Raw genomic sequence first — 56823 nt, 5'->3', positions numbered from 1 at the left:
TGGTCGTAGAAGGCGCGCGGGCGCTCTTCGTCGATCAGGCCGGAAAGTTCGTCCAGGGTGATCGGCTCGCCCAGCTTGGCCTGGGTGCTGGCGTAGTCCACCAGGGTCTTGGTCTTCTCGCGGGCCTGCTCCTCGGCCAGGTCCTCGCTCTCGACGAAATCGCTGAACGCCTTGAGCAGGGTGCGGGTCTCGCTCGGCGGGTCGACGCCTTCCTGGCAGCCGATGAAGTCGCGGAAGTAGTCCGACACCTTCTTGCCGTTCTTGCCCTTGATGAAGGAAATGTACTGCCGGGACTGCTGGTTGTTCTGCCACTCGGATATGTTGATGCGCGCGGCGAGGTGCAGCTGGCCCAGGTCCAGGTGCTTGGCCGGCGCCACTTCGAGGGCGTCGGTCACGGTCACGCCTTCGCTGTGGTGCAGCAGGGCGATCGCCAGGTAGTCTGTCATGCCCTGCTGGTAGTGGGCGAAGAGCACATGGCCGCCGGTGGAGAGGTTGGACTCCTCCATCAGCTTCTGCAGGTGTTCCACGGCCTGGCGGCTGAAGGCGGTGAAATCGCGGGTGCCGTCCTGGTACTCCTTCAGCCAGCCACTGAAGGGATAGGCCCCGGATTCCTCGAAGAAGAAGCCCCAGGCCTTGCCCTGCTTGGCGTTGTAGCTCTCGTTGAGGTCGGCCAGCAGGTTTTCCATGGCCTGGGATTCGCCCAGTACGCTATCCCGGGCATGCAGCACGGCGGCGCTGCCGTCGGGCTTCTTGTCGATGAGGTGGACGATGCAATGGCGGATGGGCATGGGCGTTCGACCAATGGGGAAGATGGCTCATCCGGCGCGCGGGCGCACCGGCGGGAAAAGTGCGCCAGTTTACCCGACCTGATCCTCGGCTGCCTGCCGACTCTGCACTGCCTGCAACCGATTGATCACGTAGCGCAGGTGCATGTGCAGGTCGTACAGCTCGTTGGAGTAGGACAGCGGCACCTCCACCTTGGCCAGGCGCTGCTCCAACTTTTCCAGGTGCTCGATCTCGGCACTCAGATGGTCCGGTGGGGTGCCGCTGTCCAGCTTGCGGTCGATCTCGCGCAGGTATTTGTACCAGCGGTAGATGCGTGCGCGGATGCGCCAGCGGTAGATGGGACCGATGATCTTGGACAGCGGGATCATGATCACCAGCAGCGGGATCAGCAGGATGATGTAGCGATCGGCCAGGGAGGCGATGCGGAATGGCAGGTAGCGCTGCAGGATCGGCAGGCCCTTCTCGTAGAAGTAGTCCGCCTCGTCCAGGGTCCGCAGCGTCTGCGGCTTGACGCTGGGATAGGTGCCCGGTGGATCGAGCAGGCTGCCGTTCTTCATCACCTCGCGAGCGGCGTCGAGGATCAATGGCGTGAGCGAGGGGTGGAAGTCGTCGCTGGCCACCAGCGTCGCCACGGGCGCCAGGGTGCGGATGTCCTGGGATGGGCTGTTGTTGGCCAGGTTGAGCAGGCCTTCGCCCACCTCCAGCTTGGTCAGGTAGGGCAGGCGTGCGCGGTAGGCCGCGCTGCGCCGCAGGCTTACCAGGTCCAGTTCGGGCTGGGCGGCCAGGCGCTGTACCACGGCGTTCTCCGCCGGGCCGAGGAAGAAGCCGGCATCCAGCTCGCCGGCAAGCAGGGCGTTGGCCGCCGAGCTGCCGCTGATGGCCTGCCACTGCGGCGGGTAGCGTTCCGGGGGGATCTGGTTGGCGCCGAGGATCGCGTCGCTGACCGAGCGGGTGCCGCTGTTCGGCGCACCGATGGCCACCCGCAGCTGCAGCAGGTCGCCCATGGTGTCGATCTCCAGCCCCTTGCGTTTGAACAGCCAGACCGGCTCCTGGAACATCACGCCGAGGCCGTGCAGGTGGCGGCGCTCGTTCGTACTCAGGGTGAGTTCCTGGCCGCTCTGCACCAGGGCGATCTCCGCCTCGCCGGTCTGCAGCTTGGCCAGATTGTCCAGGGAGCCGCTGCTGCGCACCAGCTCCAGTTCGAAGCCCTGCTTGGCCAGCTCGGCCTTGAGCTTCTCGCCGAAGGCGCTGTAGCCGCCGGTGGGGCTGCCAGTGGCCAGGCGGGCGTGCATGGGCGGCGGCGGGGCGACGAAGTAGAAGAGGGCGCCGACCAGCGCGGCCAGCACCGGAATCAACCAGAGGTTGGCCAGGAGCATGATCTTGATGTCACGGAAGATGCGTTGCATGTCGGTCCTTGTCTGCAGCGGATGCTGGGAAGGATAGCGGCTTGACGGTTGCCAGGCTTTTCAGGAAATGACAGGGTTGCCGGCATTTCCGTTCCGCCACAGTGATCTCCGATGCGCATCCTCCACACATCCGACTGGCACCTGGGCCAGCATTTCATGGGCAAGACCCGCCAGGCCGAGCACCAGGCCTTCTGCCGCTGGCTGATCGAGCAGGTGCGCGAACGCCAGGTGGATGTGGTGCTGATCGCCGGGGACGTGTTCGACACCGGCGCACCGCCCAGTTACGCCCGTGAGCAGTACAACCAGTTCATCGTCGAGCTGCGCGCCACGGGCGCCGGGCTGGTGGTGCTGGGCGGCAACCATGATTCGGTGGCCATGCTCGGCGAAAGCCGCACTTTGCTGGCACAGCTGGATACCCGGGTAGTGCCCGCGGTAGGCAATGCCCTGGAGGAGCAGGTGCTGGTGCTCGAGCGCCGTTCCGGCGAGGTGGGCGCCATCCTATGCGCCATCCCCTTCATCCGCCCGCGGGATGTGCTGCAGAGCCAGGCGGGGCAGAGTGCGAGCGACAAGCAACTGTCCCTGCAGCAGGCCATCCAGGACCACTACCAACAGCTCTTTGCCCTGGCCGAGCAGCGCCGCGCCGAACTGGGCGGCGGCCTGCCGATCATCGCCACCGGGCACTTGACCACGGTGGGCGCCAGCGCCAGCGAGTCGGTGCGGGAAATCTACGTCGGCGCGCTGGAAGCCTTCCCCACCAATGCCTTCCCGGCGGCGGACTACATCGCCCTGGGACATATCCACAGGCCGCAGAAGGTCGGCGGCCTGGAACATATCCGCTACTGCGGCTCGCCCATCCCGCTGTCCTTCGACGAGGCGCGGCAGCAGAAGGAGGTGCTGCTGGTTGAGCTGGACAGCATCGGTCTGCACCAGGTCGAAGCCCTGCCGGTGCCGCGCTTCCAGCCCCTGCATTCCCTGCGCGGCGCCCTGGCCGACCTGCCCGCGCAACTGGCCGAGGTGGCCGGGGAGGGTACGCCGGAGCTACCCGTCTGGGTGGAGGTGCTGGTCAGCAGCGACGATTACCTGAACGACCTGCAGGCGCGCCTGGCGGCCCTCTGCGAAGGCCTGCCGGTGGAAGTGCTGCGCATCCGCCGCGAGCGCGGCGGCGCCCAGCCGGGCCTGGCGCGCGAGGTGCGGGAAACCCTCGATGAGCTGAACCCGGAGGAGGTGTTCGACAAGCGCCTGGCCAGCGAGGAGCTGGACGACGACCTGCGCCGCAGCCTCAAGGGGCTGCACCGCGAGGTGCTTGCCGAACTGCGGGAGGAGCCGGCATGAAGATCCTCAGCCTGCGCCTGAAGAACCTCAATTCGCTGAAGGGCGAGTGGAAGATCGACTTCACCGGCGAGCCCTTCGCCGGCAATGGCCTGTTCGCCATCACCGGCCCCACCGGCGCTGGCAAGACCACCCTGCTGGACGCCATCTGCCTGGCCCTTTACCACCGCACGCCGCGCATGGGCACGGTGTCGGCCAGCATCAACGAGTTGATGACCCGGCACACGGCCGACTGCCTGGCGGAGGTGGAATTCGAAGTCAAGGGCGTGGCCTACCGCGCCTTCTGGAGCCAGCGCCGCGCCCGCGACAAGGCCGACGGCGGCCTGCAGCCGCCCAGGGTGGAGCTGGCCCGTGTGCTGGACGGGGAAATCCTCACCGACAAGATCAACGACAAGCTCCGGCTCACCGAAAGCCTGACCGGCCTGGATTTCGAGCGCTTCACCAAGTCCATGCTGCTGGCCCAGGGCGGTTTCGCCGCCTTCCTCGAAGCCAACGCCAACCAGCGTGCGGAACTGCTGGAGGAGCTGACCGGTACCGAAATCTACGGACGCATCTCCCAGCGGGTGTTCGAACGCACCCGTGAAGTGAAGGCCGGACTGGACCAGTTGCGCGCCCGCGCCGAAGGCGTGGAACTCCTGAACGACGAGACCCGCGCCGCCCTGCAGCAGGAGGCCGCGGCGCTGGGGGGCGAGGAGCAGCAATTGCAGGTCCGCCAGGCCCACCTGCAGCGCCAGCGGCAATGGCGCGACGAGCTGGACAAGGCCCTGGTCCGCCAGCGGGCCGCCGAACAGCAGGGCCGGGCAGCGCGCGAAGCCCTGGAGCAGGCACGGCCGCAACTCGCGCGCCTGGCCGCCAGCGAGCCGGCCAGCCAGCTGCTGACCTTGCATCGCGACTGGCAGCGGGCGCAGCAGCAGCTGAACCAGGGGGAAAGCGAACTGCGGGTCACCCGTCACGACCTGCAGACCCTGGCTGAACGCATCCTCGACCAGCTCTGGCAGGGCGCGCAGCTGGGCGAACAGTGGGTGCAGGCCCGGCAGATGGCCCTGGATGGCCTCCAGGCCGAGCGGGAAGCCCTGCAACGACGTCTGGCTGAACAGCCACAGCGGGCCCGCCTGGGCGAGCACCTGGGCGCCTGGCGGGCCGAATTCGGCGTACTGGCCCGGCGCCAGGAAGAGCTTGCCGGCCTGCAAGGCGCCCAGGACGAATTGAGGCGCCAGGGCGTCGAGCTGGATGAGCGTCTGCTCCAGGCTCGCGCTGCACTGGACGCCGCCAGAACCGACCATGGCCAGGCGCAGCAAGGCGAGGCCGAGGCACTGAGCGGGCTCGATGCGCTACTCGCCGGGCAGGACGATGCCGCCCTGCGTGAGCAGTGGCAGCAACTCCTGGAGCGCGGCCGCCAGCTGGAGCGCCTGGGGGAGCTGTCCCAGCAGCGCCGGCAACTGGCCGAGCGGCAGACCCGCGCCCGTGAACAGCTGCAGCCCCTGCAGGACGAACAGAAGACGCTCAACGAGCAGCGCGATGCCCTGCGCCGCCGCTTCAGCGAGATCAAGCAGCAGATTGCCGACAAGGAAAAGCTCCTCGAGCAGGAGCAGCGCATCCAGCAGCTGGAGGCGTACCGCGCCGCCCTGCAGCCGGGCGAAGCCTGCCCCCTGTGCGGTTCCCACGAACATCCGGCGATCGCCGAATACCAGGCGCTCAACCTCTCGTCCACTCAGCAGGCCCTGCAGGATTGCAGGGCTGCCCAGGACGAGGTGCGCATCCAGGGCGAGACCCTGAGCAGCCGCCTGGCTGCCCTGGAGGCGCAGGTCAATCAGCTCAACGAGACCTTGCAGCTCGGTGAAACCGAGCAGCGGGAGTGCGTCGAGCGCTGGCGCCAGCTGTGCCAGGCGCTCGAACTGCGCCTACCCGATCTTCCGGCCCTGCAGGCCGAGGTGCAGGACCATGCCGGGCGCTTGCAGGCGCTGCAGGAACGGCTGGCGCGGCTGGATGGGCTCAAGGCCGCTTTGGCAGCCGCCCGCGAGCTGCGCCAGCAGCGCGACAAGGCGCTGCATGACTGCGGTAGCCAGGTCGCCCTGCTGGAGAAGGACCAGGCCGGCCTGCGTCAGCAGGAACAGGCCAACGCCCAGCGCCTCGAACAATTGGGCCGCCAGCAGCAGGAGGCCCGCGAACAGCTGGCTGGCAGCCTGGCGCAGCTGGGCCATGCCCTGCCGGATGCCGGCGACGCCTGGCTGGCCGAGCGGGAGGCTGAGTGGCAGCAATGGCAGCAGGACCAGGCCGCCAGCCAGCAACTGGACGGTCAGCTGCGTGACCAGCAGCACGCACTGGGCCTCGCTCGCGAGCAGTCCCGTCTCTGGCAGGGACGCTGGCAGGCCTCCGGTCACAGCGGACAGGCGCCGCTGGCGCCGGTGAACGATCCGCAGGCCGCGCTGGCGGCAGTGCAGGCCGAACTGGACGCCGCCCAGCAGCGGCTGAATCGCCTCAAGGGCAGCGAGCAGAGCCAGGATCAGCGGGTGCAGGAAGCGCGGCACCAGTTGCATGTGCAGCAGGACACCTGGCATCGGGGCCTGGCGGCCAGTCCCTTCGCAGACGAGGCGGCCTTCCTTGGCGCGCTGCTGGAAGAAACCGAGCGCGCCGCCCTGCAGGACCTGCAGCAGCGCCTGGCCCGCGAGTTGGGCGATGCCGAGGCCCTGCTGGCCGACGCTCGCAACCAGGCCGAACGGCTCCAGGCCACGCCCCAGGGCGAACTGGACCGCGAATGCCTGGAGGCTGAGTGGCAGACACTGGGCGAGCGGATGCGCGAGCTGAGCCAGCGCCAGGGTGAAATCCGTGCCCAGCTCGCCGGTGACGAACAGCGCCGGCAGAGCCAGCAGGCGCTGTTCGCCGAGATCGCCCGCCAGGAGGCCGAATGCGATCTCTGGCAGCGCCTCAACGCACTGCTGGGCTCAGCCGATGGCGCCAAGTACCGCAAGTTCGCCCAGGGCCTGACCCTGGACCACCTGGTGCACCTGGCCAACCTGCAACTGCAGCGCCTGCATGGCCGCTACCAACTGGCCCGGCGCCAGGGTGGCGAGCTGGAGCTGGAAGTGGTGGACACCTGGCAGGCCGACGTGGCCCGCGACTGCAAGACCCTGTCTGGCGGTGAAAGCTTCCTGGTCAGCCTGGCCCTGGCCCTGGCGCTGTCCGACCTGGTCAGCCACAAGACCAGCATCGATTCGCTGTTCCTCGACGAAGGCTTCGGCACCCTGGACGGCGAGACCCTGGAAGTCGCCCTGGACGCCCTGGATGCGCTGAATGCCAGCGGCAAGATGATCGGCGTGATCAGCCACGTCGAAGCGCTGAAAGAGCGCATCCCGGTGCAGCTCAAGGTGCACAAGGGCGTAGGGATGGGCTACAGCCGGCTGGATGGGTGTTTTGCGGTTGGCTAGTCGGGGTTGGGATGCCGCCGCGAGCCCCGCTCGGACTCTTGAAGGGATAGTCAGATCGGTAGGTTGTGGCTGAGCTACGCGAAGCCCAACGATTCCCGGGCAGCTTCCCTGTTGGGCTTCGCTTCGCTCTGCCCAACCTACGGCAGGCCTTCGCTCCTCGGGGGACTCAGGCCCAGCGTGCCTTGCGCCAGATATCGCGCTGGCCTGCATCAAGGAAGGTCCAGGCGACGAAGCGGCTCTGCTTCTGGCCCTGGGCCATTTCCACCACCTGCATCTCGACGGCGCCGGCACGTTTCAGGCGGGCCTCCATGGCGGGCAGGTTGCCGCCCTTGGAGACCAGGCTGCTGAACCAGAGCACCTGCTCCTTGAACTGCGCACTCTCGTCGACCATCCGTTGCAGGAAGCCCGCCTCGCCGCCTTCGCACCAGAGCTCGGCGCCCTGTCCGCCGAAGTTCAGCACCGGCAGCTTGCGCTTGGGGTCGAGCTTGCCGAGGTTCTTCCATTTGCGCTGGCTGCCGCGGGTCGCTTCTTCCAGTGAAGCGTGAAAGGGCGGGTTGCACAGGGTCAGCTCGAAGCGTTCGCCCGGCGCCAGCAGGCCCTTGAAGATATGCCCGGGCTCGGACTGCTGGCGCAGTTCGATGGCCGCGCCCAACTGGTTGGACTGGACGATGGCGCGGGCCGAAGCCAGCGCGGTGCGGTCGATATCGGCGCCGGTGAAGTGCCAGCCGTATTCGCTATGGCCGATCAGCGGGTAGATGCAGTTGGCGCCCACCCCTACGTCCAGCGCCTGGATGCCCTTGCCGCGGGGTATCTGCCCGCCATTGCCCTCGGCCAGCAGGTCGGCCAGGCCGTGCAGGTAGTCGGCGCGGCCGGGAATGGGCGGACAGAGGTAACCGGCGGGGATGTCCCAATGGCGGATGCCGTAAAACTGCCGCAGCAGGGCGCGGTTGAACACCTTCACCGCCTCCGGGTCGGCGAAGTCGATGCTCTCCTTGCCGTAGGGATTGGTGATGACGAAGCGCGCCAGCTCCGGGCTACCCTGGATCAGCTTGGGAAAGTCGTAGCGGCCCTGGTGGCGATTGCGCGGATGCAGCAGCCCCTTGGTGGGCGCGGTGGGCGCGGTCGGCGACTTGGCGGAGGCGGGGCGGGGGCGCTTGGGTGGTTGCGGCATGGTGGCGGGTGTCGGCAGGTGTAGGGCGCGGCATTTTCCCACAGCCAGGGCTATTGGTGTGGGGCAGGTTCCGTAGGTGCGAAGCCCAACCTAGGAAAGGTGCAGGGCGCGGCCCAGGTAATCGAAGAACAGGCAGTAGAGCGCAATCGGCAGCGGCAGACCCAGCAGGGTGCCGATGAGGTAATGGCGAAAACGCACGCCGCTGAGGCTCAGGGCGTAATTGAGGGCCGGCACCGTCTGGAACAGCACCCTTAATGCGGTGATGACCAGTACCGGGCGTTCGTCGAGGTGGGCGAGGATGCGCCTGGCCAGCTTGCTGTCCAGTTCGCGCAGGGCGCTGCCGCCCAGCAGTCGGATCAGCAGGAAGGTGCAGCAGCAGGAGAAGGTGGCCGCGAGGTAGGTGGCCAGCCCGCCCCAGACACGGCCCAGGGCCAGCACCGCGGCGGCGAGGAAGATCCAGCCGGGGATCTGGATCAGGTTGCCCAGGGCGAACAGCAGGGCAAAGAGCGCCAGGCCCCAGACCTTGTGGGCCAGCAGGGTGTCGTGCAGGTACTGCAGGCTCAGGTTTTCGCGCAGTCCGCTGAGCTGGAAGACCGCCAGCAGCAAACCGAGGAACAGGGCCACCAGCAGAAGGCGGCGGTACTTGTGCACGATAAGCCCCTCCGGCGTTGTTCCTTAGATTGAAGCCTAGTGGGGTAGGGTGCGCCGTGCGCATTGGGCAAGAGCGTTGGTGCGCATAGCGCACCCTACGTGAATGTCTCGGCTCAGAGCGGGAAAATCAGCGGCACCATGAACACGCTGACGATCATTACCAGCAGGGTGAAGGGCACGCCGACCTTGACGAAGTCGCCGAAGCGATACTGCCCGGGGCCCAGCACCAGGGTATTCACCGGCGAGGAGATGGGCGTCATGAAGGCTGCCGAGGCGGCCAGGGCGACGATCATGGCGAAGGGGTAGGGCGACATTCCCAGTTGCTGCGCGGTGGCGATGGCCACCGGGGCCATGAGCACGGCGGTGGCGGTATTGGAGATGAACAGGCCGATCAGCGCGGTGACGATGAACAGGCTGGCGAGCATGGCATAGGGCCCGGCATTGCCCAGCAGCGCCACCAGGCCCTTCACCGCCAGGTCGATGCCGCCGGTCTGCTGCAGGGCCTGGGCGAAGGGCAGCATGCCGACGATCAGGATCAGGGTAGGCCAGTGGATGGCGCGGTAGGCGCTGTCCAGGTCGATGCAGCGGAAGGCGCCCATCAGCAGGCAGCCGATCAGCGCCGCCATCACGTTGGGCACCAGGCCGCTGACCATCAGCACGATCATCACTGCCAGGCTGAGCAGGGCGTAGGGCGCCTTGCGCGCGGTGGGCGCCACTTCGTCCACCTCGGCGGGCAGGCTCAGCACCAGGAAGTCCCGGCTCTGGCCCTGCAACTGGTGGATACACTTCCATTCACCGGCTACCAGCAGGGTATCGGAGGGCTTGAGCTTCTCGTCCACCAGCACGCCTTCCAGCGCCTGGCCCTGGCGGCGCAGCCCGACCACGTTGAGCTTGTGCCGCGTGCGGAAGCCCAGTTCCTGGATGGTCTTGCCCGGCAGCTTGGATTCCGGCGGCAGGGCGACTTCGGCCAGCCCCAGCTGATGGGCGTGCAGGCTGTAGTAGGAGGCCGGCAGCGGCAACGGCTCCAGCCCCAGTTCCTGGTAGGCGCCGAGCAGGCCGATGGCCGGACTGGCCAGGTCCACCAGCAGCACATCGCCGGGCTCCAGCAGGGTATTGCCGGTGGCCATCAGCAGCAGGGTGCGGAAGCGCCGCTGGCGCTCGACGGCGATCACGTTGATGCCGTATTGGCTGCGCAGTTCCAGCTCATTCAGGGCCTGCCGCGACAGGGGGGAGTCGGCGCGGACTTTCAGGCGCCGCTCCCGCTCGTTGAGCGCGTAGGCGGTGGCCAGATCGGCAAGGGTCAGGCGCGGCACGTTGGCGGCTTCGTCGCCGTCACGGGGCGTCAGCCAGTGGCGGGTGAGCAGCATGTAGACGATGCCCAGGCCCAGCACCGCCAGGCCCACCGGGGTCAGGCTGAAGAAACCGAAGCCTTCCAGCCCGGCGCGACGCAATTCGCTGTGCACCACCAGGTTGGGGGCGGTGGCCACCAGGGTGAGCATGCCGCTGATCAGTCCGGCGAAGGCCAGCGGCATCATCAGCCGCGCCGGGGCGATCTTCAGCCGTGCGGCCACGCCCAGGGCGACGGGGATGAAGATGGCGACCACGCCCGTGGAGCTCATCACCGAGCCGAGGCCCGCGGCGGCCAGCATCAGCAGCACCAGCAGGCGGGTCTCGCTGCTGCCGGCGCGGGCCACCAGCCAGTCGCCCAGGCGGTAGGCGATGCCGGTGCGCACCAGGCCGTCACCGATGACGAAGAGGGCGGCGATCAGCACCACGCTGGGGTCACTGAAGCCGGCCAGGGTGTGCTGGATGTCGAGCACGCCGGACAACGGCAGGGCGACGATGACCAGCAGGGCGACCACGTCCATGCGTGGCTTGTTGAGGACGAACAGGGTGATGGCGGCGAACAGCAGTGCCAGCACCCAGAGCAGTTCGTGGTTCAAGCGGGACTCCCAAAGTTCCTTGGGGGGAGCGGCAGTCTGTCAGGGGTAACCGAGGACGGCCTTGACCTGTTGCAGGTTAGCGGCGATCCAGCGCTTGTCGATGGCGCCCCAGTCGCGAATGACGTAGTGCCCGGCGTTGTTGCGCTCGCCGGCTTCCTGCTCGAAGTGGCAGTCGATATCCAGGTCGGCCAGGGCGAGCAGGGTGTCCTGGGCGGTGCGGCGGGGCATGCCGGTGGCGTCCATCAGCGCCGGGACGCTGGTGGCGGCACCGCTGTCGATCAGCCAGGCGACGTAGAGGCGGCGGTAGAAGCTGGTCTTGGTCTTGCTGGGTTCCATCGGCGCTCCTTGCGGAATGGGGCAGAAAGAACGAGGCCCGCAATGGCGGGCCTCGTCGGGGTTACAGGCTGGCGATGCGCCCGCGCTGCTCGGTCAGGTTGGCCAGGGCCTGTTCGGCCTCGGCCAGCTTGGCGCGCTCTTTCTCGATCACTTCGGCTGGAGCCTTGGCAACGAAGCCTTCGTTGCCCAGCTTGCCGCCGACGCGCTTCACTTCGCCGTCCAGGCGCTGGATTTCCTTGTCCAGGCGGGCGAGCTCGGCGTCCTTGTCGATCAGGCCGGCCATGGGCACCAGTACCTGCATGTCACCCACCAGGGCTGTGGCGGACATCGGTGCTTCTTCGCCTGCGGCCAGCACGCGGATGGTTTCCAGCTTGGCCAGCTTCTTCAGCAGCGGCTCGTTGTCGGCCAGGCGGCGGCGGTCTTCGTCGCCGGCGTTGGCGAGGATGATGTCGATGCGCTTGGCCATGGAGATGTTCATCTCGCCACGGATCTGCCGCACACCAAGCATGAACGCCTTGACCCACTCGATATCGCCTTCGGCGGCGGCGTCGATGCGGGCTTCATTGGCGACCGGCCAGGGTTGCAGCATCAGCGTGTCGCCACTCTTGCCGGCCTGGGCCTTGATGCGCTGCCAGATTTCCTCGGTGATGAAGGGCATGAAGGGGTGCGCCAGGCGCAGTGCCACTTCCAGCACGCGGATCAGGGTGCGACGGGTGCCGCGCTGGCGCTCGATCGGGGCGTTCTCGTCCCACAGCACCGGCTTGACCAGCTCGAGGTACCAGGCGCAGTACTCGTCCCAGATGAACTCGTAGAGGGCCTGGGTGGCGAGGTCGAAGCGGAACTGTTCGAGCTGGCGGGTGACTTCGGCTTCGGTGCGCTGCAGGGCGGAGATGATCCAGCGGTCCACCGAGGACAGCTCAACCGGCTCGTCGTTGACGCCGCAGTCCTGGCCATCGGTGTTCTCGATGACGAAGTTGGCGGCGTTCCACAGCTTGTTGCAGAAGTTGCGGTAGCCCTCGACGCGGCCCATGTCGAACTTGATGTCGCGGCCGGTGGAGGCCAGCGAGCAGAAGGTGAAGCGCAGGGCGTCGGTGCCGTAGCTGTTGATGCCTTCGGGGAACTCGGCGCGGGTCTGCTTGGCGATCTTCTCGGCCAGCTTGGGCTGCATCATGCCGCTGGTGCGTTTTTCCAGCAGGGTGTCCAGGTCGATGCCGTCGACGATGTCCAGCGGGTCGAGGACGTTGCCCTTGGACTTGGACATCTTGTGACCCTGGGAGTCGCGCACCAGGCCGTGGACGTAGACGGTCTTGAACGGAACCTGCGCCGTGCCGTCGTCGTTCTTCACCAGGTGCATGGTCAACATGATCATCCGGGCGACCCAGAAGAAGATGATGTCGAAGCCGGTGACCAGCACGTCGGTGGGGTGGAAGGTCTTGAGGAACTGGGTCTGTTCCGGCCAGCCCAGGGTGGAGAAGGTCCACAGGCCGGAGCTGAACCAGGTGTCCAGCACGTCCTCGTCCTGTTCCAGGGCGATGTCGCCCAGGTTGTGCTTGGCGCGGACCTCGGCCTCGTTGCGGCCGACGTAGACATTGCCTTCTTCGTCGTACCAGGCCGGGATGCGGTGGCCCCACCAGAGCTGGCGGCTGATGCACCAGTCCTGGATATCGCGCATCCAGGAGAAGTACATGTTCTCGTACTGTTTGGGCACGAACTGGATGCGGCCGTCTTCCACGGCGGCGATGGCCTGCTCGGCCAGGGGCTTGGTGGAGACGTACCACTGGTCGGTCAGCCAGGGCTCGATGACGGTGCCGGAACGGTCGCCCCTGGGCACTTTCAGCGCGTGGTCCTCGATTTTTTCCAGCAGGCCCAGGGCGTCGAAGGCTTCGACTATGCGCTTGCGCGCGTCGAAACGGTCGAGCCCGGCGTATTCGGCCGGCAGGCTGGCGTCGACTTCGTGATTGACGTCGCCGTCCAGGTTGAAGACGTGGGCGTGGGCCAGCACGGCGGCGTTCTTGTCGAAGATATTGATCAGCGGCAGGTTGTGGCGCCTGCCGACTTCGTAGTCGTTGAAGTCGTGGGCCGGGGTGATCTTCACGCAGCCGGTGCCGAACTCGGGGTCGCAGTACTCGTCGGCGACGATCGGGATACGGCGGCCAACCAGGGGCAGCTCGACGAAGGTGCCGATCAGGCTCTTGTAGCGCTCGTCCTCCGGGTGCACGGCGACGGCGCTGTCACCCAGCATGGTTTCCGGACGGGTGGTGGCGACTATCAGGTGGTCCTTGCCGTCGGCGGTCTTGTGGCCATCGGCCAGGGGGTAGCGCAGGTTCCACAGGCTGCCCTTCTCGTCGTGGTTCTCCACTTCGAGGTCGGAGATGGCGGTGTGGAACTTGGTGTCCCAGTTGACCAGGCGCTTGCCACGGTAGATCAGGCCGTCTTCGTGCAGGCGCACGAAGGCTTCCTTGACCGCGTTGGACAGGCCCTCGTCCATGGTGAAGCGTTCACGCGACCAGTCCACGGAGGAACCGAGGCGGCGGATCTGGCGGGTGATGGTGCCGCCGGATTGTTCCTTCCACTCCCAGACTTTATCCAGGAAGTTGTCGCGGCCGAGGTCGTGGCGGCTGACGCCCTGGGCGGCCAGCTGGCGCTCGACCACCATCTGAGTGGCGATGCCGGCGTGGTCGGTGCCCGGCTGCCACAGGGTGTTGCGGCCTTGCATGCGGCGGAAGCGGATCAGGGCGTCCATGATGGCGTTGTTGAAGCCATGGCCCATGTGCAGGCTGCCGGTCACGTTCGGCGGCGGGATCATGATGGTGTACGGGTCGCCGGAACCTTGCGGGGCGAAGTAGTTGTTCTTCTCCCAGGTCTGGTACCAGGAAGTTTCGATGGCGTGGGGCTGGTAGGTCTTGTCCATGGTTCGGCGGGGACCCTAGAGGCAACTGAACGGGAAAACGGGGGAGTATAGCGGTATCGGGCCGGCGAAAGAATTGGCGCGCGCCGAGGGCGACCCTGGGGCCTGTGTTGTAGGAGCGAGCTTGCTGGCGAATGGTGTGGGGCCGTTCGCGAGCAAGCTCGCTCCTACAGGTTGGAAGCAAAATGGTCCTACGGCCGGCGTGGCGGCAGCAGACGGGTCAGGCGGGCGTCGAGGCGGCGCTTGAGCTCGGCCTCGATCTGCGGCAAGAAATCGTCGATCACGTCCTGCAGGATCAGCTGGGCGGCGGCGCGCAGTTCGCTGTCCAAGAGTGCCAGCTCGGGATTGCCTTCGGGCATCATGCGCTGGCGAATGGCCTCGGCCACGGGTTGGTTGGAAACGGGCGCTGGCGCGGGTGCCGGAGTGGCGGGCGCGGCCTGTGGCTGCGGCTGTGCGGATGACTCCGGCCGGGCCGGGGCGGGCTCGACCCGCTCGGAGAGCAGGGGAATGCCGTCGGCGTCCAGGCTTTCGGTGAGGAGGGGCGGCTCATTGCCGTTGGGTTCGTCATCGAGCAGGGCGCGGATGGATTCGAGGTCGTCCAGCAGGTGTGCCGGCTTGGGGGGAAGCTTGGGGGTATCCATGGGGCAATACGACTAGAGTTCGACTCGTTTTGGATCATAGCCCCGTTGCCGGTAGGCGCGGAAATTCTCCCGGCAGGCGGCAAGCAGATCAGGCTCCTGGTTGACGATCTCGATGACCCGGCTGAAGCGCTCGACGTGGGGAGAGATGCTCGAGGCGAGGTTGATCAGCAGTCCCTGCTGGAAGGCCGGCGCTTCGTCCAGGGCCAGCACCACCGGGGCGTTGGCGTCGTCATCGATGAGGCTGTGGGGGATGAAGCTTTCGGCGCGGAAGCGCCACAACAACTGGTCCAGCTCGTCGCGCTGGGCGGCGTCGCTGCAGCGCAGGAGGACCGGCAGCCCGTGCCGCCAGCCCTTGGCGGCCAACTGGCAGGCCGCGCGCAGGCGGTCCGCCGGGTTGGCCGAGGAGAGCACATAGAACTCTATCCTCACTTGACGCGGTCCAGCAGGTACTGGGTGAGCAGGGGCACCGGACGGCCGGTGGCGCCCTTGTCCTTGCCGCCGCTGATCCAGGCGGTGCCGGCGATGTCCAGGTGCGCCCAGTGATACTTCTTGGCGAAGCGCGAGAGGAAGCAGCCGGCGGTGATGGTGCCGGCCTTGGGCCCGCCGATGTTGGCGATGTCGGCGAAGGGGCTGTCCAGCTGCTCCTGGTACTCGTCGAACAGCGGCAGTTGCCAGGCGCGGTCGTCGGCGTATTCACCAGCCTTGAGGATCTGCTTGATCAGGCCGTCGTTGTTGCCCATCAGGCCCGAGGTGTTGCTGCCCAGGGCGACGATGCAGGCGCCGGTGAGGGTGGCGATGTCGATCACCGCCTGGGGCTTGAAGCGCTCGGCGTAGGTCAGGGTGTCACACAGGACCAGGCGGCCTTCGGCGTCGGTGTTGAGGATCTCCACCGTCTGCCCGCTCATGGTGGTGACGATATCGCCGGGACGGGTGGCGCCACCGCTGGGCATGTTCTCGGCGCAGGCCAGCAGGCCGACCAGGTTGATCGGCAGCTGCATTTCGAGCACGGCGCGGAAGGTGCCGAGCACGCTGGCGGCGCCGCACATGTCGTACTTCATCTCGTCCATGCCGGCGGCCGGCTTGATGCTGATGCCGCCGGTGTCGAAGGTGATGCCCTTGCCCACCAGGGCGAAGGGTTTGTCCTCCTTCTTGCCGCCCTGGTAGTTGAGCACGATCATCCGCGGCGGCTGGTCGCTGCCCTGGGCCACGGCGAGGAAGGCGCCGGCACCCAGTTCCTTGAGTTTCTTCTCGTCCAGCACCTCGACCTTGAGGTTCTTGTTGGCCTTGGCCAGGGCCTTGGCTTCCTCGGCGATGAAACTGGGGTGGCAGAGGTTCGGCGGCAGGTTGCCCAGATCACGGGTGAGGGCCATGCCGTTGGCGATGGCCTGGGCGTGCAGGCTGCCGCGCTCGACCTCGGCCTGGTCGGCCTTTTCCACCAGCAGGCTGATCTTCTTCAGGGCCTTGGGCTCGGCCTTCTGGCTCTTGAAACGATCGAACTGGTAGTCGCCGTCGGCCAGGGTTTCGACCATCAGGCGCGCCTTGCCGTAGGCATCGCGACCTTTGACCGCCAGCTCGCCGAGGGCCAGGGTGGCGTCGCTGCCGCCGAGGCCTTTCAGTACGCCGTTGACGGCGCCGATCATTTTGCGGAATTGGCGGTCAGAGAGCTCGCGCTCCTTGCCGCTGCCCACCAGCAGCACGCGCTCCGCCTTGAGGTTGGGGAGGCTGTGCAGGAGCAGGGTCTGGCCGACCTTGCCGGCCAGGTCGCCACGCTTGAGCAGGGCGGCGATGGCGCCGCCAGCAGTGTCGTCGATGGCCTTGGCGGCTTCGCCGAGTTTGCGCCCTTCGCCGACCGCGACGACCAGGGTGGCGGTTTTCAGGGTTTCCAGACGGGCGCTTTTGACGAGGAATTCCATGACATGTGTCCCCAAGACAAAGAGCCGGGATTGACGGATAATGCCGGCTATTTTTTCAGTGGCCCGTCATCACGGCGGGCTGACCATAAAGCGGCTAGTTTGAGCGTAGCCGCCCGAGCCTGACAACCCTGGAGTGTCTGGTTTTGATTGTCTTCCGTTATCTCTCCCGCGAGGTTCTGGTCACCCTCAGTGCGGTCAGCGCCGTGCTGCTGGTGATCATCATGAGCGGCCGTTTCATCAAGTACCTGGCCCAGGCCGCGCAAGGGGTGCTGGACCCCGGCGTGCTGTTCATGATCATGGGCTTCCGGATTCCCGGCTTTCTCCAGTTGATCCTGCCCCTGGGGCTGTTTCTCGGTTTCCTGCTGGCGTATGGCCGGCTCTACCTCGACAGCGAGATGACCGTGCTCACCGCCACCGGCATGAGCCAACAGCGGCTGATGGCCTACAGCCTGGCGCCGGCCCTGCTGGTCGCGCTGGCCGTGGCCTGGCTGAGCCTGGGCCTGGCGCCCCAGGGCGTGTCGCAGGTGGCGCGTATCCTCAACGAGCAGGATGCCCTGACCGAGTTCGACACCCTGGTGCCCGGCCGCTTCCAGGCCATGAAGGGTGGTGATCGGGTGACCTATTCCGAGACCCTTTCCTCCGATCGTGGCGAACTGGCCGGCGTGTTCATCTCCGAGCGGCGAATCTCGCGCCAAGACGGCAAAGACCGCGGTGTCGGCGTGCTGGTGGCCGAGAAGGGGCGCCAGCACATCCAGCCGGACGGCAGCCGCTATCTGATCCTGCAGAACGGCTACCGCTATGATGGCAACCCCGGCAAGGCCGATTACCGCATCATCCACTACGAGACCTACGGCGTGCTGCTGCCCAAGCCGGAGATCAGTTCGGAGATCGGCGAGCGCGAGGCGGTGCCGACCTCCGAGCTGATCGGCAGCACGGACCCGCGCTACCAGGCCGAACTGCAATGGCGCCTGTCGATTCCGCTGCTGGTGTTCATCGTCACCCTGCTGGCGGTGCCGCTGTCCAGGGTCAATCCGCGCCAGGGCCGCTTCCTCAAGCTGCTGCCGGCGATCCTCCTGTACATGGCCTACCTGTCCATGCTGATCGCCGCCCGCGGCCAGTTGGACAAGGGCCGCATTCCCATGGCCGTGGGCCTGTGGTGGGTGCATGGGCTGTTTCTCGCGGTCGGTTTGCTGTTGTTGTACTGGGAGCCTCTGAGCCTGAAGTGGGCGGCTCGTCGTGAAGCCCGTGAGGTGGCCCATGGTTAGGTTGGATCGTTACATTGGCACCAGTGTGTTCTTCGCCATCCTCGCGGTGCTCGGGGTGATCGTCAGCCTCGCGGCGCTGTTTGCCTTCATCGATGAGCTGGGCGACGTGGGCGGCGACTACGGCGTGTTCGCTGCCGCCTGGTACGTCTTCCTCACCTTGCCGCGGCGGATCTACGACATGCTGCCGATGGCGGCGTTGATCGGCAGCCTGATCGGCCTTGGCGCCCTGGCCAGCAGCAGCGAGCTGACGGTGATGCGTGCCGCTGGCGTGTCCATCGGCCGTATCGTCTGGGCGGTGATGAAGCCGATCCTGGTGCTCATGGTGGTGGGCGTGCTGATCGGCGAATACGCCGCGCCCTGGAGCGAGAATATTGCCCAGGCCAACCGCTCCCTGGCCCAGGGCGGCGGCGATGCGCAGAGCTCCAAGCGTGGTCTCTGGCACCGCCAGGGCGAGGAGTTCGTGCATATCAACGCCGTGCAGCCCAATGGCGTGCTCTACGGTGTTACCCGTTACCGCTTCGATGGCGAGCGGCACATGCAGTCCGCCAGCTTCGCCCGTCGCGCGCTGTACCAGGGCGATCACTGGCAACTGGAAAACGTGGCTACCACCCATTTCCGTGGCGACCACACCGAGGTGGTGAATGCCGTCAGCGAGAGCTGGGACATCGAGCTCAACCCGCAATTGCTCGGCACCGTGGTGATGGAGCCGGAAGCGCTGTCCATCACCGGCCTGTGGAGCTACACCCACTACCTGGCCGAGCAGGGACTGAACAATGGCAGCTACTGGCTGGCGTTCTGGACCAAGGTGCTGCAGCCGCTGGTCACCGCGGCCCTGGTGCTGATGGCCATATCCTTCATCTTCGGCCCGCTGCGTTCAGTGACCCTGGGCCAGCGGGTGTTCACCGGCGTGGTGATCGGCTTCGTGGTGCGCATCAGCCAGGACCTGCTCGGGCCCTCGAGCCTGGTGTTCGGCTTCTCGCCGCTGTTCGCCGTGCTGGTGCCGGCCGGCATCTGCGCCCTGGCTGGCATCTGGCTGCTGAGGCGGGCGGGCTGATCCTTCGGAGCAATGAAAAAGCCGGCTATATGCCGGCTTTTTCATGGGTTCATCAGGACTTGGGAAACCACGCTTTAAAGACATGGTCATGAGTAACCGGCTCGGCCTGGTTTGACTCAGTGGTTTGGATAGAGCGACAAGTTCGGCCGGTAGGGTGCGCCGCGCGCACCGGCGGTGGGGCGAGGTGCATGGGCTGATCCAGGGCAGGCGGTGCGCATGGCGAACCCAGCGGTAGGCCTGGTGCAGGCGCGAAGGGGCAAGCGCAAGGCCACCTGCCTCGAACGTGGATCTTTACTTCTTGTGGGCGCTCTTGGGCAGGTGCACCACCTGGGTCTCGGAGTAGATGTCGTGCCAAGTGCGCTTCTGCTTGTCCCAGAGGCTCCAGAAGAAGCCCATGCCCAGCAGCAGCCAGGAGCCGATGGCGATGACGAAGCGCAGCAGCGCCTGCCACAGGCTGATGGCCGAGCCGTCCTTGTTCTGCACGCGAATCCCCCAGACCTGCATGCCGAGGGTCTGGCCATTGTGGGTCCAGAACTTGGCGAAGAAGCCGAACAGGCTGAACACCAGCAGGGTGGAGAGCACCGGGTCGCCGGCCAGGGCGCCCTGGTCGGCCAGTTCGCGCAGGCGCTCACCGCCGAGGATCAGGCGCAATATCACCTGTTGGTAGAAGAGGGTGACCACCATGAGCATGGCGACGCACAGCAGGAAGTCGTAGAAGATCGCCGCGAAACGGCGGATCAGCCCGGCGGCGGGGAAGTCACCCTGGGGGCGCAGCTGGTGTTTCGGCATTGCGGGCTCTTGGCGTAGTGGAGGCGCGCCATTCTAACAGCCGATCCGCGGGCATAAAAAAGCCCCTGATGTTTCCATCAGGGGCTTTTCGGCGCAGCTCAGATATCAGGCAACAACCTGAACCTGGTCAGCCTGCATGCCTTTCTGGCCCTGCACGGCGACGAAGGTGACCTTTTGGCCTTCCTTCAGGCTACGGAAGCCGGAGCCTTCGATAGCACGGAAGTGAACGAACAGATCCGGGCCGCTTTCCGGGGTGATGAAACCAAAACCTTTCTCGTCGTTGAACCATTTGACGGTGCCGGTTTGACGATTCGACATAACTTTTTCCTTGAAACTGAAGTTGATGACAGCCTGCTGTTCACGAACGCGCCAGAAGGGCTGGAACTGGTTGCAAAGAGGAAGAGAAGTCGAGCGGGATGTAGCGGATCTGGTGATCTACCGCATCAGGTCACGATTCAACAGCGACCCATGCAAACACAGTTGGCCAACTCTACGCTAAGTTTTGCGGGTTTGCCAATCCCCCGGAACGCCAATCTTTACGGGCGGACGAGCTGCCCGGACCGGCGGGGAAAGCTGTGGAAAATGCACCCTGGAAAGGGTTGGAAATATCGTGGTGCCCCGGGAGAGACTCGAACTCTCACTCTGTCGCCAGAAACGGATTTTGAATCCGCCGCGTCTACCATTCCGCCACCGAGGCACGATGGCCGCGCAGTATAGGGAGGCGCTCTGGGGCGGTCAATCCGTCTTCGTGGTCAGGATCGAGCATTTCCTGTACTATCTGCGCCCCTGCGATACGACCCCCCACCATGCGCGTAGCCGACTTCCATTTCGAGCTTCCCGAAGCTCTGATTGCCCGTCATCCCCTGGCCGAACGCCGCGCCAGCCGACTCCTTGTCCTGGATGGCGAAACAGGCACCCTGAACCACCGGCACTTCGCCGACCTGCTGGAGTACCTGCGTCCCGGCGACCTGATGGTGTTCAACAACACCCGGGTGATCCCGGCGCGCCTGTTCGGCCAGAAAGCTTCCGGCGGCAAGTTGGAGATTCTCGTCGAGCGCGTCCTGGACAGCCATCGTGTGCTGGCCCATGTGCGCTCCAGCAAGTCCCCCAAGCCAGGCTCCATGTTGCTGATCGACGGCGGCGGCGAGGCCGAGATGGTTGCGCGCCACGATGCCCTGTTCGAGCTGAAGTTCGCCGAGGAAGTGCTGCCTCTGCTCGATCGTGTCGGCCATATGCCCTTGCCTCCCTATATAGACCGGCCCGACGAGGATGCCGACCGCGAACGCTACCAGACGGTCTACGCCCGCCATGCCGGCGCCGTCGCGGCGCCCACCGCCGGCCTGCACTTCGACCAGGCCCTGCTCGAGGCCATAGCCGCCAAGGGTGTGGCCAGCGCCTTCGTCACCCTGCATGTCGGCGCCGGTACCTTCCAGCCGGTGCGGGTGGAGCGTATCGAGGACCACCATATGCACCACGAGTGGCTCGAAGTGGGCCAGGACGTAGTGGATGCCGTGGTCGCCTGCCGTGCGCGCGGCGGCCGGGTGATCGCCGTGGGTACCACCAGCGTGCGTTCGCTGGAAAGCGCGGCGCGGGATGGTGAGCTCAACGCGTTCAGCGGCGACACCGATATCTTCCTGTACCCGGGCCGGCCCTTTCACGTGGTCGATGCCCTGGTCACCAATTTCCATCTGCCCGAATCCACCCTGCTGATGCTGGTCTCGGCCTTCGCCGGCTACCCGGAGACCATGGCCGCCTATGCCGCGGCGGTTGACCAGGGCTACCGATTCTTCAGTTACGGTGATGCCATGTTCATCACCCGCAATCCCGCCCCGCGCGGACCCGAGGACCAAGCATGACCCGCACCTGCCGGATGAACTTCGAGCTGCTGGCCACTGACGGCAAGGCCCGTCGCGGCCGCCTGACCTTCCCCCGCGGGACGGTGGAAACGCCGGCCTTCATGCCGGTGGGCACCTATGGCACGGTCAAGGGCATGCTGCCGCGGGACATCGAGGCCATTGGTGCGCAGATCATCCTCGGCAACACCTTTCACCTCTGGCTGCGTCCGGGCATGGAGGTGATCAAGCGCCACGGCGACCTGCACGACTTCATGCAGTGGCAGGGGCCGATCCTCACCGACTCCGGCGGTTTCCAGGTGTTCAGCCTGGGCGCCATGCGCAAGATCAAGGAGGAGGGGGTGACCTTCGCCTCCCCGGTGGACGGCGCGAAAGTGTTCATGGGCCCCGAGGAGTCCATGCAGGTGCAGCGCGACCTGGGCTCCGACATCGTGATGATCTTCGATGAGTGCACGCCCTATCCGGCCGAATTCGACGTGGCCAAGCGCTCCATGGAGCTGTCGCTGCGCTGGGCCAAGCGCTCCAAGGTCGCCCACGGCGAGAGCAGTGCTGCGCTGTTCGGCATCGTCCAGGGGGGCATGCATGAAGAGTTGCGCATGCGCTCCCTGGAGGGCCTCGGCGAGATCGGTTTCGACGGCCTGGCCATCGGCGGCCTGTCGGTGGGCGAGCCCAAGGAAGAGATGATCCGCGTGCTCGACTACCTCCCCGGGCAGATGCCGGCCGACAAGCCGCGCTACCTGATGGGCGTCGGCAAGCCGGAAGACCTGGTGGAAGGCGTGCGCCGCGGGGTGGACATGTTCGACTGCGTGATGCCCACCCGCAACGCGCGCAACGGACACCTGTTCATCGAGACCGGGGTGCTGAAGATCCGCAACTCGGTGCACAAGCATGACGAGTCGCCGCTGGACCCGACCTGCGACTGTTACACCTGCAAACACTTCTCCCGCGCCTACCTCCATCACCTGGACAAATGCGGCGAAATGCTGGGCAGCATGCTGAATACAATCCACAACTTGCGCCACTACCAACGCCTGATGGCTGGTTTGCGCGAGGCTATCCAACAGGGTAAATTGGCCGCCTTTGTCGATGCCTTCTATGCCCGTCGCGGCTTGTCAACGCCGCCGCTGGACTGAGTCAGAGCAAGTTAATTTCAAGACCTGGACTTTCAAATTCTTGTAACAGGAGTGCTACATGAGCTTTCTGATCCCCGCCGCATATGCCGATGCCGCTCCGGCCGCCGCCGCTGGCCCTGCCGGCACTGGTTTCGAGTGGGTTTTCCTGATCGGCTTCCTGGTCATCTTCTATCTGATGATCTGGCGCCCCCAGGCCAAGCGCGCCAAGGAGCACAAGAATCTGCTGGGCAACCTGCAGAAGGGTGACGAAGTGGTCACCTCCGGCGGCATCGCCGGCAAGGTCACCAAGGTTACCGATGACTTCGTGGTCATCGAGGTGTCCGACACCGTGGAGCTGAAGTTCCAGAAAGCGGCCATCGCGGCGACCCTGCCGAAGGGCACGCTGAAAGCCATCTAAGGATCCTTGGATCAACACCGACGGGGCGCCATCAGGCGCCCCGCGTCATAACGGGCGGAGTCATGCTCAACAAGTACCCTCTGTGGAAATATCTGCTGATCCTGGCGGTGCTGGCGATCGGCCTGGTCTATTCCGCACCCAATCTCTATCCGGACGATCCGGCGATCCAGGTCAGTGGCACCAGCACGGCGCTGAAGATCCAGCAAGCCGACCTGGACAAGGCCACTGAAGCCCTCAAGCAGGCTGGTATCGAAATCAAGGCGGCCAGCGTCAGCGAACGTGGCGGCCTGCTGCGCCTGACCAAGCTGGGCGACCAGTTGCCGGCCAAGGACGTGGTGCGCAAGGCCCTTGGCGACGACTACGTGGTTGCCCTGAACCTGGCCCCGACCACGCCGGACTGGCTGCGCAAGCTCGGCGCCGCGCCGATGAAGCTGGGCCTGGACCTCTCCGGTGGTGTGCACTTCCTGCTGGAAGTGGACATGGAGAAGGCGGTCACTGCGCGCCTGAAGATCTACGAAGGCGAAGTCCGCACCCTGCTGCGCAAGGAGCGTGTCCGCTACCGCAGCCTGCCGTCCCAGGAGAACGGCTTCCAGCTGGGCTTCACCGACCAGGAATCCCTGGACAAGGCCCAGTCGCTGATCCGCAAGAGCTTCACCGACTTCGACATGACCACCACCGAGCGTGGCGGCCAGCAGGTCCTGCAGCTGACCCTTAAACAGGCCAAGCTGGCGGAGATCCGCGAATATTCCATCAAGCAGAACCTGACCACCGTTCGTAACCGCGTCAACGAGCTGGGTGTGGCCGAGCCTATCGTGCAGCGCCAGGGCGCCAACCGCATCGTGGTCGAGCTGCCGGGCGTGCAGGACACCGCCGAAGCCAAGCGTATCCTCGGCAAGACCGCCAACCTGGAGTTCCGCCTGGCCGCCGAGGCGACCGCCAGCAAGGCCTCCACCGAATCCTTCGAATTCCGCGAGCCGGGTCGTCCGCCGGTGCCGCTGGAGCGCGACCTGATCATCACCGGTGACCAGGTCACCGACGCCCAGGCCAGCTACGACGAGAACGGTCGCCCGCAGGTGAACATCCGTCTCGACGGCCACGGCGGCGAGCTGATGAGCCGCGCTACCCGCAACAACGTGGGTCGCAGCATGGCGGTGATCTTCATCGAGCAGCGCCCGATCACCCGCTACGTGACCCAGGACGTCGACGGCGTCCAGAAGGAAGTGGCGGTACAGAGCTTCAAGGAAGAGAAGAAAATCATCAGTTTGGCGACCATCCAGTCGCCGCTGGGCAGCCAGTTCCGCATCACCGGCCTGGACGGTCAGGGCGAGTCTTCCGAACTGGCCCTGCTGCTGCGTGCCGGCGGCCTGGCCGCACCGATGTACTTCGCTGAAGAGCGCACCATCGGCCCGAGCCTGGGTGCCGAGAACATCGTCAAGGGCATCGAGTCCACCGAGTGGGCGATGGTCTTCGTCTCGCTGTTCATCATCGCCATCTACCGCTTCTTCGGTTTCCTGGCCACCATCGCCCTGGCGTTCAACCTGGTGCTGCTGGTGGGCCTGATGTCGGTGATAGGTGCGACCCTGACCCTGCCGGGTATCGCCGGTATCGTGCTGACCCTCGGCATGGCGGTGGACGCCAACGTGCTGATCTACTCGCGGATCCGCGAGGAGCTGAATAACGGCCTGTCCGTGCAGCGGGCGATCCACGAAGGCTTCGACCGCGCCTATACCGCGATCGTCGACAGTAACCTCACCACCCTGCTGGTGGGCGGCATCCTGTTCGCCCTCGGCACCGGTCCGATCAAGGGCTTTGCCGTGACCATGTCACTGGGGATCATCACCTCGATGTTCACCGCCATCATGTTCACCCGCGGCATGGTCAACCTGATCTTCGGTGGCCGCAACTTCAAGAAACTGTGGATTTGAGGCCTGCCATGATCAAGTCAACCATCCGTTTCATGGCGATACGCAACATTGCGTTCGCCATCACCGTGATCATCAGCCTGATCGGCATCGGCAGCCTGTTCGTCAAGGGCCTGAACTTTGGCCTGGACTTCACCGGCGGCACCCTGATCGAGCTGTCCTACGAGAAGCCGGCGAACCTCGAACTGATCAAGCAGGAGCTGGGTCAGGTGGGTTACGAGGATGCCGTGGTGCAGAGCTTCGGCGCGTCCACCGACGTGCTGGTGCGCCTGGCCGGCGACGATCCGCAACTGGGTAACCAGGTGGCCGATGCCCTGCGCAAGGTCGACGCCGAGAGCAAGTTCGAGCTCAAACGCGTGGAATTCGTCGGTCCCCAGGTGGGCGAGGAACTGCGTGACCAGGGTGGCCTGGCCATGCTGCTGGCGCTCGGCGGCGTCCTGCTGTACCTGGCTTTCCGCTTCCAGTGGAAGTTCGGCCTCGGTGCCATCGCTTCCCTGATCCATGATGTGATCGTCACCTTGGGTATCCTGGCGTTCTTCCAGATTCCCTTCGATCTCACCGTGCTGGCCGCGGTCCTGGCGATGATCGGTTACTCGCTGAACGACACCATCATCATCTTCGACCGTATCCGCGAGAACTTCCGCGTACTGCGCCGGGCGGACCTGATCGAGAACATCGATGTGTCCTGCACCCAGACCCTGCTCCGGACCATCGCCACCTCGGTGTCCACCGCGCTGGCGCTGTTTGCCCTGCTGCTGTTCGGTGGCGACAGCCTTCACGGTTTCGCGCTGTCGCTGCTGGTGGGTGTGGTGGTGGGTACCTACTCCTCCATCTACATCAGCGCCCCGGTGCTGATCTGGCTGAGGCTGACCTCCGAGGACCTGATTCCGACGGCGAGCACCGCCGAAGCGGACGATCGTCCCTGAGGTAAGGTGCCACCACCCTGCACAAGGCCCGGCAATTGCCGGGCCTTGTCGTTTCCGGCGGGTGAGACTGCCGTCCCATTTGTCGGAATATTCCTTCAGGATTGGGAACTTGGCCTTTTGCCTTCTATCCAAGGCAGGGAGTAGGGCATGCAAGCCCGCTAAGGAAGCGAATCAGGAGGTTCATGTGAACAAGTCGATGCTCGTCGGTGCTGTTTTGGGTGCGGTTGGCGTGACTGCCGGCGGCGCCGTGGCCACCTACAACCTGGTAGGCAATAAAGGCCCGGAATATGCCGAAGTGCTCGCTGTCCAGCCGATCAGTGAAACCATCAAGACTCCTCGCGAGGTTTGCAATGATGTGGCAGTGACCCGTCAGCGTCCGGTCAAGGACCAGCACCAGATCGCCGGCACCGTGCTGGGCGCGGTAGCGGGTGGCCTGCTGGGCAACCAGGTCGGCGGCGGCACCGGCAAGAAGATCGCGACTGTCGCCGGTGCGGTGGGTGGCGGTTATGCCGGCAACAAGGTGCAGGAGCACATGCAGTCCAGTGACACCTACACCACTACCGAGACCCGCTGCAAAACCGTCACCGATACCAGCGAGAAACTGGTGGGCTATGACGTGAAGTACCAGTTGGACGGCAAGGTCGGCCAGGTGCGCATGGATCATGATCCGGGTCGGCAGATTCCGGTCACCAAGGAAGGCCAGTTGGTGCTGACCCAGCAGCAGGCGGGCATCGAGTCGCAGGGCGGCGGTGCCGGAGTCCAGCAATAAGCTGGCGCCAAGGCATTAAAAAACCCGGCCTAGGCCGGGTTTTTTATTGTTCGACGCAATCAGCGCTTCAGCGACGGCGGCAGGTGCGGCTGGATGGCAGTCAGGACTGCCTTGAAGCACTTGGTGTTGCCCGCCACCACATGGCCCTTCTCGAGGAAGTCGTGGCCGCCGGTGAAGTCGCTCACCAGGCCACCGGCTTCCTGGACCAGCAGGGCGCCTGCGGCCATGTCCCACTCGGACAGGCCGAATTCCCAGAAGGCATCGAAGCGGCCGGCTGCGACGTAGGCCAGGTCCAGGCTGGCGGAGCCTGCGCGGCGGATGCCGGCGGTCTGGCCCACCAGGCTGCGGAACATGCCCAGGTAGTTGTCGAGGTTGTCCAGCTGGGAGTCGCGGAAGGGGAAGCCGGTGCCGAGCAGGGCGCCTTCCAGGCTCTTGCGCGGGCTGACGCGCAGGCGACGACCGTTGAGGGCGGCGCCGCGGCCGCGGCTGGCGGTGAATTCTTCCTGGCGTACCGGATCGAGGACTACGGCGTGCTCCAGGCGGCCCTTGTATTTGCAGGCGATGCTCACGGCGTAGTGCGGAACGCCGCGGATGAAGTTGGTGGTGCCATCCAGCGGATCGATGATCCACAGGTAGTCGGCGCCTTCGCCCTTGCCTTCCAGCAGGCCGCCTTCTTCCCCGAGAATGCCGTGGTTCGGGTAGGCCTTGCGCAGGGCCTGGACGATGGAGAGCTCGGCAGCGCGGTCGACCTCGGTGACGTAATCCTTGGCGTCCTTCTCGTTGATGGAGATAACGTCCAGGCGCTCGATCGAGCGGAAAATCAGTTCACCGGCGCTGCGAGCGGCGCGCAGGGCGATATTCAGCATAGGCTGCATGGGGAATTCACCTGGGTCGTTAAAGAAGAAAGCCGCGCATGGTAGCAGAAAACGCCAAACGCAGGCAGGGGAGGCTGTGCGATTCGTGGCGTTGCGGCGGGGCGTCCGGTAATATTTCGCTCCCTTGAGGTTCCGCTGAGAGACAAAGCGTTGCTGCAGAACATTCGCGTGGTGCTGGTCAATACCAGCCATCCCGGCAATATCGGTGGTGCCGCTCGCGCCATGAAGAACATGGGCCTGTCGCGGCTGGTGCTGGTCGACCCTGAGGACTTCCCCAGCGTCGAGGCGTTGGCGCGTGCCTCCGGCGCCGATGACATCCTGGAAAGTGCCCAGGTGGTCGGGACCCTGGAAGAAGCCCTGGTGGGCTGCAGCCTGGTGCTCGGCACCAGTGCTCGCGATCGCCGTATTCCCTGGCCGCTGCTCGATCCGCGCGAGTGCGGCACGACCTCGGTCGAGCAGGTGCAGGCGGGAGGCGAAGTGGCGTTGGTGTTCGGCCGCGAATATGCGGGGCTGACCAACGAGGAACTGCAGCGTTGTCAGTTCCATGTGCATATTCCGTCCAATCCGGACTTTTCCTCGTTGAACCTGGCGGCTGCGGTGCAGGTTCTGACCTACGAGGTGCGCATGGCCTGGCTGGCGGCTGAAGGCCTGCCGAGCAAGGTGGAGAAGGTGGAAACCACCGCCATGCTCAATGCCCAGCCCGTGACCATGGACGAGCTGGAGCTTTTCTATGGGCACCTGGAGAGCACCCTGGTGGAGATCGGCTTCCTCGATCCGGAGAAGCCGCGGCATCTGATGTCGAGGCTGCGGCGGCTCTATGGCCGCAGCGGCATCAGCAAGCTCGAGATGAATATCCTGCGCGGCATCCTGACGGAAACCCAGAAGGCCGCGCGGGGCGAAATACAGAAGCGGAGAGACAAGTGATGTTCGAACGCATGCGAGAAGACATTCAGAGCGTATTCCACCGAGATCCGGCTGCGCGCAATGCCTTCGAGGTGCTGACTTGTTATCCGGGCCTCCATGCCATTTGGCTGCACCGCGTGGCCAATGCCCTGTGGCTGGCCGGCTGGAAGTGGCTGGCACGCCTGGTGTCCAACTTCGGGCGCTGGCTCACCGGCATCGAGATCCATCCCGGGGCGAAGATCGGTCGGCGCTTCTTCATCGACCATGGCATGGGCATTGTCGTGGGTGAAACTGCGGAGATCGGCAACGACGTCACCCTCTATCAGGGCGTGACCCTCGGCGGCACCAGTTGGAACAAGGGCAAGCGCCATCCAACCCTGGAGGATGGCGTGGTGGTGGGCGCGGGCGCCAAGGTGCTCGGGCCTTTCACCGTGGGTGCCGGCGCCAAGATCGGCTCGAACGCGGTGGTGACCAAGGCGGTGCCGGCGGGAGCCACTGCGGTGGGCATCCCGGGTCGGATCATCGTCAAGGCTGACCCCGAGCAGGAGGCCAAGCGCCAGGCCATCGCCGAGCGTTTCGGCTTCGATGCCTACGGCGTGGGTCAGGACATGCCCGACCCGGTGGCGCGCGCCATCGGCCAGCTGCTGGACCACGTGCAGGCGGTGGATGAGCGCCTGGATGGCATGTGCAAGGCGCTCACCGCCCTGGGCAGCGACTACTGCGCGAAGGCGCTGCCGGAACTGCGTGACGAGGACTTCGCCGGGGTCAAGGACGAAGAGCGCAAGCCGGTGGCCTGAGTTCCTGATCCGACCTTGGTCTGAGGAGGTTTGCTCGGATTCTTAGGGTGCTAACGGGATATGCATCTGATATCATTCGCGCCCCTGCAAGGTGTAAACCCGACTATTTTGATCGGACTTATAGTTGACTTAAATAGTCGGGAATTGCATACTCGCTGCACTCCAGCGACTCCGTGGTACTCACCATGCGACTGACCACCAAAGGCCGATACGCCGTCACCGCCATGCTTGACCTGGCGCTGCATGCTCAGCAAGGTCCGGTGTCTCTGGCTGATATTTCCGAGCGGCAGGGCATTTCCCTGTCTTACCTCGAACAGCTTTTCGCCAAGCTCCGCCGCGGCAATCTGGTCAGCAGCGTGCGCGGTCCCGGCGGTGGCTACCAGCTTTCCCGAGACATGCATGGCATCCATGTCGCCCAGGTGATAGATGCGGTCAACGAGTCGGTGGATGCCACCCGTTGCCAGGGCCTGGGTGATTGCCATTCCGGCGATACCTGCCTGACCCACCACCTCTGGTGCGACCTGAGCCTGCAGATTCACGAATTCCTCAGTGGCATCAGCCTGGCCGATCTGGTCAACCGGCGTGAGGTCCAGGAGGTCGCTCAGCGGCAGGATCAACGCCGCTGTGGAAGCAATGGCAGGACGCCGCATCTCGATAAGATTGAAGCGTCCGCCATTGATTGAGCAGGGCGCCGGCCCGTGATTGGCCCCGATACCTGATAGGAGAGCCCCGATGAAATTGCCGATTTACCTCGACTACTCCGCCACTACGCCAGTGGACCCGCGCGTCGCTCAGAAAATGAGCGATTGCCTGCTGGTGGACGGCAACTTCGGCAACCCGGCCTCGCGTTCCCACGTGTTCGGCTGGAAAGCTGAAGAAGCGGTGGAGAATGCACGTCGTCAGGTGGCAGAACTGGTCAACGCCGACCCGCGTGAAATCGTCTGGACTTCCGGTGCAACCGAATCCGACAACCTCGCCATCAAGGGCGTGGCGCATTTCTACAGCGGCAAGGGCAAGCACATCATCACCTCGAAGATCGAGCACAAGGCGGTGCTGGACACCACCCGCCAGCTGGAGCGCGAAGGCTTCGAGGTCACCTACCTGGAGCCGGGCGAAGACGGCCTGATCACCCTGGCCATGGTCGAGGCTGCTCTGCGTGAGGACACCATCCTGGTGTCGATCATGCACGTGAACAACGAAATCGGCACCGTCAACGACATCGCCGCCATCGGCGAGCTGACCCGTGCCCGCGGCATCCTCTTTCACGTCGACGCCGCCCAGTCCACCGGCAAGGTGGATATCGACCTGGAGAAGCTGAAGGTCGACCTGATGTCCTTCTCCGCCCACAAGACCTACGGCCCGAAAGGCATCGGCGCGCTCTACGTGCGCCGCAAGCCGCGCGTGCGTCTGGAAGCCATGATGCACGGCGGCGGCCACGAGCGCGGCATGCGCTCCGGCACCCTGGCCACCCACCAGATCGTCGGCATGGGTGAAGCCTTCCACATCGCCAAGCAGGAAATGGCCACCGAGCGCGTCCGCATCAAGGCCCTGGCCGATCGCTTCTGGGCGCAGATCGACGGCATGGAAGAGCTCTACCTGAACGGTAGCGCCACCTCCCGCGTGCCGCACAACCTGAACGTCAGCTTCAACTACGTCGAAGGCGAGTCGCTGATCATGGCGCTCAAGGACCTCGCGGTGTCCTCGGGCTCCGCCTGCACCTCGGCCTCCCTTGAGCCTTCGTACGTGCTGCGCGCCCTGGGTCGAAACGACGAGCTGGCGCACAGCTCCATCCGCTTCACCTTCGGCCGTTTCACCACCGAGGAAGAAGTGGACTACGCCGCTGGCAAGGTCCGCGAAGCGGTGAGCAAGCTCCGTGAACTGTCCCCGTTGTGGGATATGTATAAAGAGGGCGTCGACCTTTCCCAGGTCGAATGGCAGGCGCACTGACGCTCCCCTGATGAGTGAGGAATAGAGATCATGTCGTACAGCGAAAAGGTCATCGACCACTACGAAAACCCGCGTAACGTCGGCAAGCTCGACGCCCAGGACCCCAATGTGGGCACTGGCATGGTCGGCGCCCCGGCCTGCGGTGACGTGATGCGCCTGCAGATCAAGGTCAACGAACAGGGTGTCATCGAAGACGCCAAGTTCAAGACCTACGGCTGCGGCTCCGCCATCGCCTCCAGCTCCCTGGCCACTGAGTGGATGAAGGGCAAGACCCTGGACGAAGCGGCATCCATCAAGAACACCACCATCGCCGAAGAGCTGGCTCTTCCGCCGGTGAAGATCCACTGCTCGGTCCTGGCCGAAGACGCCATCAAGGCGGCTGTCCACGACTACAAGCAGAAGAAGGGTCTGCTCTAAGCGCTCGAACGAGTAAGGAGTTGCAATGGCCATCAGCATGACCGAATCCGCCGCCCGTCACGTGCAGCGTTCCATCGAGGGGCGCGGCAAGGGCGAGGGTATCCGTCTGGGGGTGCGTACGACTGGCTGCTCCGGTCTCGCCTATGTGCTGGAGTTCGTCGACGAGGTGACCTCGGATGACCTGGTCTTCGAGAGCTACGGCGTGAAGGTGATCATCGATCCCAAGAGCCTGAGCTACCTCGATGGCACGGAGTTGGACTTCGTTCGCGAAGGGCTCAACGAGGGCTTCAAGTTCAATAACCCGAACGTACGCGGCGAATGCGGCTGCGGCGAGAGCTTCAACGTCTGAGGCGTTTGTGGGAACTCCCTGTCATTTCGCCCTGTTCGACATGAAGCCGGGTTATCGGTTGGATCTCGATCAGCTCGCAACGCGTTACCGCGAGCTGGCGCGTACCGTCCATCCCGACCGCTTCGCCGATGCCTCCGAGCGTGAGCAGCGCCTGGCGCTGGAGCGTGCGGCGCAGCTGAACGACGCCTACCAGACGCTGAAATGCGCGCCGCGGCGGGCACTGTACCTACTGGCCCTGAAAGGGCGGGAGTTGCCGCTCGAGGTGACGGTGCAGGATCCGCAGTTCCTGCTGCAGCAGATGCAGTGGCGCGAAGAGTTGGAAGACTTGCAGGACAGCGCCGACCTGGCCGGTGTCGACGTATTCAAGCGTCGGCTCAAGGGAGCCCAGGCCGAGCTGGATGGTGATTTCGCCGATTGCTGGGACGACCCCGAGCGCCGGGAGGAAGCCGAGCGCCTGGTACGTCGGATGCAGTTCATCGACAAGCTGACTCACGAAGTGCGCCAACTGGAAGAGCGCCTCGACGATTAACCCGCGATGCCGACCTGGTTGCCGGTACGCCTGATAAATAGACAAGCATGGCCTTACTGCAGATCGCTGAACCCGGGCAGAGCCCCCAGCCGCACCAGCGCCGTCTGGCGGTGGGTATCGACCTGGGTACCACCAATTCGCTGGTCGCCGCGGTGCGCAGCGGCGTCGCCGAACCCCTGCCGGATGCCGAGGACCAGGTCATCCTGCCGTCCGCCGTCCGCTACCACGCCGACCGCGTCGAAGTAGGCCGTAGCGCCAAGCAGGCCGCCTCCAGCGACCCGCTGAATACCATTCTCTCGGTCAAGCGCTTCATGGGGCGCGGCCTGGAGGACGTCAAGCTGCTGGGCGAGCAACTGCCGTATCGCTTCGTCGGTGGCGAATCCCATATGCCGTTCATCGAAACGGTGCAGGGCGCCAAGAGCCCGGTGGAGGTTTCAGCCGACATCCTCAAGGCCCTGCGTCAGCGTGCCGAAGAAACTCTCGGCGGCGAGCTGGTCGGCGCGGTGATTACGGTGCCGGCCTATTTCGACGAAGCCCAGCGCCAGGCCACCAAGGACGCAGCGCGTCTCGCCGGCCTGAATGTCCTGCGCCTGCTCAACGAGCCCACCGCCGCCGCTGTCGCCTATGGGCTGGACAAGCAGGCCGAGGGCGTGGTCGCCATCTATGACCTGGGCGGCGGTACTTTCGATATTTCCATTCTCCGTCTCACCCGCGGCGTCTTCGAAGTCATGGCTACCGGCGGCGACAGCGCCCTGGGCGGCGACGACTTCGATCACGCCATCGCCGGCTGGATGGTCCAGCAGGCAGGGCTGTCCGCCAACCTCGATCCGGGCGCCCAGCGCAGCCTGCTGCGCGCCGCCTGCGACGCCAAGGAAGCTCTGACTGCAATCGATAGTGTCGAGCTGGCCTATGGCGATTGGCGCGGTGTGCTGACCCGCGAGCAGTTCGACGCCCTGATCGAGCCCATGGTGGCTCGCAGCCTGAAGGCCTGCCGCCGAGCCGTGCGTGACGCCGGCATCGAGCTGGAAGAGGTCGAGGCCGTGGTCATGGTCGGTGGTTCCACCCGGGTGCCGCGTGTGCGCGAGGCCGTGGCCGAGATGTTCGGCCGCCAGCCCCTCACCGATATCGATCCTGACCAGGTGGTGGCCATCGGTGCCGCGGTGCAGGCCGATACCCTGGCCGGCAACAAGCGCGGCGAAGAGCTGCTGCTGCTGGATGTGATTCCCCTGTCGCTCGGCCTGGAAACCATGGGTGGGCTGATGGAGCGGGTGATTCCGCGCAATACCACCATTCCGGTGGCCCGCGCCCAGGACTTCACCACCTACAAGGATGGCCAGACGGCCATGATGATCCATGTGCTCCAGGGCGAGCGCGAACTGATCAAGGATTGCCGCTCCCTGGCGCGTTTCGAGCTGCGTGGTATTCCGCCCATGGTGGCGGGTGCGGCGAAGATCCGCGTGACTTTCCAGGTGGATGCCGACGGCTTGCTGGGCGTGACCGCCCGTGAGCTGGCCTCGGGTGTCGAGGCGAGCATCCAGGTCAAGCCGTCCTACGGCCTGACCGATGGTGAAATCTCGCGCATGCTGCGGGATTCGTTCCAGTACGCCGGTGAAGACAAGAATGCCCGCGCCCTGCGCGAGCAGCAGGTCGAGGCCCAGCGTCTGCTGGAGGCCGTGCAGGCGGCGCTGGAGGCGGATGGCGAGCGTCTGCTGGACGACACCGAACGCGCCGCCATCGCAGATAGCATGCAAACCCTGCGCGAACTGGCTGCCGGCAGCGATGTCGGCGCCATCGAGACGCAGATCAAGCGCCTGTCCCAGGTGACCGATGCCTTCGCCGCGCGTCGTATGGATGCTGCCGTGAAAGCGGCCCTGTCCGGCCGCCGACTCAACGAAATCGAGGATTGACCCAGAAATGCCGCAGATCATCTTCCTGCCCCATGCCGAGCATTGCCCCGAGGGCGCTGTGGTAGAGGCGCAGCCGGGCGAAAGCATCCTGAAGGCCGCCCTGCGCAACGGCCTCGACATCGAGCACGCCTGTGAGATGTCCTGCGCCTGCACCACCTGCCACGTGGTGGTGCGCGAAGGTTTCAATTCCATGGAGCCTTCCGACGAGCTGGAAGACGACATGCTCGACAAGGCCTGGGGCCTGGAGCCTAATTCGCGCTTGTCCTGCCAGGCGATAGTGGCGGACGAGGACCTGGTGGTGGAGATCCCCAAATACACGATCAACCAGGTATCCGAAGGGCACTGAGGAGCGCGATATGAGCCTGAAATGGACCGATGTGCTGGAAATCGCCATCCAGCTCGCTGAAGTCAAACCGGATGTCGATCCGCGCTACGTCAATTTCGTCGACCTGCACAACTGGGTCCTGGCCCTGCCGGAGTTTTCCGACGATCCGCAGCGTGGCGGCGAGAAGGTCCTGGAGGCCATCCAGGCCGCCTGGATCGAAGAAGCCGACTGACCGGCGTCTCACCCTGGGCCTCGGCCCTACGCATTTCCCCCTAACCCGCGTATAATTCGCGGGTTTAATTTTTCGCTTTAACCCTTGTTTCTGGAGTTTTCCATGGCTGTCGAACGTACTCTCTCCATCATCAAGCCGGACGCCGTTGCCAAGAACGTGGTCGGTGAGATCGTCACCCGCTTCGAAAAAGCCGGTCTGCGCGTCGTTGCCGCCAAGATGGCTCAACTGTCCGAGCGCGAAGCCGGTGGCTTCTACGCCGAGCACAAAGAGCGCGGTTTCTTCAAGGATCTGGTTTCCTTCATGACTTCCGGCCCGGTTGTCGTACAGGTCCTGGAAGGCGAGAACGCCATCGCCAAGAACCGTGAGCTGATGGGCGCTACCGATCCGAAGAAAGCCGACGCCGGCACCATCCGCGCCGACTTCGCCGTTTCCATCGACGAAAACGCCGTACACGGTTCGGACTCCGAGGCTTCCGCGGCTCGCGAAATCGCCTACTTCTTCGCCTCCACCGAGGTGTGCGCTCGCACTCGCTGATAGCGACGGCGCGAGGGGTGAAGCCATGACTGAATCGACCGGTAAAGTGAACCTGCTGGGCCTGACCCAGCAACAACTGGAAAGCTTCTTCGAGTCCATCGGGGAGAAGCGCTTCCGCGCCGGCCAGGTGATGAAATGGATTCACCACTTTGGCGTCGATGACTTCGACGCCATGAGCAATATCGGCAAGGCCTTGCGCGACAAGCTCAAGGCCTCTGCCGAGATTCGCGGCCCGGAAGTGGTCAGCCAGGACATTTCCAGCGATGGCACCCGCAAGTGGGTGGTCCGTGTCGCCTCCGGCAGTTGCGTCGAAACCGTGTACATCCCGCAAGGCGGTCGCGGCACGCTCTGTGTCTCGTCCCAGGCCGGCTGCGCGCTGGATTGCAGTTTCTGCTCCACCGGCAAGCAAGGTTTCAACAGCGACCTCACCGCCGCCGAAGTAATCGGCCAGGTGTGGATCGCCAACAAGTCCTTCGGGACGGTTCCAGCGAAGATCGACCGTGCCGTCACCAACGTGGTGATGATGGGCATGGGCGAGCCGCTGCTGAATTTCGACAACGTGGTCGCCGCCATGAACATCATGATGGACGACCTCGGTTACGGCATTTCCAAGCGCAAGGTGACCCTTTCCACCTCCGGCGTGGCGCCCATGATCGACAAGCTGGGCGAGGTCATCGACGTCTCCCTGGCGCTGTCTCTGCATGCGCCGAACGACCCGTTGCGCAATCAGTTGGTGCCGATCAACAAGAAGTACCCCCTGGCCGTGGTGCTGGATGCTTGCCGCCGCTACATCTCCCGTCTGGGCGAGAAGCGCGTGCTGACCATCGAGTACACCCTGCTCAAGGACGTCAATGACCAGCCCGAACACGCTTCGCAGATGATCGAGCTGCTCAAGGACTTCCCCTGCAAGATCAACCTGATTCCGTTCAACCCCTTCCCGCACTCCGGCTACGAGCGGCCGAGCAACAATGCCATCCGCCGCTTCCAGGATCTGTTGCACAAGGCCGGGCACAATGTCACCGTCCGCACCACTCGCGGCGACGACATCGATGCCGCCTGCGGCCAGCTGGTCGGACAGGTCATGGACCGTACCCGCCGCAGTGAGCGCTATATCGCCGTGCGCCAGCTGAACGCCGAGGCGGAGGCGTCCCGCGACGCCACGAACCGGAACTAGAGAAGGACCACCCATGACCCTGCGCGCTGCGCTGCTCCTCGTTTCCACCGCATTGCTCGCGGCTTGCGTGTCGACCGGTCACGTCGACCCGATGAAGACCGACAAGGGCCGCGACGCGGCGCGTGACGCCTATATCGAACTGGGCATCGGCTACCTGAAGGAGGGTTCCACCGAGAACGCCAAGGTGCCGCTGAAACAGGCCCTGGAGCTGGACCCTTCCAATGCCGACGCCCACGCGGCCCTGGCCCTGGTGTTCCAGACCGAGAGGGAGCCGGAACTGGCCGACCAGCATTATCGCAAGGCCCTTTCCGCCCGCAGCGACGCGCGAATCCTCAACAACTACGGCGGCTTCCTGTACGAACAGGAACGCTACAAGGATGCCTACGAGCGTTTCCAGCAGGCCGCCGAAGACAACCTCTATCCCGAGCGTTCCCGGGTCTTCGAGAACCTGGGACTGACCGCCCTGAAGCTGAACGATCCAGCCCTGGCCAAGCAGCATTTCGACAAGTCGTTGCGCCTCGAACGCCGGCAGCCGCGGGCGCTGCTGGAGATGGCCCAGCTGTCCTTCGATGAGAAGCAGTACGTGCCGGCTCGCGACTACTACGACCGCTTCACCAGGATCTCCCCGCAGAATGCCCGCAGCCTGCTGCTCGGCTCGCGCCTGGCGACCATATTCGAAGACCGCGACCAGGCTGCCAGCCTGGGGCTGCAACTCAAGCGCCTCTATCCCGGCACGCCGGAATATCAGCAATACCTGTCGGAGCAATGATGAAAGCGTCGCATCCAGAAGCTGTAGCGGCGACTCGCGCCAACCCAGGCGAGACCCTGCGTCAGGCACGTGAGAGCAAGGGATTCGCCCTGGGCGAAGTCGCCCGTCACCTCAACCTGACCGAGCTGGCGCTGCGCCAACTCGAGGCCGGCGACTTCGACCGGTTGCCGGGGCACACCTTTGCCCGTGGCTACGTCCGCGCCTATGCCAAGCTCATGGGCATGGACCAGGCTACCCTGGTCAACGAGTTCGACCATTACACCGGCACCGATGCCAAGGGCAGCAGCGTGCACAGCCTGGGCCGCATCGAAGAGCCGGTGCGCCTGTCGCATAGCATCCTGCGCATTGTCAGCTTCGTCATCCTGGTCGCCCTGGGCGGCATCGGCTTCTACTGGTGGCAGGAACATTCGCAGCGCAACGACGACGGCACCGCCAATGCCAACCTGGAGCACGTGGAAGTGGAGAGCGCCGATGGCACTACCCAGATCCACCCACTCGACGAACCGGAAGACCAGGCCGTAGCCGAAGCCCAGGAAGACCAGGCGCCGGCCCCGACCGAAGTTTCCCCGGAGATGGCCGCGCAGCCTGAGCAACAACCCGTCGACGGTGCCCCGGCGGCGCCGGCCGGCGAAGCCGCGCCCACTGCACCGACCACAACCGCCCAGGCTCCGGCCGTGACCGCCGTGCCGAGCACCGCACCGGCCCAGCCTGCGGCTGCTGCGCCGAGCGCGCCGGCAGTGGTACCGACCGCTCCCGCTACTCCCGCTACTCCCGCAATCCCCGCCGCGCCCGTCGCAACCCCGGCACCCGCCGCTGAAAACCCGGCACCGGCTCCGGTGGTTGCCCAGCAGGGCCAGGGCGTGGTGCGCATCCAATTCACCGCCAATTGCTGGACCCAGGTCACCGACGCCAACGGCAAGGTGCTGGTCAGCGCCCTCAAGCGCACCGGCGACAACCTGGAACTGGCCGGCAAGGCCCCGCTGGAAGTACGCCTGGGCTTCGCCCGCGGCGCCCAGCTCAGCTACAACGGCCAATCGGTCGACGTGGCGCCTTATGTCCGTGGCGAAACCGCACGCCTGAAGTTGGGGCAATAAGCCATGCATTGCGAATCCCCGATCAAACGCCGCCCGTCGCGGAAAATCTGGGTCGGCTCGGTACCGGTGGGCGGTGATGCGCCCATCGCCGTGCAGAGCATGACCAACACCGACACCTGCGACGTCGCCGCAACCGTGGGCCAGATCCAGCGCCTGGTGGATGCCGGCGTCGATATCGTCCGCATCTCCGTGCCCGACATGGACGCCGCCGAGGCGTTCGGCCGGATCAAGCAGCAGGTCCAGGTGCCGCTGGTGGCTGATATCCACTTCGACTACAAGATCGCTCTGCGCGTGGCCGAGCTGGGCGTCGACTGCCTGCGCATCAACCCGGGCAACATCGGCCGCGAAGATCGCGTCAGGGCCGTGGTCGACGCTGCCCGTGACAAGGGCATCCCGATCCGCATCGGCGTCAACGCCGGCTCCCTGGAGAAGGACCTGCAGAAGAAGTATGGCGAGCCGACGCCGCAGGCCCTGGTCGAATCCGCCCTGCGCCATGTCGAGCATCTCGACCGCCTGGATTTCCAGGATTTCAAGGTCAGCGTCAAGGCTTCCGACGTGTTCATGGCCGTCGAGGCCTATCGCCTGCTGGCCAAGCAGATCGAACAGCCGCTGCACCTGGGCATCACCGAAGCCGGTGGCCTGCGCTCCGGCACCGTGAAGTCGGCGGTGGGCCTCGGCATGCTGCTGGCCGAGGGCATCGGCGACACCATCCGAATCTCCCTCGCGGCGGACCCGGTGGAAGAGGTCAAGGTCGGCTTCGATATCCTCAAGTCCCTGCACCTGCGTTCACGCGGGATCAACTTCATTGCCTGCCCGAGCTGCTCGCGGCAGAACTTCGATGTGGTCAAGACCATGAACGAGTTGGAAGGCCGCCTCGAGGACCTGCTGGTCCCGCTGGATGTGGCCGTGATCGGCTGTGTGGTCAACGGACCGGGCGAAGCCAAGGAAGCCCATATCGGCCTGACCGGTGGCAGCCCCAACAACCTGGTCTACATCGACGGCAAGCCGGCGCAGAAGCTGAACAACGACAACCTGGTGGATGAGCTGGAACGGCTCATCCGCGAAAAGGCGGCCGAGAAGGCCGAAGCTGACGCGGCTGTGATCGCCCGTAGCTGAAATTAAGGAACCTTCGTGAGCAAGACCCTGCAAGCCATTCGTGGCATGAACGACATCCTGCCGGAACAGACGCCTACCTGGCGCTACCTGGAAACCACCCTGGCAGGGCTGCTGGATGGCTACGGCTACCAGGAAATCCGCCTGCCGATCCTCGAGTTCACCGAGCTCTTCGCCCGCGGTATCGGCGAAGGCACCGACGTGGTCGACAAGGAGATGTACACCTTCCTCGACCGCAACGAAGAGTCCCTGACCCTGCGTCCAGAAGGCACCGCGAGCTGCGTGCGCGCCATGCTCGAGCATGGCCTGATCGGCGGTGGCCAGGTGCAGAAGCTCTGGTATGCCGGCCCGATGTTCCGCTACGAGAAGCCGCAGAAGGGCCGCTACCGCCAGTTCCACCAGATCGGTGTGGAAGTCTTCAACCTGCCGGGGCCGGACATCGACGCCGAGCTGATCGTGCTCACCTGGCGCCTGTGGCAGAAGCTCGGCCTGGCCGACGCCGTCACCCTGCAGCTGAACAGCCTGGGCTCCAGCGAGGCTCGTGCCCGCTATCGTGACGCCCTGGTGGCCTACCTGCAGGAGCGTTACGACCTGCTCGACGAAGACAGCCAGCGCCGCCTGACCACCAACCCGCTGCGTATCCTCGACAGCAAGAACGGTGGCACCCAGGCCCTGCTGGTGGATGCGCCGACCCTGCACGATTACCTCGACGACGAGTCTCGCGCCCATTTCGAGGGGCTCAAGGCACGCCTGGATGCCGTCGGCATCCGTTACGAGATCAATCCGAAACTGGTGCGTGGCCTGGACTACTACGGCCGCACCGTATTCGAGTGGGTCACCGACAAGCTCGGCGCCCAGGGCACCGTCTGCGCCGGTGGCCGCTATGACGGCCTGGTCAGTCAGTTCGGCGGCAAGCCGACCCCGGGCGTGGGTTTTGCCATGGGTGTCGAGCGCCTGGTGCTCCTGCTGGAAACCCTCGGTCTGGTGCCGGAAGAACTGAACAACCCCGCCGACCTCTTTATCTGTGCCTTCGGCGAGCCGGCCGAGCTGGCTGCCCTGGGCCTGGCCGAGCGACTGCGCGACGCCCTGCCGGGGCTGCGCCTGCTGGTCAACGCCGGCTCCGGTAGTTTCAAGAGCCAGTTCAAGAAAGCCGACAAGAGCGGTGCCCGTTACGCACTGATCCTGGGGGACGACGAACTGGCCAAGCGCGTGGTAGGTTTCAAGCCGCTTCGCGACGACAGCGAACAACAAAGCATTGCCTGGGATGCTCTCGCCGAGCATCTCACTACCTGCCTGGCGCGGGTTTGAGCATTCAAAGAACAGGAGTACGGGGTTAAGCATGCAGACTGAAGAAGAACAGATTGCGCAGTTCAGGGACTGGTGGCAGCGCAACGGCAAACCCATGCTCACGGGCGGCGCACTGGCGCTGGCGGTGGTTTTCGGCTGGCAGGCCTGGCAGAAGTACCAGAGCAACCAGTCGCAGGGCGCATCCATCGTTTACCAGCAACTGCTGGAAACCGCGCTCAACCCCAGCGGCACCCCGGACTCCGCCAAGGTGGCCGAACTGGCCGGCAAGCTGAAGAGCGATTTCGGCGGTAGCCATTACGCCCAATACGGCAGCCTGTTCGTGGCCAAGGTCGCGGTAGAGGCCGGCAAGCTGGATGATGCCGCCGCCGAACTCAAGGCCGTGCTGGACAAACCCGCCGACGCCACCCTGGGTGAACTGGCCCGCCAGCGCCTGGCCCGTGTCCTGGCTGCCCAGGGCAAGGCCGAAGACGCCCTCAAGCTGCTCGAGGGCGATGCCGACAAGGCCTACCTCGCCAGCCGTGAAGAACTCAAGGGCGACCTGCTGGTCCAGTTGGGTCGTACCGACGATGCGCATGCCGCCTACCAGAAAGCCAAGGCCGCGCTGCCCGAAGACGCCGCCGTGGGCGGCCTGCAGATGAAGCTCGACGACCTGGCAAAAGGGGATGCGTGACGTGATGCGCTGGAAGAATGCCGCAGTGCTGGCCCTCGCCGTCCTGGCCGTGGGCTGCAGCAGCAACAGCAAGAAGGAACTGCCGCCGGCCGAGCTACCTGATTTCACTGAAGAGGTGAAACTGGACAAGGGCTGGAGCCGCTCGGTCGGCGACGGCCAGGGCGACACCTACAACCTGCTGGTGCCCGCCGTCGACGGCGACACCATCTATGCCTCCGACGTCAATGGCGAGGTCATGGCGATCAACCGCTTCAATGGCGACGTGATCTGGGAACAGGACCTCGAACTGCAGGTCTCCGGCGCCGTGGGCGTGGGTTACGGCCTGGTCATGCTGGGTACCCTGAAGGGCGAGATTGTCGCTCTGGATGCCACCAACGGCGAGGAAAAATGGCGTGCCCGCGTCAACGGTGAAGTGCTCGCCCCGCCGGCCACCAATGGCGACGTAGTGGTGGTGCAGACCCAGAACGACACCCTGTTCGGCTTCGACGCCGCCACCGGCAATCAGCGCTGGATCTACGAGAACACCCCGGCCGTGCTGACCCTGCGTGGCACCGGTGCGCCGATCGTGACCAACAACCTGGCCGTGGCCGGCCTTTCCACCGGCAAGGTGCTCGCCCTGGATATCCAGCGCGGCATCCCGGTGTGGGAACAGCGCGTAGCCGTGCCCCAGGGCCGCTCCGAGCTGGACCGTGTAGTGGACATCGACGGCGGCTTGCTGCTGTCCGGCGGCATCGTCTACGTTGCCACCTACCAGGGCCGCGTAGCCGCCCTGGACCTGGAAAGCGGCCGTGTGCTCTGGCAGCGCGAGGCGTCCAGCTACGCCGGTCTGGCGCAGGGCTTCGGCAACGTCTACGTGAGCCTGGCCAACGGCACAGTGGAAGGCGTGGACGAGCGCTCGGCCTCGGCCCTGTGGAGCAACGACGCCCTGGCCCGTCGCCAGCTGTCCGCTCCGGAAGTCTTCTCCAGCTATGTGGCCGTGGGTGACTTCGAGGGTTACCTGCACCTGCTGAGCCAGGTGGATGGCCACTTCGTCGGCCGGGAGAAGATCGACGGCGACGGCCTGCGGGCCCGTCCGCTGGTGGTCGGCGAGTGGATGTATGCCTATGGCAACGGCGGCAAGCTGGTCGGCCTGACCATCCGCTAAGCTGAAGCCTGTTACTCGGCCGCTGCCGTCAAGACGGCAGCGGCCTTTGTGTTTTCTGAAATAACCAGTGGAGAGCCTCATGGTTCCCGTAATCGCCCTGGTGGGTCGGCCGAACGTCGGCAAGTCCACCCTGTTCAACCGCCTGACCAAGACCCGCAACGCGATTGTCGCGGAGTTCGCAGGTCTGACCCGTGACCGCCAGTACGGCGAGGCGAAGTGGCAGGGTCGCACCTACATCGTCATCGACACCGGGGGTATCTCCGGCGACGAGGAAGGTATCGACGCGAAAATGGCCGCGCAGTCCCTGCAAGCCATCGAGGAAGCCGACGCGGTGCTGTTCATGGTCGATTCCCGCGCCGGCATGACCGCCGCCGACCAGATGATCGCCGAGCACCTGCGCAAGCGGAACAAGCGCAGTTTCCTGGTGGCGAACAAGGTCGACACCGTCGATCCGGACATCGCCCGCGCCGAGTTCAGCCCCCTGGGCCTGGGCGACGCCCTGCCGATCGCCGCTGCCCACGGCCGTGGCATCAGCCAGATGCTGCAGGAAGCGCTGGGCGAGTTTCCCCGCGACCAGGATGCCGACGAACTCGAGGCTTCCGAGTCCGAGGAGGTCGCCGAAGGCGCCGAGCCGAGCCGCGTGCCCGGTCCGAGCGAGAAGGATGGCATCAAGATCGCCATCATCGGCCGCCCCAACGTCGGCAAGTCCACCCTGGTCAACCGCATGCTCGGTGAAGAGCGGGTAATCGTCTACGATCAGGCCGGCACCACGCGCGACAGTATCTACATCCCCTTCGAGCGCAACGAAGAGAAGTACACCCTGATCGACACCGCCGGCGTGCGCCGCCGCGGCAAGATCTTCGAGGCGGTGGAAAAGTTCTCGGTGGTGAAAACCCTGCAGGCCATCCAGGACGCCAACGTGGTGATCTTCGTGATGGACGCCCGCGAGGGTGTGGTCGAACACGACCTCAACCTGCTCGGCTTCGTGCTGGAAACCGGCCGCGCGCTGGTCATCGCCCTGAACAAGTGGGACGGCATGGAGCCGGGCGAGCGCGACTACGTGAAGACCGAGCTGGAGCGCCGGCTGTTCTTCGTCGACTTCGCCGATATCCACTTCATCTCCGCACTGCATGGCACCGGCGTCGGCCACCTGTACAAATCCGTGCAGGAGTCCTTCCGCTCCGCCATCACCCGCTGGCCCACCAGCCGCCTGACGCAGATCCTCGAAGACGCCGTGCAGGAGCACCAGCCGCCTCTGGTCAACGGTCGCCGCATCAAGCTGCGCTATGCCCACCTGGGCGGCGCCAACCCGCCGCTGATCGTGATCCACGGCAACCAGGTGGAGTCGGTGCCCAAGTCCTACTCGCGCTACCTGGAAAACACCTACCGGCGCGTGCTCAAGCTGGTCGGCACGCCGATCCGCATCGAGTACAAGGGCGGCGAGAACCCCTACGAAAACAAGAAGAACATCCTGACTGAGCGCCAGGTGAACAAGAAGCGCCGGCTCATGTCGCACCACAAGAAGGCCGAGAAGAAGCGCCGCGACAAGAAGCGCTGATATCGGCTGGAATGGAGGAGGGCGCCTGCGGGCGCCCTTTTTCGTTTCCGTAGGCGCACTCCCGTAGGGTGAAAATCCCCGCAGGGGATTTCCACCGGCAATGTCGGATCGGCACGGTGATCCTGCCCGCACCTGGGATGCCGCTGGAGCGAGCACTGCTCGCGATTCCCTGCTCGGTCTTGCCCCCGGATGGTGGACAGAAGGGCGCTGTCCACCCTACGGATGCCGCCTGCACGCCGATGCTTCGCACAGTGGTCCCGCGCCCCCTCAAGGCTTAAGCTATGGGCCACTTTTCCCAGTCGCCAACAGCCGGATTGCAATGATCACCAGCAAGCTGCCCAACGTCGGCACCACCATCTTCACCCGCATGTCCCAGCTCGCCGCGGAAACCGGCGCCATCAACCTGTCCCAGGGCTTTCCGGATTTCTCCGCCCCGGCCGCACTCTGCGACGCGGTGGGCCGGCATATCGCCGCCGGGCACAACCAGTACGCGCCGATGACCGGCCTGCCGGCGCTGCGCGAGCAGGTGGCGGCCAAGGTCGCTGCCTTCTATGGCCGCCAGGTCAGCGCCGACAGCGAGGTGACCATCACCCCCGGTGCCACCGAGGCGATCTTCTGTGCCATTCAGGCCGTGGTCCGCGCGGGTGACGAGGTGATAGTCCTCGACCCCTGTTACGACAGCTATGAGCCCTCGGTGGAACTGGCGGGCGGCCGTTGCGTGCATGTGCCCCTCGCGCTGCCGGGCTTCTCCATCGACTGGCAGCGCATGCAGGATGCCCTCAGCCCGCGCACCCGCATGGTCATCCTCAACAGCCCGCACAACCCCAGCGGTGCCCTGATTTCCCGCGCCGAACTGGACCAACTGGCCGAGCTGATCCGCGGCCGCGACATCTACCTGGTGTCGGACGAGGTCTACGAGCACCTGGTGTTCGATGGCGTCGGCCACGTCAGTGTGCTGGCTCACGATGAGCTGTATGCCCGTTCCTTCGTGGTCAGCTCCTTCGGCAAGACCTACCACGTCACCGGCTGGAAGACCGGTTACGTGGTGGCCCCGCCCTTGCTGTCCGCCGAACTGCGCAAGGTCCACCAGTACGTCAACTTCTGCGGTGTCACGCCGCTGCAGTGGGCGCTGGCCGACTTCATGGCCGCGCACCCCGAGCACCTTGCCGAACTGCCGGGTTTCTACCAGGCCAAGCGTGACCTGTTCTGCAACCTGCTGGCCGGCTCGCGCTTCAGCTTTACCCGCGCGCCGGGCACCTACTTCCAGCTGGTCGACTACAGCGCCATCCGTGACGACCTGGACGACGTGGCCATGTCCGAATGGCTGACTCGCGAACACGGCGTGGCGGCAATCCCGGTCTCGGTGTTCTATCAGCAGGCGCCCAAGGATCTGCGCCTGGTGCGATTCTGCTTCGCCAAACGGGAGGAGACGCTGCGTCAGGCAGCGGAAAAACTATGCGCGATCTGACCATGCTGCCCGATCTCGAACTGGCCCTGGTGCAGACCACCCTGGCCTGGCACGACTGCGCCGCCAACCACGCTCATTTCGAAACCCTGCTGGAGCAGGCGAAGGGCGCCGACCTGATCGTCCTGCCGGAGATGTTCACCACCGGTTTCTCCATGGATTCGGCGACGCTCGCCGAGCCCGAGCAGGGCCCGACCCACGCCTGGCTGCGCGAGCAGGCCAGGCGCCTGGATGCGGTGATCACCGGCAGTCTGATAGTCGAAGCCGCCGATGGCAGCCACCGCAATCGCCTGCTCTGGGCGCGCCCGGATGGTGAAGTATTGCACTACGACAAGCGGCACCTGTTCCGCATGGCAGGCGAGCATAAGCACTACACGCCGGGCGAGACCCAGGCGCTGTTCGAGCTCAAGGGCTGGCGGGTGCGCCCCCTGATCTGCTACGACCTGCGCTTCCCGGTGTGGAGCCGCGACCCCCATGACACCGACCTGCTGCTCTACACCGCCAACTGGCCGGCTGCCCGCCGCCATCACTGGAACCGCCTGCTGCCGGCACGCGCCATCGAGAACCTCTGCTATGTCGCTGCGGTGAACCGGGTGGGCGCGGACGGCAAGGGCCATGGCTACAGCGGCGACAGCCAGGTGCTGGATTTCCAGGGTGAAAGCCTGCTGGATGCCGGCGACGCCGACGGTGTCTTCCGCGTGAGCCTGCCCGCCGCACCACTGGCCGCCTACCGTGAACGCTTCCCTGCGATGCGCGATGCGGATGGCTTCGACCTGCACCTCTGAGTCCGGGGTAGAACCATGAGCGAACACAAGGCGCTACCGGCCGCGGGCAACCTGCTCGTGGCAGGGGACAAGGTCTACAACACGCCGGTGGAAGTCACCCTGGCGGTGATTGGCGGCAAGTGGAAGTCCCTGCTGGTCTATCACCTGATCCCGCAGGCCCGGCGTTTTTCCGAGCTCAAGCGCCTGGTGCCGGGCATTACCGAGAAGATGCTGACCCAGCAGCTGCGCGAGCTGGAGCGCGACGGCATCGTCTCGCGCACCGTGTTCGCCGAGGTGCCGCCGCGGGTGGAATACCGCCTGACCGAGCACGGCTTCAGTCTCAAGCCGGTGCTCGATTCCATGTGTGCCTGGGGCAAGTGCCACTGGCAAAAGCAAGAGTAGGGCGCCTGCCGGTGGAAATCCGCCTTGCGGATTTCCACCCTACGCGCAGGTCCGTTTTGTGTAGGGTGGATAGCGCTTTTTTATCCACCAGCTCTTCAGCAAAAGAAAACCCCGCCGGATGGCGGGGTTTTTCATTGCGGCATCAGTTTCAGGCCGCTTCGGCCTCGGCCTGGCTCAGGGCGCGGTTGAGGGCGCTGAACAGGGCGCGGAAGCTGGCGGTGGTCAGGTTCTCGTCGATGCCGATACCGTGCAGGGCTCGACCGCCGTTGACGCGCAACTCGATATAGGCGGCGGCCTTGGCGTTGGTACCGGCGCCGATGGCGTGCTCGGAGTAGTCCATGATCTCCACCTTCACCGGCAGGCTGGCCACCAGGGCTTCCAGTGGCCCCTTGCCGATGCCGCGCAGGTGCTGGGTTTCGCCCTTGACCTGCACTTCGATGTCTACGGCGCTGGTGCCGTTCTCTTCCTGCAGGCGATGGCCTTTCAGGGTGAAGGGCGTGGTTGCCTGCAGGTACTCGCTGTCCAGCAGCTGGTAGATCTGCTGGGCGGTCATTTCCAGGCCCAGGCGATCGGTTTCCTTCTGTACGACCTGGCTGAACTCGATCTGCATGCGGCGCGGCAGGCTGACACCGTATTCCTGCTCCAGCAGGAAGGTGATGCCGCCCTTGCCGGACTGGCTGTTGACCCGGATCACCGCTTCGTAGCTGCGGCCGATGTCGGCCGGGTCGATCGGCAGGTAGGGCACCTCCCACAGGGCGTCTTCCTTCTGTTGGGCGAAGCCCTTGCGGATGGCGTCCTGGTGGGAGCCGGAGAAGGCGGTGTGGACCAGGTCCCCGACATAGGGATGGCGCGGGTGCACCGGCAGCTGGTTGCACTCCTCGACCACCTTGCGCACGGCGTCGATGTCGGAGAAGTCCAGTTCGGGGTGCAGGCCCTGGGTGTACATGTTCAGCGCCAGGGTCACCAGGTCGACGTTGCCGGTGCGCTCGCCGTTGCCGAACAGGCAGCCTTCGACGCGGTCGGCGCCGGCCATCAGGCCCAGTTCGGTGGCGGCGACGCCGGTGCCACGGTCGTTATGGGTGTGCAGGCTGATGAGTACCGAGTCGCGGCGACTGATATGGCGGCCGAACCACTCGATCTGGTCGGCGTAGACATTGGGCGTGGCGCACTCAACGGTAGCCGGCAGGTTGAGGATGATCTTGTTGTCCGGGGTCGGTTGCCAGACGTCGATCACCGCGTCGCAGACCTGTACGGCGAATTCCAGCTCGGTGGAGCTGAAGATCTCGGGCGAATACTGGAAGGTCCACTGGGTTTCCGGCTGCTCGGCGGCCAGTTTCTTGATCAGCCTGGCGGCGTTGGTGGCGATGTCGATCACGCCTTGCTTGTCCTGGTTGAAGACGATGCGGCGGAAGGACGGGGCAGTGGCGTTGTAGACGTGGACGATGGCCTTCTTGGCCCCGCGCAGGGACTCGAAGGTGCGGGTGATCAGGTCGTCACGGGCCTGGGTCAGCACCTGGATGGTCACGTCATCGGGAATATGGTTGTGCTCGATCAGCTCGCGCACGAAGTTGAAGTCGGTGTCGGAAGCCGACGGGAAAGCCACTTCGATTTCCTTCAATCCGACCTGGACCAGTGTCTTGAAGAAACGCATCTTCTTCGCGGCGTCCATCGGCTCGATCAGCGACTGGTTGCCGTCGCGCAGGTCGGAACTGCACCAGATCGGCACTTCGGTGATGGTCTTCGACGGCCAGGTGCGGTCCGGCAGGTCGATGGCGGGGAAGGCGCGGTACTTGCGGGACGGGTCTTTCAGCATGCTCATGGGGCAATCCTTGTTCTGCGGGCCAGTCGTGGTGGCCTTGACTGATTCAAGCGGCGTTGCGGCGGAGGTCGGTTTCAGCCACGCAGTCGTGGGCTGACCAGTCGCAGGCAGGCGTGTTGGCGCAGAAGAATGAGGGTGTGTGCGGTTTTCATGGAGCTAACCCTATTCATCGTGAGTGAATATGGCAAGCATCGGCGGGAAAATGGTGAAAAAGAGCGCAAGAATTTGCAATGGAGGAAATTCTTGCGCTTGTTATTGGGTTTTCTTGATTGGATTGCGCGATGGATTTCTATCGAGCCTCGTCCTGCATCGGCACGCGCAATTCGCGCATGTCCGCGCCGCTGGGATGCTGGAACACGCGCAGGCCGAATTCCGGAAGGATCGCCAGCAGGTGGTCGAAGATATCGGACTGGATGGCCTCGTATGGCGACCAGGCGGTGGTGGCGGTGAAGCAGTAGAGCTCCAGGGGCAGGCCGTTGGCGCTGGGAGCCAGCTGGCGTACCAGCAGGGTCATGTCCTTGCGGATCTCGTTGTTCTCCCGCAGGTAGTTCTCCACATAGGCGCGGAAGGTACCGAGGTTGGTCAACTGGCGAATGTTGATCGGCAGGCGGCAGGACTCGTCCAGTTGGCTGTTCCAGCTGAGCAGCTCGCTTTCCTTGGTCTTGAGGTAGCTGTCCAGCAGGCGGAAGCGGTGCAGCCGGGAAATGTCCTCATTGGCGAGGAAATGCACGCTGTTCTGGTCCAGGTAGAGGCAGCGCTTGATCCGCCGCCCGCCGGATTCCTGCATGCCGCGCCAGTTCTTGAACGAATCGGTGATGAAACGCTTGGTAGGGATAGTGGTGATGGTCTTGTCCCAGTTCTGCACCTTGACGGTGTGCAGGGCGATATCGATCACGTCGCCGTCGGCGTTCAGCTGCGGCATCTCCACCCAGTCGCCGACGCGGATGATGTCGCTGGAAGTGATCTGCACGCTGGCCACCAGCGACAGCAGGGTGTCCTGGAAGATCAGCATCAGCACCGCGGCCATGGCGCCGAGGCCCGAGAGCAGGATCAGCGGCGAGCGGTCGATCAGGCTGGCGATCATGAGGATGGCGGCGATCGCGAAGATGGCGATCTTCAACACCTGCAGGTAGCCCTTGATGGGGCGCAGGTGGGCGTCTTCGCGGCGCTGGTAGAGGTCGTTGGCGATGGTCAGCACGGCACTCAGCGCCAGGGCGATGGTGAGGATGATGAAGGCGGCGCAGACGTTGGTCACCACTTCCACCAGGGGCACCGGCATGTTGGGGACCACCTTCACTCCCCAGGCCAGCACCAGCGCCGGCACGACATTGGCCAGGCGCTTGATCAGGCCGTGGTCCTGGAGCTGGGTGGGGCGGCCGTGGACGATGGCGCCGACGGCATGGAACAGGCCGCGGACCAGGATGCGCCTGACTATCCAGTTGGACGTCCAGGCGAGCAGGATGAGGGCGGCGGAGGCGACAAAGGTGTGCAGCTCATGGTGCTGCCTCAGCCACTCCAGCCATTGGGTGATTTCGTTCTGCATGGGCTGCTCCCTGTGACTATGCGGTAGGCGGGCGGGCGGTGGCCCCGGAACCGGCGGACCTTAGCAAAACCGTTGCCGCCGGTCTGTAAGCACAGGTGTCGGATCAGGGCTTGTAGGCACCGATGAAAATGGCCGGGTCGACCCGCACGTCATTGAGGCTGATGTTCCAGTGCATGTGCGGGCCGGTGGCGCGGCCAGTGGCGCCGACCCGTCCGACCACGCCGCCGCGGGGCAGTTGCTGGCCGAGCTTCACGTCCACCTTCGACATGTGGCAGAACATGCTGATCAGGCCCTGGCCGTGGTCGACGAAGACTGTCTTGCCATTGAAGAAGTAGTTGCCGATGAGGACCACCTTGCCTGCCGCCGGGGCCTTGATCGGCGTGCCGGCGCCCACGGCGAAGTCCAGGCCGGAGTGTGCGTTGCGCTCCTCGCCATTGAAGAAACGGCGCAGGCCGAAGGGGCTGGAGAGCGGCCCGTTCACCGGCTTGTCGAACAGCAGATTGCTCGGCGTGCCGGGGCTGAAGTTGCGGTAGGCGCGGGTCTGCTCGGCCAGCTCGCGGTCGATGCGCTTGAGGTCTTCCGGCAGCGGGTTCACCTGGCGGGTATTGGCCAGCTTGATGTGCTGCTCGCGGTAGGTGCGCGGGCCCACGCCGAAGGCCAGCTTGCGTCCATCGCTCACGTCGATCTGCTGCCGACCCAACTGGGTGCCCAGCGGGATGCCGACTATGGCGATCCAGTCGCGGCCTTCTTCCTTCACCACCAGCACCGGCTTGCCCTGGTATCGGGCCGTGGGCGTTTGCGCCCCGTTGCCCAGCTGGACCACGGCCACGCCGCCGGGGACCGGCTTGTTCAGGAGCCGGCTGATGAAACCTTCGGCGTGGGCGGGCAGGGCGAAGCAGAGGAGCAGGGCGGCAAAGAGGCGCATGGTCAGTCCAGCAGGGAAAGGTTCACGGGAGTCAGGTGGTTGTCTTCGACCCGCACCTGCAGCTCGCCTTCGCCCAGGCGGGCTTTCAGGCGCTGGCCGGGGCGGGTCTGGCTGGCGGCGCGGATGGCCTGGCCACGTTCGTCGAGGAGGATGCTGTAGCCACGGCCGAGGGTGGCCAGCGGACTGACCACATGCAGGGTCTGGGCCAGAGCGTCGAGGCGCTGGCGGCGGTCCTTGAGGGCCTCGCGGGTGGCGCGGGGCAGGCGCGCGGCCAGGCTGTCGAGCTTTTGCCGCAGCAGGGCCAGGGTGCGCCCCGGGTGCTGCGCGGCCAGGCGGGTATCCAGGCGCGCCAGGCGCTCGTGGCGAATCTGCAACTGGCGCTCGAAGGCGCGGCGCAGGCGCATGTCGAGGTCGTCCAGGCGTTGGGCCTGCTGGCGCAGGCGCTCGCCCGGGTGGCGCAGGCGCCGGAACAGGCCGTCCAGTCGCAGGTGCTCGCGGGTCAGGCGCTCCTGCAGGCGCAGGATCAGGCGGCGGTGCAGGCTGTCGAGACGCAACTGCAGGTCGCCGGCGTCCGGCGCCAGCAATTCGGCGGCCGCCGAGGGCGTGGGGGCGCGCACATCGGCGACGAAATCGCTGATCGAGACATCCGTCTCATGGCCCACGGCGCTGACGATGGGGGTGCGGCAGGCGGCCACGGCTCGGGCCACGGTCTCCTCGTTGAAGCACCAGAGATCTTCCAGCGAGCCGCCACCACGGGCCAGGATCAGGGCGTCGAAGCCCTGGGCGTCGGCCAGGGCCAGGGCGCGGACGATCTGTGCGGTGGCCTCGCGCCCTTGCACGGCGGTTGGCACCAGGGTCAGCCGCACCTGCGGCGCGCGGCGGCGGAACACGCTGATGATGTCGCGGATCACCGCCCCGGTGGGCGAACTGATGATGCCGATGTGCCGCGGGTGGGCCGGCAGCGGGCGCTTGCGTTCGGTGGCGAACAGGCCTTCGGCGGCGAGCTTTTCCTTCAGGGCTTCGAAGGCCAGGCGCAGGGCGCCGTCGCCGGCCGGTTCCACCGCATCGGCGATCAGTTGGTAGTCGCCGCGACCCTCGAACAACGAGACCTTCCCGCGCACCCGCACCGCGAGGCCATCGCGCAGGGCCTGGCGCACGCGCTGGGCATTCTGCCGGAACAGCGCGCAGCGGACCTGGGCCTGGGCATCCTTGAGGGTGAAATACAGGTGGCCGGAAGCGGGGCGGGCGAGGTTGGAAATCTCGCCCTCCACCCAGACCTGCGGGAACACGTCCTCCAGCAGGTGGCGGGCGCGCTGGTTGAGCTGGCTGACGGTCAGCACCTCGCGGTCGAGGCCGAGCCGTTGGAAGGGATCGTTGATCATGGGCGGGGATGATAATGGCTTTGGCATCTTGCGCCATAGTTGACGGTAGTGGGCCGGCGGTTAAGCTGCGCGCCCTTCCCATTGTCGCAGGAGCCTGAGATGGAGCAGAGCCAGCTGATAATAGTGCCGCAGATATCCAGCGTGCCCGGGCACCAGGCCCTGGCCGGGCGCATGTTGCGCTGGCTGGCCCAGCGCGAGGTGGTCGAGGCGCTGCCGAGCACCTGCGGCCTGCGTGGCAATCGCATGGCCTACGCCATTGCCGCGGGGGCGCGGCAGGTGGTGGAGCATCCCGAGCGGCTGCCTTTCGGCCGCGCGGTGAACGGCCTGGAGCTGGTGGACAAGCGCTGCATCTATACACCCACGCGGGGATTCCTCAATGAAGCGGGCTGCCCGAACTGCCGCCGGGAAGTAGGCGAGCCGCTGTTCGACAGCCTGGAGGACTGGTGGCCGGGTCGCACGGACAACTTCAGCTGCCCGGAATGCGGCTTCGAGGATGACATCAACGGCTTCCTGTTCCTGCAACCCTGCGGCTTCTCCAACCTGGGCTTCATCTTTAACGGCTGGGGCGAAACGGCCTTCACCCAGGCCTTCCTCGACGCCTTTGCCGAGCGGCTGGGCTTCGCCGTACGTCAGGTGCGGGTGGACGACTGACGACCGCTGATCGGTTCGAGAGGCTTTTTCGCGGGATTGGCCTTGCAAGCCATCGGCCGCGTTGAGCGAAGGCCCTGGCCTCGTTATAATGGCGCGCTTCCAATTTTCCCGCCTGGGAGCCCCCGCCATGCTGCGCATCAGCCAAGAAGCCCTGACCTTCGACGACGTTCTCCTGATCCCGGGTTATTCCGAGATTCTGCCGAAGGATGTCAGCCTCAAGACCCGCCTGACCCGCGGCATCGAACTGAACATCCCGCTGGTTTCCGCCGCGATGGATACCGTGACCGAAGCCCGCCTGGCCATCGCCATGGCCCAGGAAGGCGGTATCGGCATCATCCACAAGAACATGACCATCGAGCAGCAGGCTGCCGAGGTGCGCAAGGTCAAGCGTCACGAGACCGCCATCGTCCGTGACCCGGTGACCGTCACCCCCTCCACCAAGATCATCGAACTGCTGCAGATCGCCCGCGAGTACGGCTTCTCCGGCTTCCCGGTGGTGGACGAGGGCGAACTGGTGGGCATAGTCACCGGCCGCGACCTGCGCTTCAAGCCGAACGTCGGTGACACAGTCGCCGCGATCATGACCCCGAAGGACAAGCTGGTCACCTCCCGCGAAGGCACCCCGCTGGAAGAAATGAAGGTCAAGCTCTACGAAAACCGCATCGAGAAGATGCTGGTGGTCGACGAGAACTTCCACCTGCGCGGCCTGGTGACCTTCCGTGATATCGAGAAGGCCAAGACCTATCCGCTGGCCTCCAAGGATGACCTGGGCCGCTTGCGCGTAGGCGCGGCGGTGGGCACCGGCGCCGATACCGGCGAACGTGTTGCCGCCCTGGTCGCCGCAGGCGTCGACGTGGTGGTGGTGGATACCGCCCACGGCCACTCCAAGGGCGTGATCGAGCGCGTGCGCTGGGTCAAGGACACCTTCCCCCATGTGCAGGTGATCGGCGGCAACATCGCCACCGGCGACGCTGCCAAGGCCCTGGCCGAAGCCGGCGCCGATGCGGTCAAGGTCGGCATAGGCCCGGGCTCCATCTGCACCACCCGTATCGTCGCCGGTGTCGGCGTACCGCAGATCTCGGCCATCGCCAACGTCGCGGCGGCGCTGGCCGGTTCCGGCATCCCGCTGATCGCCGACGGTGGCATCCGCTTCTCCGGCGACCTGTCCAAGGCCATCGTGGCCGGTGCTTCCTGCGTGATGATGGGCTCCATGTTCGCCGGCACCGAAGAGGCGCCGGGCGAGGTCGAGCTGTTCCAGGGGCGTTCCTACAAGGCCTATCGCGGCATGGGCTCGCTGGGCGCCATGTCCCAGTCCCAGGGTTCGTCCGACCGCTACTTCCAGGACTCCTCGGCCGGCGCCGAGAAGCTGGTTCCGGAAGGCATCGAAGGCCGCGTTCCCTACAAGGGCACCCTGACCGCCATCGTCCACCAGCTGATGGGCGGCCTGCGTGCCTCCATGGGCTACACCGGCTGCTCCACCGTTGAAGAGATGCGCACCAAGCCGCAGTTCGTGCGCATCACCGGCGCCGGCATGGCCGAGTCCCACGTCCACGACGTGCAGATCACCAAGGAAGCCCCGAACTATCGGGTTGGTTGAGCTGAGCTTGACCAACAGCTGCAAGCGATAAGCTGCAAGCTGCAAGTGGAATCCAGGCTGCTTTTGCTTGCGGCTTGACGCTTGCGGCTTGCGGCTCAACTCATTAATCGAGAGCCCGCGCATGGCCCATCAAGATATTCACGCCCACCGCATCCTGATCCTCGACTTCGGTTCCCAGTACACCCAGCTGATCGCCCGCCGCGTGCGCGAAATCGGCGTGTACTGCGAAATCCACCCGTTCGACATGGACAACGAGGCGATCCGCGCCTTCGCGCCGCGCGGCATCATCCTCGCCGGTGGCCCGGAATCCGTGCACGAGGCCAACAGCCCGCGCGCGCCGCAGGCCGTGTTCGACCTGAACGTGCCGCTGTTCGGCATCTGCTACGGCATGCAGACCATGGCCGAGCAACTGGGCGGCAAGGTGCAGGGTTCCGATCTGCGCGAATTCGGTTATGCCCGCGTTGATGTCGTCGGCAAGGCCCGCCTGCTGGACGGTATCGAAGATCACGTCGACGAAGACGGCGTGCTCGGCCTCGACGTGTGGATGAGCCACGGCGACAAGGTCACCGACATGCCAGCCGGTTTCCACATTCTCGCCAGCACGCCGAGCTGCCCGATCGCCGCCATGGCCGACGATCACCGCGCCTACTACGGCGTGCAGTTCCACCCGGAAGTGACCCACACCAAGCAGGGCGGCCGCATCCTCTCGCGCTTTGTCCTCGAGATCTGCCACTGCGCGGCTCTCTGGACGCCGTCCAACATCGTCGAAGACGCCATCGCCACCGTACGCGCCCAGGTCGGCTCGTCCAAGGTGCTGCTGGGCCTCTCCGGCGGTGTGGACTCCTCGGTGGTGGCGGCCCTGCTGCACAAGGCCATCGGCGACCAGCTGACCTGCGTCTTCGTCGACAACGGCCTGCTGCGCCTGCACGAGGGCGACCATGTGATGGCGATGTTCGCCGAGAACATGGGCGTCAAGGTGATCCGCGCCAACGCCGAGGACAAGTTCCTCGCCCGACTGGCTGGCGTCGCCGACCCGGAAGAGAAGCGCAAGATCATCGGCCGTACCTTCATCGAGATCTTCGATGAGGAAGCCACCAAGCTGCAGGGCATCAAGTTCCTCGCCCAGGGCACCATCTACCCCGACGTGATCGAGTCGGCCGGCGCCAAGACCGGCAAGGCCCACGTGATCAAGTCCCACCACAACGTCGGCGGCCTGCCGGAAGACATGCAGTTCGAACTGGTCGAGCCGCTGCGCGAGCTGTTCAAGGACGAAGTGCGCAAGATCGGCCTGGAACTGGGCCTGCCCTACAGCATGGTCTACCGCCACCCGTTCCCCGGTCCGGGCCTTGGCGTGCGCATCCTCGGCGAAGTCCGCAAGGAATACGCCGACCTGCTGCGCCGCGCCGACCACATCTTCATCGAGGAGCTGCACAAGGCCGACTGGTACCACAAGACCAGCCAGGCGTTCGTGGTGTTCCAGCCGGTGAAGTCCGTCGGCGTGGTCGGTGACGGCCGCCGCTACGCCTGGGTCGTCGCCCTGCGCGCGGTGGAAACCATCGACTTCATGACCGCGCGTTGGGCGCACCTGCCTTACGAGCTGCTGGAGACTGTCTCCAACCGCATCATCAACGAGATCGAAGGCATCTCCCGCGTCACCTACGACGTGTCGAGCAAACCGCCGGCGACCATCGAGTGGGAATGATGCGCACGCCGTAGGCGAGCGTTGAACGACCGGCCAGGCCCTGAAAAGCCTGGCCGGTTTTGTTTTGGGAGGTTGCATCTTTCCTTGTGGGGGCGAATTCATTCGCTATGTCTGCATTAAGTGTTGCCAGAACGTCCTGAGCCGAGTTGCTTATTGAGCGGACTGGGAGTCCCTGTTTCGCCTGCCGGCGAGTCACTTCTGGCAGTCGTCGGGATGCCGCACCACCCAGAAGTAACCAAGAGGGCTTGCCCCTGCATCCGGCCCGACTTCGTCGGGTCCCCTCGCTCCATCATTGCTCCGGGGGCCCGGCG

General features: G+C 65.2%; 52 protein-coding genes and 1 tRNA gene (1 of these 53 running past the window's edge). 35 read left to right on the top strand and 18 right to left on the bottom strand.

Annotated elements, in window-relative coordinates; genetic code table 11:
• Both yejK and E8F11_RS08590 read right to left on the bottom strand, forming a co-directional pair.
• Window positions 1-788, bottom strand: the 5' portion of a protein-coding gene (yejK, locus tag E8F11_RS08595; RefSeq protein WP_280288420.1) for a nucleoid-associated protein YejK. The gene continues 220 nt to the left of window position 1, outside the view; the window shows 788 of its 1008 coding nt (coding positions 1-788); its start codon is at window positions 786-788; its stop codon lies off the left edge, out of view.
• 69 nt (window positions 789-857) lie between these two features.
• Window positions 858-2192, bottom strand: coding sequence for a TAXI family TRAP transporter solute-binding subunit (locus E8F11_RS08590; protein ID WP_280288419.1), 1335 nt, complete (start codon window positions 2190-2192; stop codon window positions 858-860).
• 111 nt (window positions 2193-2303) lie between these two features.
• Here E8F11_RS08590 and sbcD point away from each other — a divergent pair, with 111 nt between their 5' ends.
• Entirely contained in the window at window positions 2304-3524 is a 1221-nt protein-coding gene (gene sbcD / locus E8F11_RS08585) for an exonuclease subunit SbcD (protein WP_280288418.1), read from the top strand.
• A complete protein-coding gene (locus tag E8F11_RS08580; protein WP_280288417.1) occupies window positions 3521-6946 on the top strand; it encodes an AAA family ATPase in 3426 nt (1141 codons plus the stop codon). Before sbcD ends, E8F11_RS08580 begins: the two co-directional genes overlap by 4 nt.
• 166 nt (window positions 6947-7112) lie before the next feature.
• Here E8F11_RS08580 and rlmF read toward each other — a convergent pair whose 3' ends face one another.
• From rlmF to E8F11_RS08540, 8 genes are all read right to left on the bottom strand, one after another.
• A complete protein-coding gene (gene rlmF / locus E8F11_RS08575; RefSeq protein ID WP_280288416.1) occupies window positions 7113-8117 on the bottom strand; it encodes a 23S rRNA (adenine(1618)-N(6))-methyltransferase RlmF in 1005 nt (334 codons plus the stop codon).
• A gap of 90 nt (window positions 8118-8207) precedes the next feature.
• On the bottom strand, window positions 8208-8768 hold the full coding sequence (locus E8F11_RS08570) for a VTT domain-containing protein (protein WP_280288415.1): 561 nt from the start codon (window positions 8766-8768) through the stop codon (window positions 8208-8210).
• 113 nt (window positions 8769-8881) lie between these two features.
• A complete protein-coding gene (locus E8F11_RS08565; protein ID WP_280288414.1) occupies window positions 8882-10711 on the bottom strand; it encodes an SLC13 family permease in 1830 nt (609 codons plus the stop codon).
• A gap of 39 nt (window positions 10712-10750) precedes the next feature.
• Window positions 10751-11047 carry a winged helix-turn-helix domain-containing protein gene (locus E8F11_RS08560; protein WP_280288413.1) on the bottom strand — a complete coding sequence of 99 codons (297 nt, stop codon included), beginning with the start codon at window positions 11045-11047 and terminating at the stop codon, window positions 10751-10753.
• 61 nt (window positions 11048-11108) lie between these two features.
• On the bottom strand, window positions 11109-13958 hold the full coding sequence (locus E8F11_RS08555) for a valine--tRNA ligase (RefSeq protein WP_280288412.1): 2850 nt from the start codon (window positions 13956-13958) through the stop codon (window positions 11109-11111).
• Window positions 13959-14146: 188 nt separating this feature from the next.
• Window positions 14147-14596 (bottom strand): DNA polymerase III subunit chi, encoded by a 450-nt coding sequence (locus E8F11_RS08550; protein WP_280288411.1) that lies wholly within the window; start codon window positions 14594-14596, stop codon window positions 14147-14149.
• A gap of 12 nt (window positions 14597-14608) precedes the next feature.
• Complete coding sequence (locus E8F11_RS08545) at window positions 14609-15025, bottom strand: DNA polymerase III subunit chi (RefSeq protein WP_280288410.1); 417 nt, start codon at window positions 15023-15025, stop codon at window positions 14609-14611.
• Entirely contained in the window at window positions 15022-16509 is a 1488-nt protein-coding gene (locus E8F11_RS08540) for a leucyl aminopeptidase (RefSeq protein ID WP_280288409.1), read from the bottom strand. Before E8F11_RS08540 ends, E8F11_RS08545 begins: the two co-directional genes overlap by 4 nt.
• A 143-nt stretch (window positions 16510-16652) precedes the next feature.
• On the opposite strand from E8F11_RS08540, the gene lptF reads away from it, so the two are divergent.
• Window positions 16653-17774 (top strand): LPS export ABC transporter permease LptF, encoded by a 1122-nt coding sequence (lptF, locus tag E8F11_RS08535; protein WP_280288408.1) that lies wholly within the window; start codon window positions 16653-16655, stop codon window positions 17772-17774.
• Complete coding sequence (gene lptG / locus E8F11_RS08530) at window positions 17767-18828, top strand: LPS export ABC transporter permease LptG (RefSeq protein WP_280288407.1); 1062 nt, start codon at window positions 17767-17769, stop codon at window positions 18826-18828. The genes lptF and lptG overlap by 8 nt, the downstream gene beginning before the upstream one ends.
• A 291-nt stretch (window positions 18829-19119) precedes the next feature.
• Here the strand turns inward: lptG and E8F11_RS08525 are convergent, their stop codons facing one another.
• From E8F11_RS08525 to E8F11_RS08515, 3 genes are all read right to left on the bottom strand, one after another.
• Complete coding sequence (locus E8F11_RS08525) at window positions 19120-19617, bottom strand: RDD family protein (RefSeq protein ID WP_280288406.1); 498 nt, start codon at window positions 19615-19617, stop codon at window positions 19120-19122.
• Between the two features lie 105 nt (window positions 19618-19722).
• Window positions 19723-19935 carry a cold-shock protein gene (locus E8F11_RS08520; protein ID WP_280288405.1) on the bottom strand — a complete coding sequence of 71 codons (213 nt, stop codon included), beginning with the start codon at window positions 19933-19935 and terminating at the stop codon, window positions 19723-19725.
• 293 nt (window positions 19936-20228) lie between these two features.
• Window positions 20229-20314: transfer RNA gene (locus E8F11_RS08515), tRNA-Leu, on the bottom strand.
• A gap of 109 nt (window positions 20315-20423) precedes the next feature.
• Between E8F11_RS08515 and queA the strand changes: the two genes are divergently transcribed.
• The 6 genes from queA to E8F11_RS08485 all read left to right on the top strand — a co-directional run bounded on the left by queA (window position 20424) and on the right by E8F11_RS08485 (window position 26617).
• On the top strand, window positions 20424-21473 hold the full coding sequence (gene queA, locus E8F11_RS08510; protein ID WP_280288404.1) for a tRNA preQ1(34) S-adenosylmethionine ribosyltransferase-isomerase QueA: 1050 nt from the start codon (window positions 20424-20426) through the stop codon (window positions 21471-21473).
• Between the two features lie 14 nt (window positions 21474-21487).
• Window positions 21488-22603 (top strand): tRNA guanosine(34) transglycosylase Tgt, encoded by a 1116-nt coding sequence (tgt, locus tag E8F11_RS08505; RefSeq protein ID WP_280288440.1) that lies wholly within the window; start codon window positions 21488-21490, stop codon window positions 22601-22603.
• A gap of 58 nt (window positions 22604-22661) precedes the next feature.
• Complete coding sequence (yajC, locus tag E8F11_RS08500) at window positions 22662-23000, top strand: preprotein translocase subunit YajC (protein WP_280288403.1); 339 nt, start codon at window positions 22662-22664, stop codon at window positions 22998-23000.
• Window positions 23001-23062: 62 nt separating this feature from the next.
• Complete coding sequence (gene secD / locus E8F11_RS08495) at window positions 23063-24925, top strand: protein translocase subunit SecD (protein WP_280288402.1); 1863 nt, start codon at window positions 23063-23065, stop codon at window positions 24923-24925.
• Between the two features lie 8 nt (window positions 24926-24933).
• Complete coding sequence (secF, locus tag E8F11_RS08490) at window positions 24934-25848, top strand: protein translocase subunit SecF (protein ID WP_280288401.1); 915 nt, start codon at window positions 24934-24936, stop codon at window positions 25846-25848.
• 184 nt (window positions 25849-26032) lie between these two features.
• Window positions 26033-26617, top strand: coding sequence for a glycine zipper 2TM domain-containing protein (locus E8F11_RS08485; protein ID WP_280288400.1), 585 nt, complete (start codon window positions 26033-26035; stop codon window positions 26615-26617).
• 59 nt (window positions 26618-26676) lie between these two features.
• On the opposite strand, the gene suhB is transcribed toward E8F11_RS08485, so the two are convergent.
• Window positions 26677-27492: an inositol-phosphate phosphatase gene (gene suhB, locus E8F11_RS08480; RefSeq protein ID WP_280288399.1), complete on the bottom strand. Its 816-nt coding sequence runs from the start codon at window positions 27490-27492 to the stop codon at window positions 26677-26679.
• Between the two features lie 150 nt (window positions 27493-27642).
• On the opposite strand from suhB, the gene trmJ reads away from it, so the two are divergent.
• The 22 genes from trmJ to E8F11_RS08370 all read left to right on the top strand — a co-directional run bounded on the left by trmJ (window position 27643) and on the right by E8F11_RS08370 (window position 46893).
• Entirely contained in the window at window positions 27643-28416 is a 774-nt protein-coding gene (trmJ, locus tag E8F11_RS08475) for a tRNA (cytosine(32)/uridine(32)-2'-O)-methyltransferase TrmJ (RefSeq protein ID WP_280288398.1), read from the top strand.
• Entirely contained in the window at window positions 28416-29192 is a 777-nt protein-coding gene (cysE, locus tag E8F11_RS08470) for a serine O-acetyltransferase (protein WP_280288397.1), read from the top strand. Before trmJ ends, cysE begins: the two co-directional genes overlap by 1 nt.
• A 185-nt stretch (window positions 29193-29377) precedes the next feature.
• Window positions 29378-29875, top strand: a complete 498-nt coding sequence (gene iscR / locus E8F11_RS08465) for a Fe-S cluster assembly transcriptional regulator IscR (RefSeq protein ID WP_003448379.1) — start codon at window positions 29378-29380, stop codon at window positions 29873-29875.
• A gap of 49 nt (window positions 29876-29924) precedes the next feature.
• Entirely contained in the window at window positions 29925-31139 is a 1215-nt protein-coding gene (locus E8F11_RS08460; protein ID WP_280288396.1) for an IscS subfamily cysteine desulfurase, read from the top strand.
• Window positions 31140-31169: 30 nt separating this feature from the next.
• Window positions 31170-31556, top strand: coding sequence for a Fe-S cluster assembly scaffold IscU (gene iscU / locus E8F11_RS08455; protein WP_280288395.1), 387 nt, complete (start codon window positions 31170-31172; stop codon window positions 31554-31556).
• Between the two features lie 25 nt (window positions 31557-31581).
• A complete protein-coding gene (gene iscA, locus E8F11_RS08450) occupies window positions 31582-31905 on the top strand; it encodes an iron-sulfur cluster assembly protein IscA (protein WP_280288394.1) in 324 nt (107 codons plus the stop codon).
• A gap of 7 nt (window positions 31906-31912) precedes the next feature.
• Complete coding sequence (gene hscB, locus E8F11_RS08445; RefSeq protein ID WP_280288393.1) at window positions 31913-32434, top strand: co-chaperone HscB; 522 nt, start codon at window positions 31913-31915, stop codon at window positions 32432-32434.
• A 47-nt stretch (window positions 32435-32481) separates the two neighbouring features.
• Entirely contained in the window at window positions 32482-34341 is a 1860-nt protein-coding gene (gene hscA / locus E8F11_RS08440; protein ID WP_280288392.1) for a Fe-S protein assembly chaperone HscA, read from the top strand.
• 7 nt (window positions 34342-34348) lie between these two features.
• Window positions 34349-34687, top strand: coding sequence for an ISC system 2Fe-2S type ferredoxin (gene fdx / locus E8F11_RS08435; RefSeq protein WP_280288391.1), 339 nt, complete (start codon window positions 34349-34351; stop codon window positions 34685-34687).
• Between the two features lie 10 nt (window positions 34688-34697).
• A complete protein-coding gene (iscX, locus tag E8F11_RS08430) occupies window positions 34698-34898 on the top strand; it encodes a Fe-S cluster assembly protein IscX (protein ID WP_280288390.1) in 201 nt (66 codons plus the stop codon).
• 102 nt (window positions 34899-35000) lie between these two features.
• Window positions 35001-35432 (top strand): nucleoside-diphosphate kinase, encoded by a 432-nt coding sequence (gene ndk, locus E8F11_RS08425; protein ID WP_280288389.1) that lies wholly within the window; start codon window positions 35001-35003, stop codon window positions 35430-35432.
• A gap of 25 nt (window positions 35433-35457) precedes the next feature.
• The gene (gene rlmN, locus E8F11_RS08420; RefSeq protein WP_280288388.1) at window positions 35458-36606 is read left to right on the top strand and encodes a 23S rRNA (adenine(2503)-C(2))-methyltransferase RlmN; all 1149 of its coding nucleotides are present in this window, start codon (window positions 35458-35460) and stop codon (window positions 36604-36606) included.
• Between the two features lie 13 nt (window positions 36607-36619).
• The gene (pilW, locus tag E8F11_RS08415) at window positions 36620-37375 is read left to right on the top strand and encodes a type IV pilus biogenesis/stability protein PilW (protein WP_280288387.1); all 756 of its coding nucleotides are present in this window, start codon (window positions 36620-36622) and stop codon (window positions 37373-37375) included.
• Window positions 37372-38469 (top strand): helix-turn-helix domain-containing protein, encoded by a 1098-nt coding sequence (locus E8F11_RS08410; protein WP_280288386.1) that lies wholly within the window; start codon window positions 37372-37374, stop codon window positions 38467-38469. Before pilW ends, E8F11_RS08410 begins: the two co-directional genes overlap by 4 nt.
• Before the next feature lie 3 nt (window positions 38470-38472).
• Window positions 38473-39585: a flavodoxin-dependent (E)-4-hydroxy-3-methylbut-2-enyl-diphosphate synthase gene (ispG, locus tag E8F11_RS08405; protein WP_280288385.1), complete on the top strand. Its 1113-nt coding sequence runs from the start codon at window positions 38473-38475 to the stop codon at window positions 39583-39585.
• A 15-nt stretch (window positions 39586-39600) separates the two neighbouring features.
• Entirely contained in the window at window positions 39601-40890 is a 1290-nt protein-coding gene (hisS, locus tag E8F11_RS08400) for a histidine--tRNA ligase (protein WP_280288384.1), read from the top strand.
• Between the two features lie 31 nt (window positions 40891-40921).
• A complete protein-coding gene (locus E8F11_RS08395) occupies window positions 40922-41560 on the top strand; it encodes a YfgM family protein (RefSeq protein WP_280288383.1) in 639 nt (212 codons plus the stop codon).
• Window positions 41553-42704, top strand: a complete 1152-nt coding sequence (bamB, locus tag E8F11_RS08390; RefSeq protein ID WP_280288382.1) for an outer membrane protein assembly factor BamB — start codon at window positions 41553-41555, stop codon at window positions 42702-42704. Before E8F11_RS08395 ends, bamB begins: the two co-directional genes overlap by 8 nt.
• Window positions 42705-42783: 79 nt before the next feature.
• Window positions 42784-44262 (top strand): ribosome biogenesis GTPase Der, encoded by a 1479-nt coding sequence (gene der, locus E8F11_RS08385; protein WP_280288381.1) that lies wholly within the window; start codon window positions 42784-42786, stop codon window positions 44260-44262.
• A gap of 319 nt (window positions 44263-44581) precedes the next feature.
• A complete protein-coding gene (locus E8F11_RS08380) occupies window positions 44582-45730 on the top strand; it encodes a pyridoxal phosphate-dependent aminotransferase (RefSeq protein WP_280288380.1) in 1149 nt (382 codons plus the stop codon).
• Entirely contained in the window at window positions 45718-46512 is a 795-nt protein-coding gene (locus E8F11_RS08375) for an amidohydrolase (RefSeq protein ID WP_280288379.1), read from the top strand. The genes E8F11_RS08380 and E8F11_RS08375 overlap by 13 nt, the downstream gene beginning before the upstream one ends.
• 15 nt (window positions 46513-46527) lie before the next feature.
• A complete protein-coding gene (locus tag E8F11_RS08370) occupies window positions 46528-46893 on the top strand; it encodes a helix-turn-helix domain-containing protein (protein WP_280288378.1) in 366 nt (121 codons plus the stop codon).
• A gap of 148 nt (window positions 46894-47041) precedes the next feature.
• Here E8F11_RS08370 and leuA read toward each other — a convergent pair whose 3' ends face one another.
• The 4 genes from leuA to xseA all read right to left on the bottom strand — a co-directional run bounded on the left by leuA (window position 47042) and on the right by xseA (window position 52562).
• On the bottom strand, window positions 47042-48712 hold the full coding sequence (leuA, locus tag E8F11_RS08365) for a 2-isopropylmalate synthase (protein ID WP_280288377.1): 1671 nt from the start codon (window positions 48710-48712) through the stop codon (window positions 47042-47044).
• A gap of 289 nt (window positions 48713-49001) precedes the next feature.
• Entirely contained in the window at window positions 49002-50255 is a 1254-nt protein-coding gene (locus E8F11_RS08360) for a mechanosensitive ion channel domain-containing protein (protein WP_280288376.1), read from the bottom strand.
• Between the two features lie 103 nt (window positions 50256-50358).
• Window positions 50359-51180, bottom strand: a complete 822-nt coding sequence (locus E8F11_RS08355; RefSeq protein ID WP_280288375.1) for a peptidoglycan DD-metalloendopeptidase family protein — start codon at window positions 51178-51180, stop codon at window positions 50359-50361.
• A gap of 2 nt (window positions 51181-51182) precedes the next feature.
• Complete coding sequence (gene xseA / locus E8F11_RS08350) at window positions 51183-52562, bottom strand: exodeoxyribonuclease VII large subunit (protein ID WP_280288374.1); 1380 nt, start codon at window positions 52560-52562, stop codon at window positions 51183-51185.
• A 99-nt stretch (window positions 52563-52661) separates the two neighbouring features.
• On the opposite strand from xseA, the gene E8F11_RS08345 reads away from it, so the two are divergent.
• The 3 genes from E8F11_RS08345 to guaA all read left to right on the top strand — a co-directional run bounded on the left by E8F11_RS08345 (window position 52662) and on the right by guaA (window position 56512).
• Window positions 52662-53213, top strand: coding sequence for a sugar ABC transporter ATPase (locus E8F11_RS08345; protein WP_280288373.1), 552 nt, complete (start codon window positions 52662-52664; stop codon window positions 53211-53213).
• Window positions 53214-53340: 127 nt separating this feature from the next.
• Window positions 53341-54810 carry an IMP dehydrogenase gene (gene guaB / locus E8F11_RS08340; RefSeq protein ID WP_280288372.1) on the top strand — a complete coding sequence of 490 codons (1470 nt, stop codon included), beginning with the start codon at window positions 53341-53343 and terminating at the stop codon, window positions 54808-54810.
• Between the two features lie 121 nt (window positions 54811-54931).
• The gene (gene guaA / locus E8F11_RS08335) at window positions 54932-56512 is read left to right on the top strand and encodes a glutamine-hydrolyzing GMP synthase (RefSeq protein ID WP_280288371.1); all 1581 of its coding nucleotides are present in this window, start codon (window positions 54932-54934) and stop codon (window positions 56510-56512) included.
• Window positions 56513-56823: the final 311 nt, after the last annotated feature.

The sequence above is a fragment of the Pseudomonas sp. BN417 genome, from assembly GCF_029871205.1.
GTDB lineage: Bacteria > Pseudomonadota > Gammaproteobacteria > Pseudomonadales > Pseudomonadaceae > Metapseudomonas.
This window is presented reverse-complemented; position numbering and strand designations above follow the sequence as displayed.

What these genes read in the sequence shown, in the direction of transcription:
- E8F11_RS08370 (WP_280288378.1), top strand. Translation starts at nt 46,528, where the DNA reads ATGAGCGAACACAAGGCGCTACCGGCCGCGGGCAACCTGCTCGTGGCA.
- sbcD (WP_280288418.1), top strand. Translation starts at nt 2,304, where the DNA reads ATGCGCATCCTCCACACATCCGACTGGCACCTGGGCCAGCATTTCATG.
- guaB (WP_280288372.1), top strand. Translation starts at nt 53,341, where the DNA reads ATGCTGCGCATCAGCCAAGAAGCCCTGACCTTCGACGACGTTCTCCTG.
- rlmN (WP_280288388.1), top strand. Translation starts at nt 35,458, where the DNA reads ATGACTGAATCGACCGGTAAAGTGAACCTGCTGGGCCTGACCCAGCAA.
- E8F11_RS08360 (WP_280288376.1), bottom strand. Translation starts at nt 50,255, where the DNA reads ATGCAGAACGAAATCACCCAATGGCTGGAGTGGCTGAGGCAGCACCAT.
- ispG (WP_280288385.1), top strand. Translation starts at nt 38,473, where the DNA reads ATGCATTGCGAATCCCCGATCAAACGCCGCCCGTCGCGGAAAATCTGG.
- E8F11_RS08550 (WP_280288411.1), bottom strand. Translation starts at nt 14,596, where the DNA reads ATGGATACCCCCAAGCTTCCCCCCAAGCCGGCACACCTGCTGGACGAC.
- E8F11_RS08460 (WP_280288396.1), top strand. Translation starts at nt 29,925, where the DNA reads ATGAAATTGCCGATTTACCTCGACTACTCCGCCACTACGCCAGTGGAC.
- suhB (WP_280288399.1), bottom strand. Translation starts at nt 27,492, where the DNA reads ATGCAGCCTATGCTGAATATCGCCCTGCGCGCCGCTCGCAGCGCCGGT.
- lptG (WP_280288407.1), top strand. Translation starts at nt 17,767, where the DNA reads ATGGTTAGGTTGGATCGTTACATTGGCACCAGTGTGTTCTTCGCCATC.
- leuA (WP_280288377.1), bottom strand. Translation starts at nt 48,712, where the DNA reads ATGAGCATGCTGAAAGACCCGTCCCGCAAGTACCGCGCCTTCCCCGCC.
- guaA (WP_280288371.1), top strand. Translation starts at nt 54,932, where the DNA reads ATGGCCCATCAAGATATTCACGCCCACCGCATCCTGATCCTCGACTTC.
- iscX (WP_280288390.1), top strand. Translation starts at nt 34,698, where the DNA reads ATGAGCCTGAAATGGACCGATGTGCTGGAAATCGCCATCCAGCTCGCT.
- iscU (WP_280288395.1), top strand. Translation starts at nt 31,170, where the DNA reads ATGTCGTACAGCGAAAAGGTCATCGACCACTACGAAAACCCGCGTAAC.
- E8F11_RS08410 (WP_280288386.1), top strand. Translation starts at nt 37,372, where the DNA reads ATGATGAAAGCGTCGCATCCAGAAGCTGTAGCGGCGACTCGCGCCAAC.
- yajC (WP_280288403.1), top strand. Translation starts at nt 22,662, where the DNA reads ATGAGCTTTCTGATCCCCGCCGCATATGCCGATGCCGCTCCGGCCGCC.
- E8F11_RS08395 (WP_280288383.1), top strand. Translation starts at nt 40,922, where the DNA reads ATGCAGACTGAAGAAGAACAGATTGCGCAGTTCAGGGACTGGTGGCAG.
- bamB (WP_280288382.1), top strand. Translation starts at nt 41,553, where the DNA reads ATGCGTGACGTGATGCGCTGGAAGAATGCCGCAGTGCTGGCCCTCGCC.
- E8F11_RS08555 (WP_280288412.1), bottom strand. Translation starts at nt 13,958, where the DNA reads ATGGACAAGACCTACCAGCCCCACGCCATCGAAACTTCCTGGTACCAG.
- E8F11_RS08580 (WP_280288417.1), top strand. Translation starts at nt 3,521, where the DNA reads ATGAAGATCCTCAGCCTGCGCCTGAAGAACCTCAATTCGCTGAAGGGC.
- secD (WP_280288402.1), top strand. Translation starts at nt 23,063, where the DNA reads ATGCTCAACAAGTACCCTCTGTGGAAATATCTGCTGATCCTGGCGGTG.
- E8F11_RS08525 (WP_280288406.1), bottom strand. Translation starts at nt 19,617, where the DNA reads ATGCCGAAACACCAGCTGCGCCCCCAGGGTGACTTCCCCGCCGCCGGG.
- xseA (WP_280288374.1), bottom strand. Translation starts at nt 52,562, where the DNA reads ATGATCAACGATCCCTTCCAACGGCTCGGCCTCGACCGCGAGGTGCTG.
- E8F11_RS08560 (WP_280288413.1), bottom strand. Translation starts at nt 11,047, where the DNA reads ATGGAACCCAGCAAGACCAAGACCAGCTTCTACCGCCGCCTCTACGTC.
- iscA (WP_280288394.1), top strand. Translation starts at nt 31,582, where the DNA reads ATGGCCATCAGCATGACCGAATCCGCCGCCCGTCACGTGCAGCGTTCC.
- fdx (WP_280288391.1), top strand. Translation starts at nt 34,349, where the DNA reads ATGCCGCAGATCATCTTCCTGCCCCATGCCGAGCATTGCCCCGAGGGC.
- der (WP_280288381.1), top strand. Translation starts at nt 42,784, where the DNA reads ATGGTTCCCGTAATCGCCCTGGTGGGTCGGCCGAACGTCGGCAAGTCC.
- tgt (WP_280288440.1), top strand. Translation starts at nt 21,488, where the DNA reads ATGAACTTCGAGCTGCTGGCCACTGACGGCAAGGCCCGTCGCGGCCGC.
- secF (WP_280288401.1), top strand. Translation starts at nt 24,934, where the DNA reads ATGATCAAGTCAACCATCCGTTTCATGGCGATACGCAACATTGCGTTC.
- E8F11_RS08540 (WP_280288409.1), bottom strand. Translation starts at nt 16,509, where the DNA reads ATGGAATTCCTCGTCAAAAGCGCCCGTCTGGAAACCCTGAAAACCGCC.
- ndk (WP_280288389.1), top strand. Translation starts at nt 35,001, where the DNA reads ATGGCTGTCGAACGTACTCTCTCCATCATCAAGCCGGACGCCGTTGCC.
- rlmF (WP_280288416.1), bottom strand. Translation starts at nt 8,117, where the DNA reads ATGCCGCAACCACCCAAGCGCCCCCGCCCCGCCTCCGCCAAGTCGCCG.
- E8F11_RS08380 (WP_280288380.1), top strand. Translation starts at nt 44,582, where the DNA reads ATGATCACCAGCAAGCTGCCCAACGTCGGCACCACCATCTTCACCCGC.
- E8F11_RS08355 (WP_280288375.1), bottom strand. Translation starts at nt 51,180, where the DNA reads ATGCGCCTCTTTGCCGCCCTGCTCCTCTGCTTCGCCCTGCCCGCCCAC.
- iscR (WP_003448379.1), top strand. Translation starts at nt 29,378, where the DNA reads ATGCGACTGACCACCAAAGGCCGATACGCCGTCACCGCCATGCTTGAC.
- E8F11_RS08345 (WP_280288373.1), top strand. Translation starts at nt 52,662, where the DNA reads ATGGAGCAGAGCCAGCTGATAATAGTGCCGCAGATATCCAGCGTGCCC.
- E8F11_RS08520 (WP_280288405.1), bottom strand. Translation starts at nt 19,935, where the DNA reads ATGTCGAATCGTCAAACCGGCACCGTCAAATGGTTCAACGACGAGAAA.
- hscA (WP_280288392.1), top strand. Translation starts at nt 32,482, where the DNA reads ATGGCCTTACTGCAGATCGCTGAACCCGGGCAGAGCCCCCAGCCGCAC.
- E8F11_RS08375 (WP_280288379.1), top strand. Translation starts at nt 45,718, where the DNA reads ATGCGCGATCTGACCATGCTGCCCGATCTCGAACTGGCCCTGGTGCAG.
- queA (WP_280288404.1), top strand. Translation starts at nt 20,424, where the DNA reads ATGCGCGTAGCCGACTTCCATTTCGAGCTTCCCGAAGCTCTGATTGCC.
- pilW (WP_280288387.1), top strand. Translation starts at nt 36,620, where the DNA reads ATGACCCTGCGCGCTGCGCTGCTCCTCGTTTCCACCGCATTGCTCGCG.
- cysE (WP_280288397.1), top strand. Translation starts at nt 28,416, where the DNA reads ATGTTCGAACGCATGCGAGAAGACATTCAGAGCGTATTCCACCGAGAT.
- E8F11_RS08590 (WP_280288419.1), bottom strand. Translation starts at nt 2,192, where the DNA reads ATGCAACGCATCTTCCGTGACATCAAGATCATGCTCCTGGCCAACCTC.